Origin of the sequence: Chryseobacterium mulctrae, from assembly GCF_006175945.1 — a bacterium.
GTDB lineage: Bacteria > Bacteroidota > Bacteroidia > Flavobacteriales > Weeksellaceae > Chryseobacterium > Chryseobacterium mulctrae.
In genome coordinates this window covers 57,672-115,342 of sequence record NZ_VAJL01000001.1, presented here as the reverse complement: position 1 = coordinate 115,342, position 57,671 = coordinate 57,672, and the positions used below count along the sequence as shown (strand labels likewise).

The following is a 57,671-nucleotide window of genomic DNA, read 5'->3' as shown; positions in this document are numbered from 1 at the left end:
AGAGCTGCAAATGGAGTTATTTCAATTACCACTAAAAAAGGAAAAAAAGGAAGTTTAAGAGTTAATTTCTCAGCAGATACTTTTATTACTGCGCGTCCAGATTTTGGTAAACTTAATCTTTTAAATGCTTCCGAAAAAGTAGATCTAGAATTAATGCTTGCCAATCGTACCGACTTAACATATCGTACTGATAAAGGGGAAGTGATGAGGATCTTAACTCAAAACGGACAGCTTGATGCGTATAGAAACGGAGGTTTAGGAGCTTTAAATATGTTGACACGTCAGCAAATCGATGGGTTAAGAAACAGCAATACAGACTGGGGGAAATTATTGTATCAAAATGCTATCAACAAACAGTATGGAGTAAGTATTTCCGGAGGTAGTGACCGTTCAGATTATTATTTCTCTTTAGGATATTATGATGAAGAAGGAACAACGATTGGAACTGGTTTCGAACGTTATAATTTGACGTTAAAAAACAATTATAAAATAAATGATAAACTTAATTTTGGAGTGTCAGTTTTTGGTACACAAAGTGAGAGAACATCATTTGTTACAGATGCAGATGCCTCTATCAGTCCGATCAACTATTCAAGAAATGCCAATCCATATTTGAGTCCTTACAATGCAGACGGAAGTTACAGATATGATAAGGATATCGATGGTTTTGAAGACAGATACATTCCTTTCAACTTTTTAGAAGAAAGAGAAAATACAAGTTATACGTTGAAAAATCAATCATTAAAAGCGATTTTCGATTTAGATTATAAACTGGCAAAAGGTCTGAAAATAACTTCACAGTTAGGCCTTCAGTATGACGGTAATAAGACAGAGAAATTTGCAGCAGAAAATACCTATTTCACAAGAAAGATGAAAGAGGGAACACGTTATTACAAAGATGGCGCATACCGTTACTTTTTACCGGATGGTGGAGTAAAACAAAACTGGGATAATAGTTTCTTCCAATACAACTGGAAATTACAGGGAAGCTACAGCACAAAAATTAATTCGGTACACGAGATCGATTTGATGGTAGGAACTGAACTTCGTAAAACTGAAGATAACACTACAGTTACAAGAGCTTTCGGTTATGATTCTGTAACAAGAAGATCAACGGCTATTGTTTTTCCAAGTTCGAATTTTGCAGCTGAAAGAAAGTATGAAACTTACAGAGAAATGCCTCCGATTGAGAATGCGTATGCTTCAATGTTTGCAACGGCTTCTTATACTTATGATTAGAAATATACCTTCTTTGGAAGTGTGAGATATGACGGTACCAATTTATTCGGAGTAAATAAAAAGTACAAATATCTTCCAATATGGGCAGTTTCTGGATCTTGGTTGGTGTCGAAAGAGGATTTTATGAAGAATCTTTCTGCTATTTCTAACCTTAGATTAAGAGCTTCTTATGGTTTGCAGGGAAATATTGACCGCAACACGTCACCGTTCTTTATTGGTGAATACAGTGATTCGACTATTCTTCCGGGTGGAAAAGAAAATATTATTAACGTAATAAGTCCTCCAAACGATAAACTTCGTTGGGAAAAAACGACTAACGTGAATTTTGGTCTTGATTTAGGAGTTTTCAACAATCGTATCAACCTTACTGCTGATGTTTACAACAGAAAAGGAACAGATATGATCAGCATGAAAGAAACTCCATTGGAAACAGGTTTTGAATATACGATGATGAACTGGGGTAGTTTAACCAACAAGGGATTTGAATTGGCTGTTTCTACCAAAAACATCAACAAAGATAATTTCAAATGGTCAACTACGATCAACTTTGCACACAACAAGAGTAATGTAATTAGCGAGCAACCTCGTGACAATGCATTGCTTCCGTCAAGAGAAGGTCTTCCGGTAAACGCTGTTTTTGCATTGAAAACTGCAGGAATGGACGAGAACGGAAACCCAATGTTTTGGAAAGGAAATGAAAAAGTGAAAATTGAAGATTTCTTCGCATTATATGATGTGTATGCAGATTTCCTTCCTGGTCAATTGGTAGATTCTAAACTTTCAAATGCAGAACTGAGAAGCCTTTTCACTTATGTTGGTGACAGAGATCCGAAGTTTACAGGAGGTATTATCAACACCTTTAAGATCAGTAATTTCGATTTTACCGTTTCTGCTACTTTTAATATAAAACAAACGGTATTGCAAACACCTTCTTACCGTGGAATGGAGCTGGATAGAGGAAGAAATTATACCAAAGATATTTACAACGCAGGTGGTTCACTTCCGGGAATTACAAGTCCGGATATGGAAACAAATCCTGGTTGGATGGGTAATAAATGGCTTTCTGATAACCGTTCTAATGCTTACAGTCTTCTTGATATTTGGGCAAAAGAAATCAGTTATTTAAGAATCAGCAGTATTCGTTTAGGATATACTTTGCCTAAAGAATTTACAAGTCCGATGGGAATCAGTGCCTTGAGACTAAGTGTAGAAGGTCGTAACTTATTTGTTTTCAGTAATGGATATAAAGGGTATTTCGATCCTGAAACGTATGGTAATATTTATGCACAGCCTATCACAAAATCGGTTACAGTAGGATTTAATGTTTCTTTTTAAAATTTAAAAAACATGAGAAAATTTACAACATTCATTGCGGTTGCAGCATTAAGTTTTTCCAGTATAGGATGCGATCGTTTTCTAGATATACAGCCGGAAGGGAAGATCATCCCTGTTACTGTTGAAGATTACCGTAAAGTATTGACTTCTGCGTATTCAAAATACCCTATTCATAAATCTTTAGTCTCGCTTCGTACAGATGAGCTTAATGTAGATGAAAATACAAGTGACTTCATCGCTTACCGTGAAATCGCGATGTGGAAAGATAGCAACAACGACCAATCAACGATTGAGTTTCCTTGGGTAAGTTTTTATTCGGTGATTTTTTATCTGAATCAGATCATCAACGAAGGAAGCAAAACAATGACAGATTCTTCTGAAAAACAGCAGATTTTGGCAGAAGCTTATGCGCTTCGTGCATATGTTTATTTTGATATGGTTAATTTATACGGTAAACCGTACAATGCAGCTACAGCATCTCAGGATAGAGGAGTTCCTATTAATTTGGAAATCGATCTTGAGCAAGTTTTGAAGCCTTCAAGTGTACAGGAAGTTTATGATCAGGTTCATGCAGATATCAAAAAAGCAGAACAGATGATGATCGAGCAGAAGCAGACTTCACCGATTAACTATAGATTTTCTAAAGTTTCGTTATTGGCTTTTCAGGCAAAAACAGCTCTTTATCAAGGAGATTGGAACAAAGCGTTAGATTATGCAAATCAGGCAATGGCAATTAAAGGAGATTTAAGTAATTTAAATACTTCTAGTCAGGCTCCTAATCATTTTACGTCGGTAGAATCTATCATGGCTTTAGATAATGCTTTCAACAGCGCAGTACAGAATATATCGTATGCTTCTGCAGATCTACTTGCAAAATACAATACAGCCACCGACAAAAGATTTGGAATTTATTTCCAAAAAAATGGCAGCAAATATAAGATCATCAAAGGCGGAAGTTCAGATTTCAGAGTTTCTTTCAGAACTGCAGAATTATACTTTATAAAATCTGAAGCTTTGGTAAAGTTAAACAGATTGGATGAAGCTAAAGAAGCGTTGCTTAAAGTTTTAAAAAACAGATACACTCCAGCCGGATTTACATCTATTCAAACTGAGGTAAATGCAATGAATGCTACAGAATTCATGAGTTTTATGATGGATGAAAGATTCAGAGAATTTGCTTTGGAAGGACAACGTTGGTTTGATTTAAGAAGATTAAATCAGAAAAAAATCATTCATAACGTCAACGGACAGGAATATATTCTTCAGCAAAATGATGTAAGATACACGATAGAGTTCCCGAAAAGTGCTAAGAAGAACAATCCAAACTTATAAAAATTTAACATTCATATTAACAACCCCGAAACCGCTTGAACTTGATTGTTTTAGCGGTTTTTTTGTATTTTTGCAATGTTATGAAGATTGCAATCATAGAAGATGAGTTATTGGCGGTTAATTATCTGAAAGATCTTTTAGATAAACAAAGCATCGTTCCTGTTACAGAGACGGTGATTCTTCGTTCAAAAAAGCAGGCTATTGATTTTTTCAAAAATGATTCTGCAGATCTTATCTTTATGGATATTCACCTTGGTGATGGCATGAGTCTCGAAATTTTCGAACAGGTAGAGCTTTTCACACCGATTATTTTCATTACCGCTTTTGATGAATATGCGATGCGTGTTTTCAAACATTTTACTATTGATTATCTTTTGAAACCTTTTGAAGAAGAAGATCTGCATAAAGCATTACAAAAATTTATTTCTATAAAAGGTAACTTCGATCCTGAACCTGTACTGAAGTCTATTTCTTCTTTATATAAAGCTAATGATTCCGAAAAGATGAAGCACTTCATCGTAACAGACGGTAATAAAATAAGATCGGTAGATGAAAAAGGTACAGCTTATTTTTTTGCATCCGGAAAATATCTTTTCTTAACAACCACAGATAACAGAACTTATATTTATGATGATACCATTAAAGATATCATCCAAAAATTAACTCCGCCACTTTTTTTTAAAATCAACCGCAAGTTTATCATCAATAAAGAGGCAATTGTAGAAATCATAAAACACTCTAGCCAAAAAATTGAATTGAAACTTTCTCCCGCACCGGAAATTAATTCAGATGTATTTGTCAGCAAAAGACAGATTACCGATTTTTTGCATTGGATGTCAAATTAATCTTAAAATAGGTGTTTTTTTACGACAACAGTATTTTAAATCACAATCTGATTTAAAGTTTTACAATATTAATTATATCTACTGTTTTATCCGTAATTTTTTGACTTTATCTGGATTAAAAATTGATGGTCTTAAATTATAATAATTGTTCTAAATTTTTGGTTAAAAAAGCTATCTTTTTAATTTCTTTTTAAAATAAATAAGCGTTTTAAGTTTGCTGACTGCCAGTCGTTTATAAATTAAATCACAAATTATACCTCCTAAATTTTATTTTTTGGTACAGTAATTGAATGTAAGATGACACAGCTGAGAAACCCGCACTGGTAAGTGCTTTGGGAAAATGGATAGGTCTTTAAAGGATGAATTAATCCTACACTTATCTTACTTTTTTTAAAAAAATAAATTAAAATTTTTATATGAAATCAAAATTAGCAATTTTATCGCTTGCGATAGCGTTACCTGCTACCGCGTTTGCACAAGATTCAATTCAAGTAATGAAGAATGGAGAATATCCGAATACATTTTCGTCGGGATCTGCCAATGTACAGCCTTTTACACAGTCTGCAAAAAGATTTAATGATTGGTCAGTATCATTTGGTGGTGGTGTACCGCTATTGCAGTCTGCAGATCTTACCTCTATTAAAAACGGAGGCGGAAAAACTCAAATTGGTTATTCGGCTTATTTCAGTGTTGATAAAGCGATAACCCATGCTTTTGGTCTTAAATTACAGTACGATCGTGGCGAAACAAGACAGGGATGGTTTAATACCAAAGATGCTGCACCCGCAAATGCTGCTGCCAATATGCAGGTCGGAGCAAGAACTCAATATGATGCAATCTCTATTTTAGGAGACATCAACTTCTCAAATCTGATGAGACGTGTAGATAACAAATCTCCTTACAGATGGGCACTTCATGGTTATGCTGGTGTTGGTACATTAGCTTATAGAGCTTACCAAAAAGACGAGTTTGGTCAAAGACTGATGACAGAAGTAAAACCGTTTAAATTAAACTCTTTCTTCGGGCAGGCAGGTGCAGGTTTAAAATATAAATTATCAAACAGAGTAGATCTAGAAGGAAGATTGATGTATGTAGTGACTACCGACGATGAATTTGACGGAGGAGGAGCACAGTATAGCGATATTAACAAAATCTCAGATCAGACTTCAGATAATTTCTTTAATGCAACTTTAGGTTTAACGGTTAATTTAGGAAAACACGAATCTCACCTAATGTGGCATGACCCAATGCAGGAAATTTACTACAGAACCGAAGTTTTAGAATCAAAAGTAAATCATATTGAGGTTTGTAAAGCTGGTGATGCAGATAATGACGGAGTTTGTGATGATTGGGACAGACAGCTTGATACTCCTGCAGGAGCAAGAGTTGACGGATCTGGTGTAGCTCTGGATGTTGACCTAGACGGAGTTATTGATCTATATGATAAATGTGTAACAGTTCCAGGACCTGCGGAAAACAATGGTTGCCCTGTGGAAAATCAAAATACAGGAACGGTATCTGAAGCAGAAACAAAATTAGACGGAATTGAGTTTGAATTAAACTCTGATAAAATTTTATCAAATAATACTCCGATTTTGAATAATGCAGTAAGTTATATCAATTCTTCAAACGGATCTTACACTGTTGTTGGTGCTACAGATGCAAGAGGAACTGAAGCATACAATCAGAAACTATCTGAAAAAAGAGCAAATAATGTAAAGCAGTATTTGATTAAAAACGGAGTAGAATCAAACAAACTTGATGCACAAGGAAATGGAAAAACAGATTTGAAATATCCTGAGTGTGACCCAGCTTCAAAATGTCCTGAATGGAAAAACAAAGCAAATAGAAGAGTGTATTTTAAAGCAAAATAAAAATAATAACATCTTTTACGACAGACTGTCATACAATGGCAGTCTTTTTTTTTGGAAATAATTAAAAGCATTTTAAATTTCAAAAAAATATTTGATCAACAACTCAATTTTAGTTATAATTTTGAAGTTTAAAATTTCCACGATTGAATACTATTTTAATTATCGACGATGAAGCCAAAATAAGATCGCTTCTGTCACGCATCATCAGTCTTGAAGGGTTTGAAGTTTTCGAAGCCAGTAATCTGAAAAGTGGTTTAAAAAAACTCGAAACTTTAGAAATTGATATTGTGATTTGCGATGTTAAACTTCCCGATGGAAATGGAGTAGAATTTTCCCGAACAGTTAAAGAGAAGTTTGCTACCGTTGAAATTATTCTTTTAACAGCATTTGGAAACATTCCCGATGGTGTTCTTGCTATCAAAAATGGCGCTTTCGATTATATTACAAAAGGCGACGACAATACCCGCATTCTTCCTTTGGTTTATAAAGCTGCAGAAAAAGTAGCGCTTAACAAAAGAGTTTTACAGCTTGAGAAACAATTAGATACCAAACAATCTTTCGATAGTATTATTGGTAAATCAGATTCGTTTTCTGCTGCAATTTCTTCTGCTCAGAAAGTTGCGGTGACAGATGCTACCGTTCTTTTGACAGGGGAAACAGGTACAGGAAAAGAGGTTTTTGCTCAGGCAATTCATCACGCCAGTAAAAGAAATAAGAAAAATTTTATTGCGATCAACTGTTCTGCTTTTGGAAAAGATTTATTGGAAAACGAATTGTTTGGTCACAAAGCAGGCGCTTTTACGGGTGCTCTTAAAGACAGTAAAGGTATTTTTGAGGAAGCCAATCAGGGAACTGTTTTTCTGGATGAAATAGGTGAAATGCCATTAGATTTGCAGGCAAAGTTATTGCGTGTTTTAGAATCCGGAGAGTTTCTGAAAGTAGGAGACAGTAAACCTACGAAAACCGATGTAAGAATTATTGCAGCCACCAACAGAGATCTGGAAGCTGAAATCGAAAAAGGAAGTTTCCGTGAAGATTTATATTACAGAATCAATATTTTTCAAATAAAACTACCTTCATTGCGGGAAAGAATTGCTGATATTGAATTATTGGTTAAATTTTTCCTGAAAAGTTTTTCACTTAAAACAGGAAAAAATATTAGTTCGGTATCATCGGACTATTTAAAAGCATTAAAAAACCATCCTTGGAAAGGTAATATTCGTGAGCTTCGAAACGTTATTGAACGAAGCGTTATTCTTACAGATTCTCCTGAGATAGGAATAGAGAGTCTTCCAATAGATATTTCAGTATACGGCAGTGATAAAGATTCTCCACAGACCAAAATAATGTCTGCGTTTTCTATGGCAAGTGCCGAAAAAATGCAGATACAGAAAGTCCTCAATCATACCAAAGGTAATAAAACCGAAGCAGCACGATTACTGGAAATCGGTATTGCAACTTTGTACAGAAAAGTAGAAGAGTACAAAATTTCGTAAAAAATATTTCCATTCTGATAACGACCCTATCATTTTGATAGGGTTTTTTGTGTTTTCGAAATTATTGACTCTGTCTTAATTTGTTGTTGTTCAGTATATTGTGTTTTTATTTCGTTCAAAGGAATAAATCTTGGCATAAGTATTCAAAACAATCTAAAAATGAATCATACAGATGCCGTAAGAGAAATCATAAAATTGATTCCTGAATCTCAGGAAGAGTTTAAAGATTCTTACAAAACAAAAACGCCGTTTATGGTAATCAGTGTTTTCACCAAACAAATCAAAAAACTGATAAAAGATCATGATCAGAAAATTCTGATGAAATCGATCACCAAGATGAATCTGCTTTACAGCAAAGGAGATCAGGCATTAAAAAACGCTATCGAAAACATTTTTGTTTACTCTTTAGACAATCTTACGTTTTGCTGCGAACCATCATACAAAGACTTGATTTTCGCAAAAATGTCACCGACTCTGCAAAACAACTATCTACGTCAGGTTTATAAATCAGGAATTTAAAAAACAATAAAAATCACACACTATGAAATCAAAAATCAGAAAAATCGGTGACTGGAAACTTTTAAAGTCTACTCGTGAAAAACATAATCTTGAGATTATTACCATCAATATTGCTGTAATCCTTGGAGTTTTTGTAGCCGCTGCGATTTTACAGGTAAACTAAAATAAATAAAAAAATGACAACAATTATTCTATTAATTACGGCAAGTGTGTTGTTCGTTTTGTTTTACCGTCTCGTAGAATATTTCGACAAAATTTAAAATGTTGAATAAAATAAACAGATTTACCGCTGTAGAATATCTGAAAGTATTTTTTCCAGCGGTTCGAAGAGAGATTGTAAAGCTTTCTGAGCAAAACAATTTTCCAGGAGTAGTGCAGGTTACAGTAGATGATATTAAAGTTCTTACAGAAAAATCAAACGTACAGAAGATTAATATTTCAATCAAAAGAATGTACTGGATTTATAAAAATGGGAATTCCTACATCAGATACATTATAGAAAATCTTTTTGTACGCTCATTCGGAAATCTGAGAAAAAATCTGAAACCTCAACAATGGAAATTTCTCTATCAGGAAATTCCAAAAGATTTTAGAACCGTGTACAGCGAACAAACAAAAAAAGATCAAAATTTAAAATTTTAAAAAATGACCATTCTATTTCTTATTTCAATAGCCATATTCATTTATATCTGCTATGTGCTTGTAAAACCAGAAAAATTTTAAAAATAATTTAATAAGCAAATGAACCGCAAGATCATGCATCAAATAAAAGAGTGGGGAATCCTGATTTTTTGGATTAGTTTCGTTATTGCTTTTTTGTATTTGGTGATTTCCGTAAAAGAATTTGCATTAATTCATTAAACAAACTATGAACACTGAAATCTTAGGCGTTGTAGCGATGTTTTTAATAACATTACTATTGGCGATACCTTTTGGAAAGTATATTTCAAAAGTCTACACAGGAGAAAAAACCTTTCTTGATCCTGTTTTCAAACCCGTAGAAAGGTTTTTCTACAAAATATCAGGAATTAATCCTGATCATGAAATGAATTGGAAGCAACATTTAGTAGCACTCTTAACCATCAATTTCTTATGGTTTTTTATGAGCATGCTGATTTTAATGAATATGAGCTGGCTTCCGCTCAATCCAGACGCAAATCCTGATATGTCGCCGGATTTAGCCTTCAATACAACAATCTCTTTCTTGGTCAACTGTAATTTGCAGCATTATTCTGGAGAAACCGGAATGAGTTATCTGGGGCAAATATGGCTGATGTTTCTTCAATTTGTTTCCGCAGCAACAGGAATGGCGGCCTCAATAGTTATTTTTAAAGCTTTCAGAGAAAGATCCACTACAAAGCTTGGAAATTTTTACGATTATTTACTTAGATCTACGACCAGAATTTTACTACCTCTTTCATTTTTAATGGGGGCAGTAATGGTATTTCAGGGAATGCCGATGACCTTTAGCGGAAAAGATAAAATGATCACGCTAGAAGGTAAAAATGTAGAGGTTTCTACAGGACCGGTTGCAGCATTTGTTCCTATAAAACACGTCGGAACCAATGGTGGAGGTTTTTTTGGAGCTAACGGAGCACATCCTTTAGAAAATCCCACTTACTTTACCAATATGGTTGAGATGTTTGCCCAATTTATCATTCCGATGGCGATGGTTTTTGCATTTGGACATTTTATCCGCAGAAAAAAATTCGGATACATGATCTTTGGAGTCATGACGGTTGGTTTTCTTTTGTTGGCTGTACCAACGGTTATTATGGAAATGAATGGTAATCCTGCGATCAGTCAGATGGGGATTGATCAGTCATTAGGCGCAATGGAAGGTAAAGAAATTCGTTTCGGATCGGCTGCTTCAGGTTTTTGGAGTATTGTAACTACGGTTATTTCTACCGGATCTATCAATTCAATGCATGACAGTGCGATGCCACTGTCAGGAATGACTCAAATGCTTGCAATGATGGTGAATGCTTTCTATGGCGGCGACGGAGCAGGTATTCTGAATATCTTCATCTACATTATTCTTGCAGTTTTCATCAGCGGATTGATGGTAGGTCGTACTCCGGAATTTATGGGTAAAAAAATTGAAGCCCGTGAAATGAAAATTGCGATGATTGTAGCGTTATTTCATCCGTTTCTTATTCTCGTAGGAACTGCAATAGCTGCTTATTTTCCGGAAGTCGGAACTTCTACACTCAATAATCCAGGATTTCATGGTTTTAGTGAAGTATTGTATGAATATACATCTTCTGCTGCCAACAACGGGAGTGGTTTTGAAGGTTTAGGCGATAATAACCCTTTTTGGAATATTTCTACAGGAATTGTCTTGCTGTTGGGTCGTTTCTTACCAATTATCGGACCTGTAGCAATTGCAGGATTATTAGCTCAGAAAAAATATATTCCAGAAGGTGAAGGAACTTTAAAAACAGATACTTCAACATTTGGACTCATGACTTTTGCTGTGATTGCTATTATTGCAGCACTCGCTTTCTTCCCTGCATTGGCTTTAGGACCGATTGCAGAATATTTTTCGACGAAATAAAATTTAAAATAACAGAAATTAAAATGACTCAAAATAAATCTTTGTTTCAAAAAGAATTGGTTCAGGAAGCACTGAAACAGTCTTTTGTGAAGCTGAATCCTAAACCGATGTTTAAAAACCCTGTCATGTTTCTTGTATGGCTAGGTACATTGGTGATGTTTTTCGTAAGTATCTGGACTTTGACAGGAGAAAAATCTCAGGGAAGTTTTGCATACAATTTTACGGTTTTCATCATTCTTTTATTGACCGTTCTGTTTGGAAACTTTGCTGAAGCAATTGCCGAAGCGAGAGGAAAAGCCCAAGCAGACAGTCTTCGTAAAACCAGAGAAGAAACCCCTGCAAAACTGCAGAATGGGCAAACCATTTCTTCATCTAAATTACAGAAAGGAGATGTTTTTGTTTGTGAAGCCGGAGATATTATCCCTTCAGACGGAGAAATCATTGAAGGTCTTGCTACAATAGATGAAAGTGCAATTACTGGAGAATCTGCTCCTGTAATTCGTGAAGCGGGTGGTGATAAAAGTTCTGTAACTGGAGGTACAAAAGTTTTGTCCGACAAAATTGTTGTACAGGTAACTACACAGCCGGGAGAAAGCTTTTTAGATAAAATGATTGCTTTGGTAGAAGGTGCTTCCAGACAAAAAACTCCAAACGAAATTGCATTGACCATTCTACTGGCAGGTTTTACATTGGTGTTTATCATTGTTTGCGTAACGTTAAAACCGTTCGCCGATTATTCTAATGTAACAATTACAATTGCATCATTTATTTCTCTTTTTGTATGTCTGATTCCAACAACTATTGGCGGATTATTGTCTGCGATCGGAATTGCCGGAATGGACAGAGCTTTGAGAGCAAACGTGATTACAAAAAGTGGTAGAGCAGTAGAAACAGCAGGAGATATTGACGTTTTACTTTTAGATAAAACCGGTACAATTACCATAGGAAACCGTAAAGCAACAAGTTTTTATCCGGCTCATCAGGTTGATGAAAAGCAATTGATAAAAGCAGCTGTTTTGAGTTCAATGGCAGATGAAACTCCTGAAGGAAAATCGATTATTGAATTGGCAGGAATTAATCCTTTAAGCTATGAAATAAACAACCCTCAATTTATCAAATTTACTGCAGAAACCAGAAGCTCAGGAATTGATTTTGATGAAACCCGCATTAGAAAAGGAGCAACAGATGCTATCAGAAAAATATCTGAAGCAGCTGGAAACACTTTCCCACAAGAAATAGATTTAAAGGTTAAAGAAATTTCTCAAAATGGTGGAACGCCATTGGTGGTTTCAGAAAATGAAAAAGTTTTGGGAGTTATTGAACTTCAGGATATTATCAAACCCGGAATCAGCGAACGTTTTGACCGTCTAAGAAAAATGGGTATTAAAACCGTAATGGTTACTGGAGATAACCCGCTTACCGCAAAATTTATCGCAGAAAAAGCCGGAGTTGATGATTTTATCGCAGAAGCAAAACCTGAAGATAAGATGAATTACATCAAGAAAGAACAAACTGAAGGTCGTTTAGTTGCGATGATGGGAGACGGTACCAATGATGCTCCCGCTTTAGCTCAGGCAGATGTGGGTGTTGCAATGAACAGTGGAACTCAGGCTGCAAAAGAAGCCGGAAATATGGTTGATTTGGATAACGATCCTACAAAATTAATTGAAGTTGTAGAAATTGGTAAACAATTGCTGATGACGAGAGGAACATTAACGACATTCAGTATTGCCAATGACGTTGCCAAATATTTTGCGATTATTCCTGCATTATTTATTACCGCAATTCCTACATTACAAGGTTTAAATATTATGAATCTTCACAGCCCGGAAAGTGCAATTTTATCTGCGGTAATCTTCAATGCGATCATCATTCCGATATTGATCCCATTGGCTCTGAAAGGGGTTGCTTATAAGCCAATCGGTGCATCGGCTTTGTTAAGACGTAATCTATTCATCTTCGGATTGGGTGGTGTGGTAATTCCATTTATCGGTATTAAAATTATAGACCTCGTCGTTTCCTTATTTTTCTAAATATCTAACTGGCTTGGCAAGGAGAAGCTTTATCATACTTTTCGTCCTTTTAACGACCTCATTTCTTCTTGCCATTTGCCTTTCAATAAATTATTATAAAATGAAAACACATATTTTACCAGCAATAAAACTGACTGCTTTGTGCATCATCCTTCTTGCAATTATTTATCCGGTTTCTATTTGGGCAATTGCTCAGCTTTCACCTAATCGTGGAAAAGGAGATTTGATTACTCATAATAACAAAACCTATTATGCGAATATCGCACAGTCTTTTACCAGCGACAAATATTTTTGGTCAAGACCTTCTTCGGTAGATTACAATGCTGCAGGTTCTGGAGGAAGCAACAAAGGTCCATCAAATGAAGAGTATTTAAAACAAGTTCAGGCTCGTATCGATACCTTTATGATGAAAAACCCCGGAATTGCAAAGTCAGAAATCCCTGCAGATCTGGTGACCGCAAGTGGAAGTGGACTTGACCCAAATATCTCGGTACAAGCTGCAAAAATTCAGGCAAAAAGAATTGCTAAAAGCAGAAATCTGTATGAAAGAGAAATCAATAATCTCATCGCTGAACATACAGAAAAACCATTGATTGGACTATTTGGTCCTGAAAAAATCAATGTTCTTGAATTGAATATCGCATTAGACCAATTAAGCGGAAAATAAGTTTTAAAAATCAATATTTCTCATCTTAAATTTCATTTTTACATTTTGTCCGATAAAAATTAAATACAATTAGCAGGTCGTTCCGCTGAAGCTTTAGTTCTATAAACTACTATTTGCTATTAACAATTCGCTCCTAATAGAGCTGTATTTAATCCCATCGGGATTTACTGTTAACAGATAAATGAATTTCCTTCCACCAAAAAAGCTCCGGAGGAGCGAACTGTTAGTTTATCTATGAACATATTATTGGTCGATTTATTTATGTTTTTCATCGGACAACAATGATTTTCTAAATGAAATTCTCCCACACTTTTTAATTTAAAATAAATGAAAAAAATACTTTTTGTTTTGTTAGCAGTATGCGGAATTACGGCATCTGCACAAAACGATTCAATCAATAAACCACTTACAATAGGCGGATACGCTGAAGTTTATTACACAGCAGATTTTAATAATCCTAAAAACAATAACCGACCAGGATTTGTATACAGCCACAATCGAAATAACGAAGTGAACGTGAATTTAGCCTATATAAAAACTGCTTACAACACCGAAAATGTACGAGCTAATCTGGCTCTCGCTGTGGGAACTTACATGAATGCAAATTATGCAGCCGAACAAGGCGTGATGAAAAATGTTTATGAAGCTAATGCGGGTTTAAAGATCTCCAAAAAACATAATCTATGGATCGATGCCGGAATTTTCCCATCGCATTTAGGTTTTGAAAGTGCGGTAGGAAAAGATAACTGGACACTTACCCGAAGTCTTTTTGCTGACAATTCTCCTTATTTCGAAACGGGTGCAAAAATTTCTTATACTTCTGAAAGTGGGAAATGGTTTGTTAGTGGTTTGTTACTCAACGGTTGGCAAAGAATTCAGAGAGTTGACGGAAATTCTACTCCTGCATTCGGTCATCAGTTGGTATTTAAACCAAACGAAAAATTGACCATTAACAGCAGTTCTTTCATAGGAAATGATAAACCCGATAGTATTCGCCAAATGCGATATTTCCACAATCTGTATGCGGTATATCAAATCAATAAAAAATTGGGTATTACTGCAGGTTTTGACATCGGAGCCGAACAAAAAGCAAAAGGAAGCGACCAGTATACTATTTGGTACACGCCAGTTTTAATTGCAAAATACAATGCTATAGATAAATTGAGTTTTACAGCAAGAGGAGAATATTATCAGGATGAAAAAGGAGTAATCATTTCTACAGGTACAGAAAATGGTTTCAAAACTTTCGGATATTCTTTCAATGCAGACTATCAGATTTTTCCAAATCTTGTCTGGCGAACAGAAATAAGAAATTTAAACAGTAAAGATGCTATCTTTATGAAAAGAACAGATGAGTTTAATAAAAACAGTTTGACGGCAACTACAGCTTTGGCAATTTCATTTTAAATGAAAAAAAATGAATGAATCACGAAAATCAGCGGAAGAGTTTCTGCAGTTAATTAACAGTTCAAAACGGGGTAAACTGAAAATTTACATCGGGATGAGTGCAGGTGTAGGAAAAACCTACAGAATGCTGCAGGAAGCTCATGTGCTTCTTCAAAACGGGATTGATGTAAAAATTGGCTATGTAGAAACGCACAATCGTAAAGAAACTCACGATTTGTTGGAAGGTCTTCCGATCATTCCCAGAAGAAAGTTATTTTACAAAGGAAAAGAGCTCGATGAGCTCGATGTTCCGGCGATTATCGTATTGCGTCCTGAGATTGTTATTATTGACGAATTGGCTCATACCAATATTGAAGGAAGCAAAAACAAAAAAAGATGGCAGGATGTTTTTGAGATTTTAGACGCAGGAATTAACGTTATCAGCGCTGTAAACATCCAACATTTAGAAAGTCTAAACGATGAGGTGAAAACGGTGACGGGAATTGAAGTTACCGAAAGAATTCCTGATACCGTTTTGGCTTCTGCCGATGAGGTTGTAAACATCGATCTTACAGCCGATGAATTGATTACCAGATTAAAAGAAGGGAAAATTTACGATAAAAGTAAAATTTCTTCAGCATTAGATAATTTTTTTAAAAATGAAAATATTCTTCAGCTTCGTGAGTTGGCGTTGAAGGAAGTTGCATCGCAGGTAACCAGAAAAGTAGAGACCGAAGTTATAACCGGAAAAACTTTAAGGAAAGAAAAATTCCTTGCATGTATCAGTTCAAACGAAACAACGGCTAAAAATGTGATCAGAAAAACGGCGAGACTGGCAAGTTATTACAACAGTCAGTGGTTTTTACTATATGTGCAAGTTCCTCGTGAATCGGCTGATAGAATTGCACTTAACAAGCAAAGACATTTGATCAATAATTTTAAACTGGCTACCGAATTAGGCGCAGAAATCATAAAGATTCAAAGTAAAAATATTGCAATGACGATTATGGAGCAGTGCGAAGAACGTAAAATTACAACCGTATGTATCGGCAAACCACATCTGGATATCTGGAGAATTATTTTGGCTACAGATACTTTTAATTCCTTACTCAAAAGACTTTCAAAACAGAACGTAGATTTAGTAATTTTGTCGTAATGAAAATAAAAACAAAGCTTAATGCAGGCGTTGGTCTCCTGTTTTTTATGATAATTGTACTTTCCACTTTGGGTGGATGGTTTATTTATCAGCTTAAAAAAGACACGCAGAATATTCTTACTGACAATTACAATACATTGCAGTATTCACGAAATATGCTGTTGTCGCTTGAAGAAATTGGTAAAGAACCTTTTGCAATAGCAGAATTTCAGAAAAATCTTGATCTTCAGCGTCAGAATATTACAGAAGCTGGAGAAAAAGAAGCTACGAAAAATATACTCGCTCATTTTTCAGATTTAAAAAATGATAAAGAAAATTTAAGTTTGCATTCAGCCATTCGAAAAGATATTGCAGAATTGATGCAGCTGAATATGAATGCCATCCAAATTAAAAGCGGAATTGCCAATACAACCGCACAAAATGCAATTGCCGTTATTTCTATTGCAGGAACTTTATGTTTTTTGATTGCATTTATTTTGATGGTGAATCTTCCTGCCAATATTTCAAATCCGATCCGTGAATTGACTTCGAGTATTCATCAGATCGCCAATCAGAATTACAGAGAGCGGGTACAGTTTGAAAGCAACAGCGAATTTGGTGAACTGGCGAGATCTTTTAATACAATGGCTGAAAAACTTCAGGAATATTCTGAAAGTAGAATTGATAAAATTTTAAAAGGTAAAAAACGCATCGAGACTTTGATTGACAATATGCACGATGCTGTAATAGGAATTGATGAAAACAGAAAAGTTCTTTTTGTAAATGATGAAGCCTTAAAAATTTCTGGTCTTAAAAAAGAAAACTTTGTGGGTAGGCTGATTCAGGATGTTGCTGTGAGTAATGATTTGGTGCGTGATCTTATTAACGAAATCATCAATCCGGATGCAGAGAAAAATCCTGCAGAATTATTGAAAATTTTTGTGGAAGGAAAAGAAAATTATTTCGAAAAAGAAATCTTAGATATCAATGTGATCCCTACCGGTGAAAATGACAGCCGTTTTATTGGTCAGGTTATTATGCTTAGAAATATTACACCATTTAAAGAGCTTGATCTTGCTAAAACCCGTTTTATAGGAACCGTTTCTCATGAATTTAAAACTCCTATTTCTTCAATACAAATGGGATTACAATTATTGGAAAATGAAAAAATTGGAAGCCTTAATGAAGAACAGCAAAAATTAATTAAAGGGATTGATGAAGATACATTGCGATTGCTGAAAATTACAGGCGAACTATTAAATGTAGCTCAATTGGAAACCGGCGTAAGTCAATTGAATATTCGTCCGTTTAAGATTAATGAAATGCTTGAAGAGGTTATTAAAACCAATAGATCTGCAGCAGATAAAAGACAAATTTCTATGATTACTGATATAGATTCAGACCTAGATATCATCAATGCTGATCAGGAAAAGACTTTATGGGTTCTCAATAATATTGTTTCTAATGCAATCCGCTATTCTTACGAACAGTCAACCGTCACTATAAAAGTTGAGAAGATTTATTCTGATCATGTGAAATTTTCTGTTGAAGATCAAGGTTTAGGGATTGATGAGCAATATCTGAAACATATTTTCACAAGATATTTTCGGGTTCCCGGAACAAAAGCGGAAGGAACAGGTTTAGGACTCAGCATCAGTAAAGAATTTATTGAAGCACAACGTGGAAGCATTGCTGTAGAAAGCGAAGTAGGAAAGGGGAGTGTATTCAGTTTTATTTTAAAAAATTAATGTGAAAATAATAAAACTGTGTTTTTAACTGAAAGGAAATGCAATGTGATCTAAATAAAAAAGTAGCTGGAAAAATATTTTCAGCTACTTTTTATCTTTTTGTTTTACTCTTAATTGAGTGGCTTTCGTCCTGATATAACATTAATTAATACAACAACAATTGCAATAACTAAAAGAATGTGAATTAAACTTCCGGTATCCATTCCTGGAATTACGCCCAGCATTCCTAAAAGCCAGACTGCGATGCAGATTACTGCAATAAGCCATAATATACTTCTCATAATAATAAATTTTTGGTTGGTTATTTACTTATATGCATTTTCTGTGCCTTAAATGGTTTTAAATATTGTCTTATAAAAATAATTTTTACTTTTTTGATTGATTTACAATGGTTTAATTTCTGTAATGTGGTATTTTTTTTATTTTTAATTAAGCATAAAAAAAGATCCCGTTAAGGATCTTTTATAGTGAACGATTAATCGTTTATTGCTTTAGAGTTGAGATTGGTATCTGCAAGTTTCGAAAGCAGATCATTACAGTTTTTTTCTTCATCTAAGGTAGAAAGCAACTGTTTAAGACAATCTTTTTCTTTAAGGATTTTTGCGTATGCTGCCAAAGTTCCATACGTCGCAATTTCGTAATGCTCAACTTTTTGCGAAGCTGCGATAATTCCTACATCACGTACTGCGCCTGGTTTTGTTTCTTCCATAATGCTTTTACCTTCGTCTAAAAGTCCTTGCATTGCATCGCATTTTTTTGCCTGTGGTTTTTTCTTTAATGCTTTAAAACATGCTTCAAGTCTTTTTACCTGTTCTTTGGTTTCTTCCAAATGGTCGCCGATGGCTTTTTTAAGTTTTGGATCGGTTGCATTTTTCTGCATTTTGGGTAACGCTTTTGTAAGCGCTTTTTCTGCCCAGTAAATATCCTTTAAAGCATCTTCAAATAAATCACTCAGATTTTTTGCAGCATCTTTTTTTGCAGGAGTTTTAGCGGTAGATTTTACAGGGGTTTTTGCCGTTTTTTTAGCTGAATCTTTTTTAGTAGACACACTTTTAGTTTTCATAAAAAATTTTGTTAGGTGGTTTAGCTTTTAAAATTACAATTTTCAGACCATCGAAGGTAAAATCCTTACAATGTGGTATGTATTGTAAAATAAGGGTTTAAATAAAATATTATTCTTCTTCTTTCTTAAAACTAATGACTTCAAAAGCATCATCAGAAGAATATTTTTTACAGCTATTATCATCAAATTTTTCAGGATTTTTCAGGAAATCATCGATGAATTTTTTGCTTTCATCGGTATTCGCTGGTGAAATCACAAGATGATATTGTTTTAGTACCGATTCGTCGGCATTTTTCAGAGATTCTTTTTTATGCAATAAAGCTTCTTTATGGTTCATAAATTTATATTTTTAGAATTGTTATTGATTTTTACATTCTTAATCAAAAGATTTTTAACAATAAACATGCCCACAAATTTTCCTTTTTCCGTATTTGAATCATTTTCAGATTTTTGTATACAAAAATTGCCTACGTAATGCAGGCAATTCAAAATCATAGTAATATAATTGATTGTGGTGTGCATTGCATATATCAATTCGTATGCCATGCATAATTCGTGTGGTACCTAAACTTTAATTAAGATTAAATATGATCATATTATTGTTAATCATAATTCAATATGATTTATTCGAATTGATTTTCAGGACTTCTGAAATTCTGTAAAGTAGGTAAAGCTTTTAAAGCAATTTTCGTCGGTTTTTTCTTTTTGGTTTTTTCTGAACCGAGTAATTGGCTGACTTCAGTTTTTTCTCCTTTTATGAGATCAAATTTTGTTTCAGTCGTGGTATCTTTACCATCCCAAACGATTTTTTTTATTTGGATTAATTCAAACTTTCCGTTCTGATAAAGGAATGTATAATATTCTTTTACATCTTTTATTTCACAATAAAGAATAAGATTTCCGTTTTCAATAAGTATGCTTGGAACCTGATCACCGCCATATTTTCCATTAGGATATTGAGGATTGAAAACGTCTTTAGAAGAAAATTCTAATCTAAGCTTTCGGTTGGGTTGCAATAAAAAAATCTGTAGCTTTAAGGGTTGTTGTGCATTAACGGTATCCATGGTTAAAATGACCTTATCCTGCAATCCGTCTCTATTCAGGTCTCCCATTACTTCTCTTACACGCACGGTGAAATGTTCAGTATTACTCTGTTGTTGCGAATAAATATTTACAGAAATCAGAACTAAAAATATCAGCAATGTGTTTTTCATGGTTTAAATAAAAGTTTTTTCGAATAAAATATTTTGATATTTCTATTTATGATTCATTAGATATAAAATTCTAAATAAAAAATAATCAAGATTTTGAAGGACAAGATAAACAAAATCATGATAATAATCGAATATATTACTAAGATAAATTACTTAGTTTTCTTGGCATCATTGTTGCGAATGGGAAGGAAATATTTAATATCCATAAAATATATGTAATCCCTACTTTTTGTATGGTTACATAAATTTTATCTGATAAATCATTAAACAAATTTGTGATTTTCAAAATATTTTTAAAGAAATTTTCGAATTAATTACTGATAATACAGATTATGATAAAAATGGTTTACAAATAACTGTTTATCGAATTATTGTCAGTATTTTTGAGTCAGAAAAAAATTAACAAACAATTGATTTTACCCTAGATATGATCTTAATCGTTGATGACAATCAAAACAATCTTTTTTCATTAAAAAAATTATTAGAATCTAAAGATTTTCAGGTAGATACCGCAGATTCCGGGCCGGAAGCATTAGGAAAAGCATTGAAAAATGATTACGCTTTAATTATTTTGGATGTACAAATGCCGGAAATGGACGGGTTTGAGGTTGCCGAAACACTTGCAGGATACAGCGGAACCAAAGATATTCCTATTATTTTTTTATCGGCTGTCAATACAGAGAAAAGATTTATTACAAAAGGCTATGCTTCGGGAGGAAAAGATTATGTTACCAAACCTGTAGATCCTGAAATTTTATTGTTGAAAGTGAAAACCTTTTACAATTTTCAGGAACAGAATATTGCAATGCGAAAAACTCAGCAAAGTCTCGAGCTTGAAGTAAAAGGCAGACGCGAATCGCAGGTGACGATGAAATCGCAAATCGACCATTTTCACTTGATGCTGGAGTCTTTACCGCAAATTGCATTCACTCTAAATGAAGAAGGTGTGGTAGATTTTGCCAACGGAAAATGGTACGAATATTCTCATTCTTACACCACTTTTCCCGAAACTCACCCCGATGATTTCAGTATTACAGAAGAATTTTCCCGATGCAAAAAGAAAGGAAAAGCACTTGAATTAGAAATCAGAGTTAAAAATATAAAATCCGGAGACTTTAGATATCATCTGCTTCGTGTCACTCCGGTGGAAGAAGAAAATGTCATCAAAAAATGGGTAGGAACATTTACCGATATTGATGATCAGAAAAAAGTAGAGAAAGAGAAGGATGAATTCCTGAGTATCGCAAGTCACGAACTAAAAACTCCTTTAACAAGTATTAAAGCATACGTTCAGCTTTTAGACCGAAAATTAAAACTCGGCAAAGAAAGCGCAGAATCAGGATTCTTAGTTAAAGTTCAGGATCAGATTGACAAGCTTAATACGTTAATTTCGGACTTATTAGATGTTTCTAAAATCGAAAACGGGAAGCTCAAAATTAATAAAAAACCTACCAATCTTGATCAGTTAATACAAAATGCAATCGAAACCATTCTTCAGACCCACGATGAGAAAAAGGTGAAAATTGATCGTCACGGTTACATTCCAGATATTCTTATTCCTTTGGATGCCATTCGTATTGAGCAGGTTTTGATTAATTTTTTAACCAATGCCATCAAATATTCTCCAGAAAATCATCAGGTAATTGTTACCACATTTGTAGATGAAGAAGAACAGGAAGTAAAGGTGAGTGTTACCGATTTTGGAATTGGTATTCCGGATTTCAAGCAGGAAGCAGTGTTTCATAAGTTTTACCGTGTAGAAGAATCTTCGCTTCAGTTTCAGGGAATGGGAATTGGACTTTATATCTGTTCTGAAATTATTAAGCAACATCACGGAAATATTGGAGTTTCGAGTATTATAGACGAGGGTTCTACCTTTTATTTCACATTACCTTTAAATTAATTTTATGCCGAAAAAAATATTAAGAAATCTGCAGTTCGGTGTCGGTTTTTCATTGTTGATACTGATTGCAAGCTCAATTGCTTCATATCTGAGTATTCAGAATCAGATGAATCATCGTGAAAGTGTAGGAAAAAGCAGACGTGCAGCAACTGCCGTAAAAGATGTTTTGGTAGCGCTTTTAGATGCGGAAACCGGAAGTCGCGGTTATCAGCTTACCGGAAGAGAAAGTTTTCTGGAACCTTACAATCGTAGTTTAAATGAATATTCAAAAGCGATTGAGCTTGCAAAAAATATGGATGTTGCAGATCCAAAGCAGCAAAAACGTTTAGATCTTTTAGAACAGAATGTTGAAAAAAGCATCAATAATCTGAAGTTTTATGTTGAGAACAGACGCAAAGGTATTGTGATGACTCAAGATCAGATCTTAGAGAGCAAGATTTACATGGATAAGTGCCGTGAAGTGGTCAATGATTTTGTAAAATATGAAGAATCTCAGCTTGAAATAAAAAACAAAGACCTCAACCGTTCCTCGAATACAACGGTTTTATTTATCATATTTTCAGCACTTTCTGCAATTGTAGTAACCGTATTTTTCTATCTGAAATTAAGATCGGATCTTGTACGCAGAGAAAAACTTGAAAAAGATTTAAGAGATAAAGATGCACAAATATCGAGACGTGTAACGGCTATTCAGCAGATTGCAAACCGAGTAGCGAATGGTGATTACAGTCAAAAAGCGGTAGATAATTCTCAAGACGATTTGGGAGATTTGGTAGGTTCTCTTAATCACATGACAGAATCTTTAAAATTATCTTTTGAAACCATTAATAAAAGTGATTGGCGACAAAAAGGGTTGGCTTTATTAAACGAATCTTTAGTAGGAAACCAATCGGTAAAAGAAATATCAGAAAATTCTCTGTATCAAATCATCGATTACGGAAAATGCATTAATGGATCTTTATACGTATTTGATGAAGGAATTTTAAGGCTCAATTCAGCTTTTGGTTTAGAAAGCAATATGAAAAAAAGTTTTGAGCCAGGAGAAGGCATGATTGGTCAAACCTTCGTCAATGAAAGATATACAGTTTATAACGATCTTAAAGAAGAAGATTTTATAGTAAGCTTTTCAAGCAGCAAGCTGAAAACAAATGGATTGTTATTAATTCCTGTACTTTTCGATGGCCACAGTATTGGTGTGTTAGAATTAGCTTCACTGACTAATTTTGATGAAGACAAAATCGATTTTTTTGTAGAATGCACAAGAAACATCGGAATTGCGCTTAATGCTGCAAAAGGACGCGAAAAAGAGCAGCAGTTATTAGAAGAAACTCAGGCTCAGTCTGAGGAGTTACAAGTACAACATTCTGAATTGGAAAACCTTAATACAGAATTGGAAGCTCAAACTCAAAAATTACAGGCTTCGGAGGAAGAACTGAGAGTACAGCAGGAAGAACTGATGCAGGCAAATGCTGAACTGGAAGAACGTTCAAGATTGCTGGAAGATAAAAATCATCTGATTGCTGAACGAAATAATGAAATTCAGAAAAAGGTTGAAGAACTGGCGTTAAGCACCAAATACAAGTCTGAATTTTTAGCAAATATGTCTCATGAATTGCGTACTCCTTTGAACTCTATTCTTCTTCTTTCCCGATTAATGGCAGAAAATCCTGAAGAAAATCTCAATGAAGATCAGATAGAATCTGCAAAAGTAATTCAAAGTTCCGGAAGCAGTTTGTTGACATTGATTGACGAAATTTTAGATTTAGCTAAAATAGAATCCGGGAAAATGACTTTAGAATATCATGATGTTGAAATTTCTGAAGTTGTAAAAGATTTGAAAAGTCTCTTTAATCCAGTATTTTTAGATAAAAAACTTCAATTTAATATCAATATCGATAAAGAAGTTGAAAACGTTATCGAAACAGACCGTTTACGTGTAGATCAGGTTTTACGAAATCTTCTTTCCAATTCATTGAAATTTACAAAACATGGAAGTATTGATTTAAACATTAAAAAAGATCCTAAAAATAAAGATTTCATCATTTTCTCTGTGAAAGATACAGGAATCGGAATTCCGGAAGACAAGCAGAGAATTATCTTTGAAGCTTTCCAGCAAGCAGATGGTTCTACCCGAAGAAAGTTTGGTGGAACCGGTTTAGGATTGTCGATAAGCCGTGAAATTGCAAGATTATTGGGTGGAGAATTAAGCTTAACCAGTAAGGTAAATGAAGGAAGCGAGTTTAGTTTTAATATCCCAATTAAACCTGTTACAGAAATCGTAACTCACGAAACCGATCAGCAATTGGTAGATATTATTCGTGAAGATGTAGAAGTAATTCAGAATATTCTGGATGATGGTGAAACGGAATATTATGAAAAAATTGTTCTTGAGATTCCTGAAAGCGTTGATGACGACAGAGATAAGATCATAGAAGGAGATAAAGTAATTTTAATTATTGAAGACGATACCAATTTTGCAAAAGCATTATTGAAATACGCAAGAACCCAGGATTACAAAGGAATCGTCGTGGTAAGAGGTGATCATGCTTTAGCTGCTGCACAACAATATCATCCACAAGCGATTTTATTGGATGTACAGCTTCCTGTAAAAGACGGCTGGAAAGTGATGGATGAACTAAAATCTAATCCTGAAACCAAACATATTCCGGTGCACATGATGTCTGTACTTCATGTGAAAAAAGAAAGTCTGATGAAAGGCGCTATTGATTTCATTAATAAACCAATGGCTTTAGATCAGATGGCAGATGTTTTCAAAAAAATTGAAGAAGCGATTAGAAAATCGCCTCAGAAAGTGCTGATTGTAGAAGAAAATGCAAAACACGCGAGTGCTTTATCTTATTTCTTAAGCAACTTTAATATCTCTTTATCTATTGAGAACAACGTTGAAGATGTCGTGAAAGCATTAACTTCAAACCAAACTGATTGTGTGATCTTAGACATCGGTGATTCCCGTGGAAATGAATATCAGGTAATCGAGTCCATCAAAAGTTATGAAGGCCTCGAAAATCTGCCGATTATTATTTTTACGGAAAGAAACTTATCTCAGTCTGAAGAGCTTAAAATTAAGCAGTATGCAGATTCCATCGTAGTGAAAACGGCACATTCTTATCAAAGAATTTTAGATGAAGTCGGCTTATTTTTACATTTAGTTGAAGAAAAAAATAATTCTTTAGAAAATGTAAGAACAAAAACTTTAGGTTCATTAACGGAAGTTTTGAGTGGTAAAAAGATTCTGATTACAGATGATGATGCCCGAAATATTTTCTCTTTAACCAAATCGTTAGAAAAATATAAAGTAGAAGCGATTGTTGCAATGGACGGAAAGCACGCCTTGGAACAGATCAAGCAAAATCCTGATATCGACGTAATTTTAATGGATATGATGATGCCTGAAATGGATGGCTATGAAACCATTCAGGAAATCAGAAAAATGCCGAAATTTGCAAAACTTCCTATTATTGCCATTACAGCAAAAGCAATGATTGGAGACCGCCAGAAATGCATTGATGCAGGAGCTTCAGACTATATTTCAAAACCTGTAGATATTGATCAGCTATTGTCTTTGCTTAGAGTTTGGTTGTATGAAATTTAAACAGATAAAATTCTGATGAATAAGAAAATCTTAATAGTGGATGATGATCCGCGAAATATATTTGCCCTAAAACTGACTTTAAAAGCGAGAGGATATCAGATTGAGAGTTCTACAATGGCCTTGGAAGCTATTGATATGCTTAAAAAAGATCAGGATATTTCTGTTGTTTTGATGGATATGATGATGCCCGAAATGGATGGTTACGAAGCGATAAAAATCATCCGAAATACACCGGGAATCAGCCAGATTCCTGTTATTGCGGTTACGGCGCAGGCAATGCCCGAAGATCGTCAGAAATGTCTGGATGCAGGAGCGCAGGATTATGTTTCAAAACCGATCAATGTTGATATATTGTTAACGGCTGTCGAAAAACTTTCTTAAAAATGCTCGAACAAAGTATCATAAAAGATGAAGAAGTAGAATTTCTTATTAAAGATGTCTACGAACTGTACGGATATGATTTTTCCGGGTACAGCAGAGCTTCTTTTAAGCGGAGGGTCAACCGTATTTGCTTGATAGAAAGATTCACAAGCTTTGCAGAATTGCGTTATACCCTCATCAATGAGCCGGAATATTTGAAACGTTTTGTAGAAGAAGTAACAGTAAATGTTACAGAAATGTTCCGTGATCCTCATTTTTTTAAAGGGTTAAGGAAAAAAATTTTACCGCAGTTGGGAACTTATCCTTTGATCCGAATTTGGGTTGCAGGTTGTTCTACAGGCGAAGAAGCATATTCTATGGCAATTTTGTTGAAAGAAGCCAATCTCTATCATAAATCTTTAATCTACGGAACAGATCTGAATCCTTCGGTTTTAGAAACAGCAAGAGCGGGAGTTTTTCCTTTGCAACAAATGAAACTATATTCTGAAAATTATATGCTTTCTGGCGGAAAAAAAGATTTTTCAGATTATTATACTGCGAATTATGATAGTGTAAAATTTGATAAAAGCCTTCAAGAGAAGCTTATTTTATCGACTCACAATCTGGTTTCAGATAGTTCGTTTAACAGCTTTCAGTTGATTATCTGCAGAAACGTTCTTATTTATTTTGATCGTGGTTTGCAGGAAAGGGTTTTCAGACTTTTTGATAACAGCTTAGAAAATTTAGGCTTTTTGGCTTTAGGAGCAAAAGAGACGATTAGATTTTCTAAATTAGACAAAAATTTCCACCAGATTGACGATCAGAGAATCTGGAAAAAAATAGATCATCACTAATATTTTTAATATGCAAACTGAAGGCAAAAATACAGAATTGGTTTTGATCGGTGGATCTGCAGGAAGTCTGCAGGTTATTTTGGAAATGATTAAAAACATCAATGAGAAATTAAATTTCCCCATTATATTGGTCTTGCACAGAAAGGCACAATCAACCAATATTTTGCAGACCTTACTTCAACAATTCATTTCAACAGAAGTGGTGGAGATCGATGATAAAACGGATATTAAAAAAAATAAAATTTATATTGTTCCGGCAGATTATCATCTTTTATTTGAAAATAAAAAAACGATGTCTCTGGACAGTTCTGAGAAGATGAATTATTCGAGACCGTCAATTGATGTCACTTTTAAATCTGCCGCAGAAGTTTACGGAAAAACTTTGGTCGGGATTTTGCTTTCAGGAGCCAATGCAGACGGAGTAGAAGGTTTGTCTTATATTAAAAAAAATAACGGCAAAGTCTGGATTCAGAATCCGGAAACAGCCGAAGTAAATTATATGCCGAAGCACGCTGTAGAAGAAGTGAAATACGATCTGCTCATCACACCAGATAATCTGGCAGATTATATCAATGATTTATAAAAAAAAATAAACTAATTAAAGCTAAATAAAGAATATGAGTAAGAAGAAAATTTTGATTTTTGATGATGATAAAACCATTCTGGAAGTGATTACGATCATTTTTGAAGAAAACGGTTATCAGGTCGAAATTTCAGAAACATCTCATGATATTATCGAAAAGGTTTCAAGTTTTAAACCCGATGTAATTCTCATGGATAACTGGATTCCCAGAATTGGTGGAGTAGAGGCAACAAAGCTTTTAAAGAGTCATGAAGAATTTAAATCGATTCCGGTAATTTATGTAACGGCAAATAATGATATTGTGGCTTTGGCGAAAGAAGCTCAGGCAGATGATTACGTTGCAAAACCTTTTAATCTTGAAGATTTGGAAGATAAAGTTTCAATGTTTTTACAGGAAAAAGCTTAGAATAATTTCTCAAAAAATACAAATCCCCTTCATTTACTGAAAGGGATTTTCTTTTTATACTACATTTCTCATTTGATTCTGATCTGAATTTGGCAACTTTCGGGGTTGCTCTTCATTATTGATATCACTGATTAAAGCGGATAAAAACTCTTTAATTTCAGGTTGTGATAAAATCTTATCCGAAAAAGTGGGAGCTATAATTGTTTTCTTTGAAACGAGATTTTCTGTAAAGGTAAATTCATCTTTCAAATCAATGTGGCTGCCAAACTGCTGTTGTATGTTTAAAGCTAAATAGTATTCTATTGTATCTTTATTTTGCTCTGTAATTTCCATCTTTTAGGTGCTTTACTATTAAGTACAATAATTTCTATGCCATACAGAGTTTTTATAAATAATTAACAGTTTTTATTTCAAATCAATCTGTTATCTATTTACAAATCTACTTTACTTCAGTACGTGAAACACCTATGTCTACTGCTAAAATTGTCTGTTTATTAAAAAAGATCTGCAAATAATTTTAATATAAAAAACGGACAGTGAATTGCTCACCATCCGTTCCCAATGATAAAATAAACTACTTCTTATTTTCCACCACTGCTGTTTTTCTCAACATCGGTTTTGGTATTTTCTTTTACTTTCTGGTTTCCGAATCGCTTTACAATAGAAAACGAAGCTCCGTACCAGTCTGATCTTGTTGAATTTCTCTGGCTTCCGGTCGGACTAAATGTAGTAGAATCAAACATTGGTCTTGCAAAAATATTCATCAACTGTAAGCTGAATTCCAACTGAGTTTTCGGGAAAATCTTCGTTGCTGAAATATTATGAAAGACATTGGTCTTGTTGGCAATAGAGTTACCGTTGTTTTGATTAGAAATTTCTACCCAAGCGCTTAAATTGATGTTTTTATTAAAAAGATTAGTGTAGGTTAAATTAGTAGAACCTGCCCAATAACTTATGTAATTAGTTTCCAGTTTTAGTTCATTTCTTGTATTAAAATCACTGTTATCAATATAATTCCATCCGAAACTCATATTTACATTCAGTTTGTTTTTAAGAAGAGACTGATTGGTATTGGCGTACAGATAGTATTTGTGAACTTTGCCAACAAAATTGGCTTCCTGTTGAATAATTTTCTTGCCTTCGGGTATATAAGTTGTCCAGTAATCCTGATCTGTGAAAGTATATCTTGCAGAAAGAAAATATTTCTTTAAGAATCCGAATTTCATATAGAGTCTGTCACTTGGGTTGGGATTTAGATCCATATTTCCGCGAGAATAAAATCCATCATTGGTAGGCTGCATAAAAGGGTTGAATTCCGCATACCAAGGTCGCCAAATATTTTTATTATATGTTAAGCTTAAATCATATTTGTCTGAAAAAGAATATTTAACTAAAATATTAGGTAAAAATTTGCCATAAGAGTCGTTTCTTGATGTTCCCGCTATATCCTGACGAAATTTGTAATCGATGTATTCATAGCGTAAACCAATTCTTGTTTCTAATTTTTTGAAGAAAGTTTTAGAATAATTAGCGTAAACTGAACTGATATTATCTTCATAATGGAAAATATCTCCTGTACTTAAACCTGTCAATTGAGTTCCGTAAAGCTGATTGGGTATTACATTATTATTAAAATCAATTTTACCACCGACCTCAAAATTACCTCCGGATTTTCCTAAAGGTTGAGTATAATCAACTTTAATGTAATAATTTCTGTTTTCAACATCAGAAAGTACACCTACTTCCTGAATTTCTGTTTTATTTGAAAATACTTTATTTTGGATAAAATAACTGTCATCAGATTCTCCGGCGTAGTTTGTTCCCAAATTAACATCTAGAATTCTGTTTTTCTCTTTATCATAATATTTATAAAAAACATTAGTCCCAAAATTAGAGTTAATCGTTGATGAGCTCTGATTTTGATCATAAGAATAATTTAATAGATTATTCTCAGAGCGTGATCCATTTACTTCTGATGTATTGCTTCTTTTACCTCGGTAAGCTTCAAGAATTACTCCCACTGTATTTTTATCATTCAACTCATATTCTGAAGTTGAAGAAATAGAAGGGTTCTTCCAATTATAGATATTCTTTGTAGATCCTTCTGTCACTACATTATTCTTATAAACTGTATTCAGAAATGAATTTCTTTGTATCCACATATTATCACTGTAGCTTCCTACAAGTGTCTGGGTGAAGTTTTTCTTATGATAATTAAGGTTAAGGTTGGTGTACTGAGAATTTTGAGTATTTTGTCTGTTATTAAATGTTACACTTCCTTTCATTCCCTCATCATCACGTTTCTTCAGAACAATATTGATTACAGATCCTGTTGCCTCATATCTTGAAGACGGGCTTGTAATAACCTCAATTTTCATCAGATTATCTGCAGGCATAGTTTGCAGGTATTCTTTTAATTCTTTTCCGGTAAAAACAGATTTTCTGTCGTTGATATAAACGGTAACAGATTCTCCTTCGGCTTTTAAAGCATCATTGCTGTCAACGCTCAATAAAGGTGTCATTCTAAGAACATCCCAAGTGGTGTTCCCTGCAAGAATAGAACTATTTGCTACATTAAAAACAGTACGGTCAACCTTAGATTCTACCGTTGGTTTTCTTGCAACAAAAGTGACTTCTTCTATTTCTTTTACTTTTGATTCTATGGTGTCTTTTTCAGTTTGAGAAAAAGCTAGAGTTCCTATTAATAAAGCAACTGGTGCTAATATCTTTTTCATTAAAGGTTATATATTTAATTATAAGACACCGATAGGGGAATATTCGTTACATTTAAAATGTGTTAATTTATGTTAATGACAAATATTTGTTTTAAACTGTCTAAAAATCAGGGTAATAAAAAAGCTATTTTGAATGACCAAAATAGCTTTTCATATAAAATTTAATGTTTTTACTACAATTGATTTTAAAATAAATCTGATTTTATTGAATCACGATACTTTTTTTCCTCACGGTATGTGCTGAAAAATATCCTAAAGCACCATTGCTGATGTTACTCGGTGGGTTACTTGGTGTAACGCCGCCACCTGCGCCGCCTCCGGAAAGTTGAAGTAATGCCGAGTAAAATGTGTACACATTATTGTCGATACACTGCATTTCTACATGAATGGTATCACCTACAACCACTTTTACATCATCAGGATCTTCACCATCATCGTTTGGAAGGAGTAAGGGTCTCTGATTAGGCATTCCGTTGTTTACATTATCAGAAAACTCCGAAAAATATTGCTTAGGCATATTATTTACGGTATAGCTGAACAAATAACGGTTACCTAAAGCGACAGGATCAGTAAATACCGGTAAAATCGTATAACTGGTTTCTCCACCCACAGTAAAAGAATCCTGTTCTAAATCATCAAAAGAAACAGCTTCGGGCATTGTGCTTGTTGAAGTGTATTCTTTTCCTTCAGCCTGAATTTTCAAAGTATAGGTTCTGCCAGATTGTCCTACAAAAGAGGATGTTCTGTATCTTCCGTTTCCTACATATAATAAAGTTTCGGTTTGTCCTGTATTATCACTTAAAACAACTTGTGCATTTTCTATTGCCGGATATTGATTGGCTTGAGTAAAAGCAACCGATTTTGTAATTTTTACGTAATACAGACCAGTCTGATCGGTTACATTTCCTTCAATAACAATACTTCCGCTTTGGTCTTCCAAATCGAGATCAATTTCTTTTTCACAAGAGGTTACCAAAAAGAGAGATAATATGATTAAAAATATATTTTTCATAAATTAAATAGAAGTTAGAAATTAGATCTTAGAGATTAGTTGAACACTAAAATTTTAAATCTAAAATATATTATTAAATTACTATAAATTAAAATTTGAAATTATAAGTAATGTTCGGAACCCAACGGAACAATGAAGTCTGCATCGCTCTTGTTGTTCCCGGATTATTCGGATTGTCTTCAAAAGTAATGGTGTAAGCGTTTTGTCTTCCATAGACATTATAAATTCCAAAAGACCAAGAACCTTTAAAACGTTTGTTGGATTCTGGTTCATACGTTGCACTCAAATCCATTCTGTGATAAGCGGGCATTCTGTCTGCATTTCTGCTGCTGTACTGGAAAACGGTTTGCCCGTTCAGTTCGTATTTTCCGGTTGGGAAAGTCACTGCATTTCCTGTGCTGTAAAGGAATAATCCTGAGAAAGACCATTTCGGGTTAAGCTGATACGTTGCTACAATAGAAAGATCATGTGTTTTGTCTTGTCTTGCATCATACCATTCGTTATCGTTGATTCCTTTGATTTTTCTTTCGGTTTTAGACAAAGTATAAGAAATCCATCCGGTCAGTTTTCCGCTTTTCTTTTTGGCGATTAATTCTAAACCGTAAGCTCTACCTTTTCCAAATAACAATTCACTTTCAACATCGGCTGCAGTATCGAATGAAATTTGCGCTCCGTTTTTATAATCAATTTGATTTTGCATTGATTTGTAATAAATCTCAGCATTCAATTCATAATTATTATTGTTGAAGTTTCGACTGTAACCTGCACTGATTTGGTCTGCGATTTCAGGTTTTACGGTATAGCTGCTTCCAATCCACTGATCGGTTGGGTTTCCGCTTCCGCTGTTGCTTAATAAGTGTAAATTTTGAGTATTTCTGGAATACCCTCCTTTAATACTGCTTACTTCATTAATTCTGTAATTAGCTGTAATTCTAGGCTCAATATTTACATACGTTTTCCCGAATTTTCCTTTTTCTAAATATTCAGAATCTGTTAATACTCCATTTTCATAAGTGTTAAAAGTATCACCTCCTAAAACAGAGAACATTGCCAATCTTGCTCCGTAATTAATAGTTAGTTTTTCTGTTGCCTTAAAATCATCATTAATATAAACTGCATTTTCCCAAGAATATCTCGGATTTCTCGGAAAACTGCTTACACTCGTTCCCGAAGCGCTACTTGGTGTAATCGTATGATAAATAGATTGTAAACCAAATTTAACAGAATGCTTATTTCCTGCAAACCAAGAGAAATCCTGCTTTAAATTCCAGTCTTCAATCTCAGAATCCAATCCGAAAGTATTGTTGTTGCTGCTTAAGCTTACATTATAATTGTAGTTGCTGTAAATAAATGAAGTATTGGAAAATAATTTACTGTTGATAATACTGTTCCAGCGTAGAGTGGCTGTTGTATTTCCCCAATCTGTAGAAAAAGTATCGCCCAAACCTAAAACATCTCTTCCAAAATATCCCGATAAATATAAACGGTTATTATCATTAATTTGATAATTGGCTTTTAAATTTAAATCATAAAAATACAATTTACTGTCTTTAAAATCGTCTGTTGCTTTCAGAAAAACATCCGCATACGTTCGTCTTCCCGAAACAATGAATGAAGATTTTTCCTTTTGAATTGGTCCTTCTACACTCAAACGGCTGCTTATTAAACCAATTCCTCCGTTGACGTTGTAATCTTTGTTGTTTCCATCTTTCATTTTTACATCCAAAACAGAAGAAAGTCTACCTCCATATTGAGCCGGACTGTTTCCTTTAATAATGCTCACATCTTTCAATGCATCGCTATTAAATGTACTGAAAAACCCAAGCAAATGCGAAGCGTTATAAACTGCTGCTTCATCCAATAAAATCAAATTTTGATCTGTCGCGCCACCTCTCACAGAGAATCCGCTGCTTCCTTCACCGCTACTCTTAATTCCTGGCAAAAGCTGAATGGTTTTCATCACATCTTTTTCACCAAACAAAACTGGAAGTTTATCGATTTGTTTAATGCTTAAAGTTTCAGTTCCCATTTGTGCGGATGAAAGATTTTTATCTTTTTTAACACTAGAAATAATAACCTCGTCAATTTTAGCGGTTCTTTCTTCACCTTCCTGATCAAGTTGAAGGTTTTGCTTCATATTGTCTTCAACATTAATAATTTGCTGAAAATCTTTAAATCCAGGATTGGAAACCACTAAAGTATAAGAACCTTTAGGAAGCGAAAGTGAGTAAAACCCGTATTCGTTGGCTGCGACTGAAATAGTAGGATCTTCGGCAACTTTTACGACAACTCCGAGGAGCAATTCGCCATTCTTTTTATCTTTTACTGTTCCGCTTACCGAGTACTTTTGCTGGGCAAAAACGACCGAACTAAAGCAGACCGCAGCAATTGTAGTTGCAGTTTTTAATGATAAACCTGTTTAAACTTTTATTTTTCTGAGAAACAAAATAGAGAAAGCGAGATAATGTAGATTTGTCCAAGTAATATTCAAAGTCTCAAATCTTACTAATAAAGCTTTGAAGCTATCAAGCCATGCATTTGCTTTTTCTATTTTGAATCTTCTTTTATACAACTCATTATCAAAATATTTTTCATTCTTTGTATCCCTGTTACGAGGATTCCCTTTGATATTTCCAATAATTTCTTTTTTATACAGCATATCTCTAAGTTTTTTACTGTCAAAACCAGAGTCGGCATTAAGAAATAATCCCTTACACTCTATATCAGCAGCATCCAGAAGACCGAAAATCTCTTCCAAAGTATCTTCAATATTATAAAGATCATGATGTTCACCGCTTATTGGCTTTCCCATTGAAAGCATTTGTCCCTGATTATCACAGAGAAAAATACAATTACTGGTCTTAGATGATTTTCTTCCCTGATAACCTACCGATTCTCCTCCTGTTTTACTTCGGGTATGGCTTCCATCCAATTGGACACTGGAAAGATCTAATTTCCTTTTATTATTTTGAAGAAGAGAAATCCAAATTCTTTTGAAAGAGCCGTCCTTACACCATTTATTGAAATAATAATAGACTAATTGCCAGCTTATTGTTTCTTTTGAAAAATATTCTTTGAGGCTTAATTCCCGCCATTGGCAGCCTGTTTTCAATCGTTTTATAATGAGTTTAAAGATTTTTCCTAAATCAAATCTCGTGGAAAACCCTCGTTTGCCTTTGCTTAAATGAGGTAAAATCCATTTTTCCAGTTTATCTTTGCTTATGAGTTCCAGATTTTAGTTCTTTTTTTTGCAACTCTAAATTGCTAATTTTCTGGAAACTCTTTTTCTAAAAAGTTTAAACAGGTTTGATGTTTTCTGTATCAATTTTTTTTAGTTTATTTTTTAAATAGGATATAAGTTTAAAGTTTCTCATCATTAAAAAATCAAGTGTTTAAAATTTAAACACTTGTTATTTACTCATCGATTTGAGAAATATAAGCTTACATTTGCCTAAACAACGGGGTTACGATTGTTTTATTGTCTGGCTAATATTAAAAATTCCTTAAGTTCCCATTTCGATATCATCCCAATCAGAATCTTTGTTGATGAGCCATTCCAAAGCTTTTCTTCTTTCGTAGACTATACCTTCGTTAATTTTAGCTTCAACTCCTTTAATTCTCTCATCAACACAATACCAATGAAAACGGTAATATAAATCAAGCATATTGTAAACTTCATCATCAGTTCTCAGTTCTTTTAACTGGCTGATTTTTTCATTACTTTCATTTTCTTCAAGATTGGGTAGAAATGTTGCCATATTTTCACCACACCACTCGGTTTCATCAAGATTTGGAACTGTTTTCGTTGCCCACATTAACGCCCAAAGTCCTTCAAGATACCAGCGTAGAGAATTGATTTCGTAATCACTTAATTCATCATTATCTTTAAGCAGAATTTCGTTTTCCCAATTAGAAAGATGTGAAGTCAGATCATGCTTTTCAATCCATTTTCTGATGAAAGTTATGGGTGCTTCAAACGAAATATTGATCAAAGCATTCATTACCGACATCCTACCTTTTATTTCGTCTAAACTTCTCATATCAGGATCTTCCAAAACCGGAAGCCACGAATTAAATCTGTAATTTTTATCGGCTATGATTTGATTATTAAATTCTCTTACTTTAATCTTTTGTTCTTCAGTCATTATCTAGAATTTGATAGTTGAAATTATTTAAAGATAATAAAATCTCTAAAATTAGATTTTGATTATTTTTTTAAATTTAATTCCATTTGAATATTGCAGCGTTTGTAAGGCGTTTGATGAACTACAATTTTTTCAAAACCCATTTTATGGTATAAATTAATAGCAGGTTTCAGAATGGTATTGCTTTCTAAATATATTTTTGATGCTCCCAATTGTTTCGCAGAATCTATAATTGCCTGTCCTAAAAGCCAACCTAGGTTTTTACTCTGAGCTTTTGGTGAAACAGCCATTTTTGCCATTTCAAAATCATAATTTTGGTCATTCATTTTTATTAAAGCGCAAACTCCTAAAGGTTCGTCCTTATAAAGAGCGACAAATATTTTTCCGCCTTTATCCAGAATATATTCTTTGGGATTTTCTAATGCTTTATAATCGGCTTCTTCCATTTCAAAAAAGGTAGAAATCCATTCTTCGTTCAAAGCTTTGAAAGCTGATTGATATTTGGGTTCGTATTCTACAATTTTAACATCTTTACTTTCACGCAGTTTTTTTTGATCTTTTACTCTTTTCAATAAAGATTTTTGTTCCAGTAAAAACTCCCATTCTGCCAATGCTTCCCAAAGATTGTTAGTCGCTTCGCTGATGATTTCGTCAATCGCCACATCAATATCGGTGCATTGTTCTTCAATCATTTTTTTAGCTAAAGAAATTCCTTCGGTTGTAAGACCAACAACGTTTCTCCGTTTATCATTGGAGTTAAGTTTGTCATTTACCAAACCTGCTTTGGTCATTTCTTTGATAATTTTCGTAACAGAAGGTTGCGAATGTCCGATTTCTTTAGCGATTTCGGTAATGGTTATTTCTTCTGTTTCAGAGAGAACAAAGAAAACGGGGAACCATTTTGGAGAAAAACCTTCAATATTATACAGCTCATAAATCTGAGCTGCATCTTCAGTAACTTTACTTGTCAACAATCTTAATCTGCTTCCTAAAGCCATTTTTCCTGTACGGTTGAATATTTCCATAATTAATTACATAACTGATTATGTAAAATTATATAAATGATTTTAAATGGCAAAATTTATGTTTCATTATAAAATAAATATTCCTGAGTAGATAGTAAACTTAAGAGCATGAAATGTTGTTTTAAAGTTTGAATTTCTTAACTTTATCAAATGAAAGAGAAGATTATCAGAGTAATTTCAGAATTTAATAGTGAACTGAAGCTTCAGGGATTTAAGGCATTTCAAATTGAAAGTGATAGCAATGACACACGTACCTACAGCCGAAAAGAGTTCTATAAAATATGTCTTACCACCGGAAAAAGTAAGATTCATTATTCTGATAAAACCTTTGAGCAGGAAGGTACAATTCTATTTTTTGGTAATCCGCATATCCCTTATTCTTGGGAAACTATTTCTACAACATATGTGGGATATACAATTCTTTTCTCTGCTGAATTTTTTAAGAATTCAGAGCGTTCGGAAAGCTTACAGCAGTCTTCTTTTTTTAAAATTGGCGGAACCCCGGTTTTAAAAATTACATCTGAGCAAAGAGATTTTCTCAATACTATTTTTCAGAAAATGATTACCGAACAAGAAAGTGATTATGTGTATAAAGATGAATTAATTAGAAATTACATCAGTCTTATTATTCATGAATCTCTCAAGATGGAACCCTCTGAAAATTACGAACAAAATAAAAATGCGTCTTCAAGATTATCTTCAGTTTTTCTGGAGTTACTAGAAAGACAATTTCCAATTGAAACAACAGCAAATCCTCTTCAGCTAAAAACAGCGCAACACTATGCTCAGCATTTGAATGTACATGTAAATTATCTAAATCGTGCTGTAAAAGAGATAACCGGAAAATCAACAACAAATCATATTACTGAGCGCATCATCACAGAAGCCAAAGCACTTTTGCAACACACAGATTGGAGTGTTTCAGAAATTGCCTATGCTCTCGGATTTGAATATCCAACTTACTTCAACAACTTTTTTAAAAAACAAACAGGAACTAATCCCAAGTCTTTTCGATTAACTGAGGTTTGAAATTCTTATTTTTTGGTTTGATAATCTTTAACGGCTTATTTCTAAGCCTTAATACCTTTGTATTCTATTATCAAAACAATTTAAGATGCCTAATTCACAAAATGCTTCCACATCCATTCTGCCTCAACTAGATATTTTTGAAAGATTATTGAGGGGAGAAACAATCTTACCCAACGATCCGGAAATGCCCCGATTGAGGGATGAATCTTTTGCAGTCAAAAAAATACTCATAAAAATGAATAATTCATCAGATTCTGATGAGATTACAAAATTGTTGAGTGAAATTTTAAATCAGGAAGTTCAAAATGTCGCAGTATTTACGCCACTTTATATCAATTACGGCAAGAATATCAATATTGGTGAAAATGTATTCATCAATTTCGACTGTACTTTTCTTGCATTAGGCGAAATAACGATTGAAGATAATGTATTGATAGGTCCGAAAGTGAGTCTTATCACTGAGAATCATCCATTAGATCCGAAATTAAGAAACGGACTAATTGGCAAACTTATTCATATTAAAAAAAATGCGTGGATAGGTGCAAATGCTACTATTTTACCAGGAGTTACAATTGGTGAGAATGCTGTAATTGCGGCCGGAGCTGTGGTTTCCAAAGATGTTCCGGATGATGTGGTTGTAGGCGGAATTCCAGCAAAAATAATCAAAAAAAATGAGAATGAAATTATTTAAATTTAACAATAAAATACTATTGCTATCTGCATCCATAGTGATAATAATAGCTTCGTGTAATAACAAAAATCAAGAAAAAATGAATCAAGAAAATACCGCAGCACTCTTTCCGAAAGGCGACCAATTACCCAAAGAATGGTTTACCGGAAATGCATTTTTATCACCTTTGGTAAGTAAAGATAAAAATAATGAATTTTCTGCAGGCGCAGTAACGTTTGAAATTAGAGCAAGAACCAATTGGCATACGCATCCGAAAGGTCAGGTTTTGATTGTAACGGAAGGTTCCGGCTTTTATCAGGAAAAAGGGAAACAGCCACAAATCATCAAAAAAGGGGACGTTATAAATATTCCTGAAAATGTTGAGCATTGGCACGGTGCATCTGCTAAGACGGCAATGACGCATATTGCTATCACCAACTTTAAAGAAGATGTACAGGTAAAGTGGTTAAAACCTGTGACAGATGAAGAATTTAATGAAGCTAATCATGAAAAATAAAATGAAGAAACTCACCTTAATTTTTGCGACAATAATATTGTTTTTAAGCCAATTTTCGGCTCAAACCAAACAAAAGTCATTAGATAAAAGCTCAAAGAAAATGAATACAACAGAACATTATACTTTCAAGCTCAGTAATAAAGTAACCAGAACCTCAGTAACTTTCAAAAACCGATACGGAATTACATTGAGCGGAGATCTATATCTTCCAAAAAATGTGGGAAATGAAAAATTAGCGGCATTGGCAATCAGTGGTCCATTTGGTGCGGTAAAAGAGCAATCATCAGGTTTGTACGCCAACGAAATGGCCGAAAGAGGTTTTGCAGTCATCGCTTTTGACCCATCTTATACAGGAGAAAGTAGTGGTGAGCCAAGAAATTTAGCATCACCTGAAATCAATACAGAAGATTTTAGTGCAGCGGTTGACTTTCTGGGTCTTCAAAAGAATGTAGACAGAAATAGGGTAGGAATTATCGGTATTTGTGGTTTTGGTGGTTTTGCACTTAATGCAATAGCAGCAGATAAACGAGTGAAAGCTGTTGCTACAACAAGTTTGTATGATATGACACGTGTAATGTCGAAAGGCTATAATGATTCTGTAACGCCAAAACAGCGTAATCAGACTTTGGAAGATTTGAACCAACAACGATGGAAAGATGCTGAAAACGGAAAACCAGCCAAAGGTACAAGAAATTTACCCGAAACTTTGAAAGGTGACGAGCCGCAATTTGTAAAAGAATATTTTGATTATTACAGAACACCTCGTGGTTTTCATGCCAATTCGCTTAATTCTAATGGATCGTGGTTGATTACCAATCCGCTGTCGTTTATGAATATGCCGATATTAATGTATGTGAAAGAAATTTCGCCAAGACCTATGCTTTTGATTGCGGGTGAAAGTGCCCATTCAAGGTATTTCAGTGAAGATATTTATAAATCTGCAGCTGAGCCGAAAGAGCTAATGATTATTCCTAATGCGGTACATGTTGACTTGTATGATAAAGTAGAGGTTATTCCTTTTGATAAACTGGAAAGTTTCTTTAAAACAAATCTGAAATAATCATTTTTTAGAAAATATTTAAAAAGGTTTATTTGTAAATTAATGTGCAAATAAACCTTTTTTATTTAAAGTCTGTGATAACTTTCCAAAGTTATCACAAGTTTTTAATTATAATCTGTTTGAAGTTTCATTCACATTATTTTCTTTATAACTCGATTTTTCAAGCCTGCCAAAATTATATTTTACAGCAACCGAAACTGTAGGTGTATTTCCATAGAAATTTCCTGTAGAACTAATTTTATCATACGTCATACTTTGAATATAATTCATCTGCTTAAAAAGATCATTATATCTAAATGTAAAATCAAAATCAGACAGAGACTTGGTAATCCCGAAATTAACAACACAAACGGCATTGTTATCATATAAACCTTCTGTACGTTTGGTGATGTAATATCCATCCATCAACAACGAAAAGTTTTTAGCGATTTTCAACGTATTATTGGTATAAATATAAAGATATGGAGTCGATCTTTTAACGAAGGCTAAACTGTCTTCTGTCTTACCATAATTGACAGACATACTGTTCTGTGAAGACCAAATTTTCCATTCAAAAGGAACGTCTACACCGAGACTTGCGCCCATTTCTTTTTCAAAATTGATCAGTGTAAATTTTGAAATATTTTTTGCATCGTCATAAACCAAAGTATAGCCCATCGGATTTTTACTGGTGTAAACTGATGCATTAAGCGACCATTTTTTTAAACTCGTAGTAAAAGAAAGGGTATTGGTATAAGTCGGTATTAAATTCGAATTTCCTTCATATTCTATGTACGGACTTCCGTATAATCCTCCTGAAGAGAGATTGCCGTAGCCAGGTCTTGAAATTGTTTTTCTGAAGTTTAAAGTATAAACATAATCTTTATTTTGTTGAAAAGAAATTTCTGCATTCGGAAACCAGTCTACAGCATTTCGGGAAAGAGTAGTGTCTTTCAAAATATTATCAAAACCTTTGGCAGAAGTGGTTTCCATACGAATTCCTGCCTTAAAATTCCATTTGTTTTTTTCAGCATTTACATTGACGTATGATCCTGTATTGCTTTCTTTAAAGAGGTAATTAAAAAATTCTGGAGCTTTTATGGAAGCATAATTAGTAACATTATCAGTAGTAGTTTCTGCTTTTGTAAAGCTTGTCCCCAATTCTAATTTATAATTTTCATTAAGTTTTTTTTCAAAATCAATTCTTCCGGAATAAACATCACCGGAATATCGTTGCTTTCTAAATTGATTGAATTCATACCCCAAATCATCAATATTATTAAAAAACTCATAATCTACATTACGGCTTTCTCTGGTGTACTGAAATCCTGTAAAAATATTGGCGTCCCAATCTGCCAATTTCTTATTATAATTAAAAACCGAGTTAATCGATGCTCGTTTGTTATCCTGATGATTTAAGGTCAGTATATTTGAAGAAACTCCATTTTCAGAGTATTTTGTATTAGTATTGTTATCACCTTTATCCGGGCGGAAATTACTGTTGAAAGACAAAGTTAGATAATCTCCGTCATTATTTAATTCCTGATACAAACTAGCACCAAAAATAGTTTGCGGACGATTGGTAATAGAAACGATGGTATAATCTGATGAAATGTTTTTGCTTGGAACAGTATAGTTGTAACCGTTACTTTCCCAATGTTGAACAGCATTGAATGCAGCATTGATTTTCCATTCTGTTTTATTTTTTTTCTGCTGAAAATTTGCATTAAAATAATTGCTGAATCTTTTTTGAAAGGTTGCCGTTTCAGATAATGAGAGTTTAGAGCCGTCTCTTTTGCTCTTTTTTAAATTGATTTTAATCACTGCTTTACCTTCAGATTCATACTTTACAGACGGGTTTCTGATAATTTCAACAGATTTTATATCTTCCACGGAAATTCCGGACAAAGTAGAAAAATCTACCCGCTGATTGTCAACATACAACAAAGGACTTCCTTTACCGATAACAGAAACACCTTCGCCATTGGCATCGAGTGTTACAAATGGTAATTTAGTTAATAATTCTGAAGAAGTAGCCACTTTATTTAAAGGCGAATCTGTAATATCTAATGTGATATTTCCGTTTTCTACACTGAATTTTTTCTTCTCACGAGTGATGGTTATCGCTTCAATATCTTTTATTTTCGGCTGATAAATAATAGTGAAATTTTCATCGCGACTCAGTAAGAACGGTTTTTCTTTTTGTTCCGTTTCGCCGGAAGAGATTTGCAGATAATAGGTGTTTGATTTCAAATCATTAAACTCAAACTTCGATTCTTTTGTTATGGCCGTTTTAATGAGTTGATTTTCATTATCATATAAATAGATCTCAATTGGTGTATTCAAATTAGTGTTATTACTATTTGAGACAGTTCCGTTAATATTAAATTTTTGCTGCGCAGAAAAAAATAAAAAATTGAAAATGAATAATAAGAAGGTTTGGTATTTAGTCATTCGAGTGTGGGTTATATTCTTATTAACAATCATAATGATTAAAGTATTACATCAGTAAATATAAATGACGAATATTTTTAGAAATATAAAACGTTTTACATACTAGAAAAGGTTTTCAATGGCTCGATTTTAGATAATAATCAAATATTAGTGCAAAATTCGCACGTATAATCACAAAATAATTCAGCCATGCAAAGGTTTAAAAATATAATTTTGAAAATTCTGAAATGGATAGGAATTTCCATTGCTTCCATTCTTTTTTTGATGTTCATCATTCCGATTTTATTCCCGGGAAAAGTTTCTGAGCAGGTAAAATTGTTTGCCAATAAGCATCTTGCGGGAGAGCTTGATTACAAAAAAACGCATCTTACTTTTTTCAGGCATTTTCCTTCATTGACGGTTTCTGTTGATGATTTTTTATTGAAAGGTTCAAAGCCTTTTCAGAATGATACTTTACTTGCTGCAAAAGAAGTGGCAGTCGGCATCAATCTTAAAAATTTAATTTTTGATGGAGAAGTGAAAATTGATGAAATCTATGCTACAGATGCTTATGCGAATGTTTTCGTTAACACAAAAGGTGAAGCAAACTATAATGTATATGTTTCAAAACCTTCAGAAAAACCAAAAGATACAACAAGTACTGGAGCTTCAATAAAGCTTGATTTAATTAAACTAAGAAACTGGAATGTCAAATATAACGATCATGCTGCAAGAGTTTTGGTTGATGCAAAAGGACTGAATTACACCGGAAAAGGAGGGTTAAGTGAAGATATTTTTGATCTTGAAACCGATTTGGATATTGATAAGTTAGATTTCAGTTTAAACAGAATTTATTACGCCAAACAAAAAACTTTACATGCAGATTTAATTACCAGAATCAATACCAATGCGTTGACTTTTGTGTTGAGAAAAAACGAGTTGAGAATTAATGATCTTCCATTAAAATTTACAGGTTTTGTAAGTATTCTAAAGGATGGTTACAATCTCGACATCAATGCGGCATCTGAGAAAACTACGATTCGTGATATGATTTCTGTACTTCCGCCACAATATTTAGATTGGGCAAAAGACACCAAAATTGAAGGAAAAAGCGATTTGTTTTTCAGTCTGAAAGGCAGATTCAGTGAGCCACAAAATCAAAAACCAAGATTAAAAGCACGATTAATGCTAAAAGATGGTTTTGTTTCCAATGGAAAAGCGCCTGTTCCGATGAACAATTTTAATATGGATCTTAATGTAGATTTACCCGATTTAGATACAGAAAAATTAGGACTTGACCTGAAAAATCTAAGTTTCGATCTAGGTCCGAATAATAATTTTAAAGCGGTTGTAAAAACAAAAGGCTTAGACGAAATGCAGATTAATGCAGATGTAAAAGGCGCCGTTAATTTACAGACTTTGACTCAGGCTTTAGGTTTAAAAGATATCGATGCGAGAGGTTTGATGGATACGAATATTAAAGCAAATGGAATTTTTAGTTTAGATAAAAAATTATTCCCGAAAACCAACGGTTATCTCAATCTTAAAAATGGTTGGCTGAAAACAAAATATTATCCAAATCCGATTCAGAATATCAATATTGTTGCAAATATTATCAATACCGACGGAACTTTTAAAAGTTTAGGCGTAAAATTAGACCCATTTAAATTTGATTTTGAAGGAAATCCTGTATTCGTAAATGCCGATCTGCAGAATTTTGAAGATGTTCTCTATAAAGTTCGTGCAAAAGGAACTTTGAATGTAGGGAGAATTTATAAAGTTTTTGCCAAAAAAGGGTTAGATGTAAGCGGATTAATTATGGCAGATTTGTCTCTGAACGGACGACAGAGTTATGCAACAACCGGTCAATACAGCAGATTAGACAATCGCGGAAATTTAATTTTAAAAAATATAAAAACCACGACAGAATATCTTCCGAAATCATTTTACATTAAAGAAGGAAACTTCGAGTTTGAGAATGAAAAAATGTGGTTCAGGAAATTTTTCGCCAATTATGGAAAATCTGATTTTGCTTTAAATGGTTATCTTTTAAACACAATCAATTATTTTATTGAAAGAAAAGGCACTCTTCACGGAAAGTTTAAATTAAAATCGCGGTACATTCTCATTGATGAATTTATGGCTTTGAAAGACGGTGATAATTCAAAAAAATCAATTGAAGTTGATTATGCAAAAGTTGAAAACCCAAAGAGCAGCGGCGTTGTGATTATTCCAAAAAACCTGGATGTTTCGTTGGAAGCAGATGTTAAAAATGTTGAGTTTAAAGGATTAAATCTTAATAATCTTTTCGGCTTGGCTTCGGTCAATAAAGGCGAAGTTTTTCTTAAAAATACTTCATTTGACGTTGTGGGAAGCAGAATGAAAATTGATGCGCGTTATCAGGATGAATCTCCATTGACGGCGAATTATGATATCGCTTTGAATGTTTTGGATTTTGATGTTCAACGAGCGTATAATGAAATTGATATGGTTCGTGAAATGGCAACCGCAGCTAAAAATGTAAAGGGAATTGTTTCTTTAGATTACAAATTAAAAGGAGATTTTGATAAAAATATGACCCCGATTTATCCGTCTTTAGAAGGTGGAGGAGTGGTGAATCTTCGTGACGTAGAAGTGAAAAATCTTAAAATGCTTTCTGCAGTTGGTGATAATATTGGAGCAAAAGCTTTCAATAACCCCGATATGAAAGGAGTGAATATTGAAACGTACATCAAAAATAATCTGATTCACGTTGATAAATTTACTTTTAAAGTTTCGATTTTAAGACCCACAATCAGCGGAACAACAAGTTTCAACGGCTTGCTTGATTTGAGAGTTCGCGTCGGAATTCTTCCGGGAGGATTGATTGGTTTCCCGATTGTTGTTACCGGAACTCACGAAAAACCTCAGGTAAAAATATTCAGTAAAAAAGGGCAGGGAATTGTTGACGCTTTGTATAATGAAAAATCAAATAAAGTAATTCGTGAAGAAAGACGTGCCGAGAAAAAAACAAAAAGGCAACAACGAAAAGAAAAAGAAGCTCAGGAGCAGAAGGCTAAAAATGCTGAAAAACAAGTAAGCAAAGATTTAAAGGAAAAATAACAATAATCGATTATTTCAACAAAAAGAGGAATTTCTAAAATAAGAATTCCTCTTTTTATATTTTTTTGGTGGTTTTTTTAATGTCATTCCGACGAAGGAGGAATCTCTTTATTCGTAAGATTCTTCATTTCACTTCGCTGCATTCAGAATGACAGTTGCGTAGTCAATCAGTCGTCAATTCCTTTTCCGTCGAGAATATTTTGATAATATTTTTCAATTCGTGTTTCGCGCGTTTTTGATTGTTTCGCCTGATTAAAATAGAATAAATATCCTTTTTGCCTTCCCGGACTTAAAGCATAAAATGATTCATTTAAAGTTTTATCTTCATCCAAAGCTCTTTGGAATTCTTCAGGAACGGGATATTCAGAGGCTTTTTTCAATTCTACTTTTTGCCCGGATTGTTCTATTTTTACAGCTTCCTGAATGTATTTTTTGATGATTGCTCGCTGTTTTTCTACTTCCTCAATATTTTTGAATCTGATCTGTCTTGCCGACTGTACATTTTCAGTCTGTTGAATTAAAATATTTTGAGGATCTTTCATCAATACACCTTTATGAAAAAGCAGTGCAAAATATTCTTTAAAACCATGAATGAGCACCACGTTTTTTCCGTCTAATGTGTAGCAAGGATGCATCCATTTATAATCTTCTTCCAGAGAATCAATCTCAGAAATGATTTCCCGCAACAAATAAAATTCTTCTTTCCATTTTTTTTCTTTCTCGAAAGATTGTTCAGCTTGTAGATTCATTTTAAATGTTTTTAGAAATTATTTTTCTGTCTGAAGGTCTGAAATACCACGATAAAATCGTTACAATCAATAAGATCAAAGCAGGAACTGCTTCTGTAAAAGATTGTCCTACTGCAAAATGAGAGATTGCTGCACCCGACATTGCAAAGAAAAACCCTGCATAAGCCCATTCTTTCAGCAAAGGAAATTTAGGAATGAGAATTGCGATTTCTCCCAAAATTTTCCAGACTCCCAAGATTGATAATACATATAAAGGATAATGTAATTTGGTGATGATTTCGTTGTAACCGCCTATCTGAAGCGTTTGTTGTATTCCTCCTGCCAACATTCCGATGGAAAGAAAAATTGTGACAATCCAATAAATGATTTTGTTTCTTTTTTCCATTTCACGTTATTTTAATTGGTGAAAATATTTTGAAGTTTGTCGTGCGCCATGCTCAAACCTTTTGCGAAAGACATTTTTAAAAGTTGATTTCTGTATTCTACCGATTTGAATATCTGCTGAATTGTCAGTTTGCTTTTTTCATTTCCAATTTCTTCGAAAGTGAGAAACTCTAACTGTACCGGAAAAGGACTGTTTTCCATTTCGAAAGTTCGGGTGATTTTTTCGTTCGGAATAAATTCCAGAATGACTCCGTTTGCCGAAAAGACAACTTGTCCGTCATGAGAAGTTTCAAATCTCCAGCTTCCATGTTTATGATTTTCAAGCTTTATTACTTTTGTATTCATCCATTGTTCTACAATTTCGGCATCTTCATACGCTTTAAAAAGTAATTCCAAAGGCAGGTCAAATTCTCTTGTAATGAAAAGCTCCTGCGTGTTTTCTTCTGCTTTAATTTTTGTTTTAAGTTCCATATTAATCTTTGTTTTTGTGGTTTTTCATAATAGATTCTAATGTATTGAAACGATCGTCCCACATTTTTCGGAAAGGTTCGATAAAGTCGGCTATTTCTTTCATTTTCTGTGGATTTAGATGGTAAATTATTTCTCTTCCGTTTTGTTCGGAAGTTAAGAGCTCGCATTCTGTTAAGATCTGAATATGCTTTGAAACGGTTGGTCTTGCGGTATCAAAATTTGAAGCAATTGCTCCGGCTGTCATCGATTGTGCTGCAACCAACGCCAAAATTGATCTTCTTGTAGGATCGGCAATGGCCTGAAAAACATCTCGTCTTAAATTCATTATGAAGTTATTTGACTACAAATTTAAATGTAGTCAAATAACTACGCAAGTTTTTTCTGATAAATTTTAAAATTAATTTTCTTTTCTAATATTATAAAGCTTTAAAAACTAAATATTTGAAGCTATAATGGACAATAGAGTATATGTGAATTTTAATAAAAGAAACTAAGGCAGTTGCTACATTAATGACATTCAAAAACTTAGCATTCATAACTTTATTTTAACGTTTGTTTAACTTCTTAAACCGTTTATTTTAGCGGGAATATATCAGGAATAGCCGTACATTTATCATCTATAAATTTAAATGAAAGATGGGGCTATTTGATATGTTTACAGCGGAGATTGCAATTGATCTAGGAACGGCTAATACCCTAATTATATACAATAATAAAATTGTCATTGACCAACCTTCTATAGTTGCCATTGACCGTTTGACAGGAAAAGCAATTGCTGTAGGACAGGAAGCAAAATTAATGCAAGGCAAAACGCATGAAGATATTAAAGTAATCAGACCGCTGAAAGACGGGGTTATCGCCGATTTTCATGCTTCTGAACATATGATTAAAGAATTTGTAAAAAAAATTCCGGAAATCAAGGGTAAATTCATACAACCCGCACTCAGAATCGTAATCTGTATTCCTTCAGGAATTACTGAGGTTGAAAAAAGAGCGGTTAGAGATTCTGCGCAAAAAGTAAATGCCAAAGAAGTTATCATGATCTACGAACCAATGGCTGCAGCTATTGGAGCAGGTATTGATGTTGAAAGTCCGGAAGGAAATATGATTGTTGACATCGGTGGCGGAACTACAGAAATTGCTGTAATTGCACTGGGCGGAATCGTCTGCGACAGATCACTGAAATTAGCAGGTGACGTTTTCACGAATGATATTGCTTACTTTATCAGATCACAGCATAATTTGGATATTGGTGAAAGAACGGCTGAAAAAATAAAGATTGAAATTGGTTCTGCTTTGGAAGAATTAGAATTTCCTTTAGATGAAATTTCGGTACAGGGTAAAGATCTTTTAACCGGAAAGCCAAAAGAAATTATGGTGAATTATAAGGAGATTTTTAAAGCTCTGGATAAATCGATCATGAGAATAGAAGATGCTATTTTGGAAACACTTTCTATCACACCACCAGAATTGGCAACCGATATTTATAAAACAGGGATTTTCCTTGCAGGAGGCGGTGCTTTGCTTAACGGATTAGCAGACAGAATTCACAGAAAAACCGGATTGCCTATTTTTGTAGCTGAAGATCCTCTACGAGCTGTAGTTCGCGGGACTGGTATTGCACTTAAAAATATTGACCGATTCAGATTTCTTATGAAATAAAAAGGAGTGAGAAAAATTAAGAAAATAAAAGAATCTGCACAAAATAAAAAAGCTATAATAATCGAATTACAGCTTTTAATGATTTTTTAGTATTATAATCTTGATATGGTGATCAATATATACAAATTACAGTAAATATTCAACTATGCAGATAATTCCATCTCCAAATTTAATACCTTATATTAAACATTACCTTTTCTTGGATTTGATGGATTTTCATAATGGCCTTTTTCGGACATTCGCTGATGGTAATACCGGTATCGTATTCTGCTTGGGTAAAGGTGCTTTATATAAAGATGGAGTCAAGCTTCCAAAAGTATTTTGTTATGGGCAAATTACAGACTACAGAGTATTGGAAACAACAGGCACACTAAGATTGATCATTGCTGTCTTCAGACCTTTCGGAATGAGCAGCATATTGCACACGCCCGCCGGAGAATTAAAAAATAAAATAATTGATTTGGAATCCGTTATAGATAATAGTGTTAGTATTATATATGAGGCTCTTTATGAAACGGCATTAAATCTGGAAATAGCAAAAAACCTAAATGATTATTTCAGCATATTATTGCAAAAAAGAGAAGTGCATATGTTTTCTATGATAGCCGCTGCAACAAATTGGATAGCAGAGCGTAATGGATTGTTTAAAGCTGAAGAACTCATTCATTTCACAGGTTACAGTCAGCGTACTATTGAAAGGGCTTTTCATAATCTGGTGGGACTTGCACCTAAAAAATTAGGAGGTATCATAAGGCTTCATCATTTTCTGGGAGAAGTCCGTGGGACAGGAAATAAGTGTAATTTTACACCAAAAGTTTTTGATTCTGGTTACTTTGATCAGGCACATATGATACGAGAATTTCGAAAGATAACGGGTCTTACACCAACAACTTACCATGTAAAGTCTAAGCGTCTTGCTGTAAATGTTATTGTATTACCTGACGAAAATATACAATTATAGATTATTTTAACTCCATAGATTTGTCAAAAAAAATAATGGAAGATTTAATAATCGCAACGGCACAGTTTGAAAATAGAAGTGCCGATAAAAAATATAATCTATCACAAATCGCAAATTTATCAGATAGAGCAGCTTCGCAAGGTGCAAAAGTCATCGTTTTTCATGAATGTTCAGTTACGGGCTACACTTTTGCAAGAAATTTAGACAGGCAGGCCTTGCTAGAAATAGCAGAATATCTTCCTGAGAGCTCAAGCATCAAAGTACTTACTGAAATTGCCGCTAAAAATCAAATTGCAGTGTGTGCAGGTTTATTCGAAAAAGATGAGAACGATAATATTTTCAAAGCATACGTGTGTGTTAACGAAACCGGCATTGTGGCTAAATACAGAAAGCTTCATCCGTTCATCAATCCGCACCTGAGTCCAGGTAACAGCTACTGTGTATTTAATCTTTATGGCTGGAATTTTGGGATCCTTATTTGCTATGACAATAACATCATTGAAAATGTAAGAGCTACCAAACTTTTGGGAGCTGATGTATTATTGATGCCACATGTAACGATGTGTACACCCTCACCACGACCAGGCGCAGGTTTTGTAGATAGTAATCTTTGGTATAATAGAGAAAAAGAAAGTAATCAGTTACGTAAAGAATTTAATGGTCCTAAAGGGAGAGAATGGTTAATGAAGTGGTTGCCGGCGCGAGCATTTGACAATGCGATGTATTGTGTGTTTTCAAACCCAATCGGAATGGATGATGACCAATTGAAAAATGGCTGTTCTATGATCGTAGATCCTTTTGGAAATATAACTGCAGAATGCACCATTTTAGGTTCTGACATCGCAATTGCTACTATAACAGCTGATTCACTTCAGACTGCCGGTGGAAACCGATATATAAAAGCTAGAAGACCTGAATTATATAAAAATATTATTGGGGCAGAACATGCCTCAGAACAGAAAGTTGCATGGCTTAATATTGAACAGGAATAAAGGATATAATCTAATCAAATGCACGATGATTCAATGAATAGTTCTGGTATAAAATATGATAATAATATAGTGAGGATTTAGTTTAGATCTCAACTCATCTTACTTGATGGATATAACAATTAAATGTGACTTAAAAACTTGTTTATTCAGGTGTAATGATTACCAAAAATTAGACTATTTATGAAAAATAAAATTTACCTGCTATTAACAGTATTCATTCTTTCATCGTGCCATTCTCAAGATAATAAAACTGTTGATCTAGCAAAAATATCAAGTGACTTTGATGTCTCGAAATTTTATGGGAACAAGATTAAAAAGACCAATGAGATCATTTCGAAAGACCCTAAAAGTATGAGTAAGAAAGAAGCCTTGAATCTTTTAAATAATGCTTTTTTTGTGAAAGATACTTTAGGGTATTATAAAACAGACGGGAGATTTCCTACAGATCTTTCTTTAGAACCTACAAATGACTGGATGGTAAGAAATAAAAAACCAACCGAAATATTTGGTTATGGCTATAAAACGGTAGCATATGACCCGCAAAAGGATACGATTGCGATTTTAAATACAGTCGCATTTCCCAAAATGGATATGGTTGAAGATCATAAAGGCAACTTAATGTATCTTGAGGTGGGCAAGACTTCAAAAAACGCAACCGACTATAATAAAATCAAAGAATACATTAGTAAAAATTGTAAAAAAGTTATTGTAGATGACAGTGATCCAAATGCCTCTTATTGGGAAGGTGAACATTTGTACTATTATCTTTTTAAGGAAGATAATAGAGTAGAGGATACCTCTTATGATTCACAGGGCAATAAAAAATCTAACTCTGTAAACGTAACAGAAATTAAATTATCAATGTTTGAAAAGTCTTACATTAGAAAGATGGAAGAACTGAAGATTTATTCAGTGGGGAATAAATTTTGGAAAAAAAACCTGTGATGAAATTAATATTGTATTATAAATAAAATAAGACGAATTGAGATTGTAAAATAAATAGACCTGTTAATACTTTTTGATGTAGATTTAAAGAAAATTAATCAATCACAAAATGAAAACAATCAAATACATTAGTTTTATATTATTTCCTTTTTTAGTTGTTTCTCAAAATGTAGCAGACAAATATGTTATTGATGAAGATGGAATTGCGGGTGAAAAGCTTGATCCGAGCAAAACCTATGATCAAAATGTCAATTCAAATAATATTATCTATACTTCAAGGAAAAAATTCATGTTTTCTTATTACTATCAAAACGCTAAAGGGGAGAGATTCTTAATAAAAAAAGGAAAAGATATACTACAACCGGAAGGCTATACCGTTGCTGACTGGGAATTTGTTGATAGTCATACCCAAGATAAAGAAACTGTTCATACAATTAGTTTACAAGTCAATTTAGGTAATCCGTTTACTGACATTCCGGATTATAATCAGACCTCAATCAGTTATGAATATTTGATGAAAAGTGGGGAGATTTTCAATATGGAAACTACCGGTGCAATTGAAAATAAAATGAATGTGTGGATTCACCCACCGAGAAGTAGCTTTTTCCAAGTATTAGAGCTCAATCCTTTTCCCTATATAAAAGAACCTTATAAGATAGGGACCAAATGGAGTTGGAAATTGCAAATTGGAGATCACTGGTCAGATAAAAGATGGCTGGAGTGGAAAGGTGTAATTGAAAATCTTTACACTTATGAGATCGTGGATAAAAAAATGATTACAACTCGATTCGGAAATTTAGAATGTTTTGTAATAAACGCTAAAGCAAACAGCAGAATAGGTGAAACAACATTACGTTCATACTTTAACCCTCTTTTTGGTTTTATAAAATTGGAGTATCAAAATATCGATGGAAGTACAATGGTATTTGAACTAGAAAAGATAGAATGATGAAAATTATAACCGGAAAGTAAAAAAGTCACTTGCAAAATTTAAGAAATGCAATATGATAGTTTTTATGCGATTATAAATTTTTATTAACCACATCTATCAAGTGATCAATATCAAAAGGTTTTTCTATGTAGTCATCGGCATTACAGTTTTTAGCCTTTTTAGGTAAATCAAAAGATGTTGAAGTTAAGATGGCTGATAAATCTTCAGTTTCAGGCTCAGATTTTAATTCTGCAATAACCTCAGATCCACTTTTCTTTCCTTTGATATGATCATCCACGATAAGAACATCTGGATCAATTTCTTCAATTTGGTCTATAGGCTCTGTTATAAATGATGGAACAACATCGAATCCTTCGTCTGTTAGCACTTCATCCATTATGTTAAGGATTTCTTCATTATCCTGGATAAGCACAATTTTTTTATCCATTACCTGTTAATTTTAAGGCACAAATGTACAAATAAAATAAAATTAAGTAAACAAAATTTCAACATTTTAGAATTATTATGAGAATTTTAAAGTTAGAATTTTTTAATTCGAGTTATTTTGATATAGGCTTGAAGACCTTTTTTATAATTGAATACTCTATCTCAAAAGTCATATGAATGGATTAGTGATAAGTGTACTCAGTTCCGAAAAGTTAGCTGATTGCAACAGATTTCAATACTTCTTGTGATTTATCTAATGAAATAATTTAAAATACAATATACTTTCCTTGATTATTTTATCTGAGTGAAAAAAAATAAGATGAAGCTAAAATTAAAACTGAGCTAAAGCAATTAAGATTATTTTTCACTAATCCCATCTAATTAATCTTTTTTTGAAGAAATTCTTTTCTTGTACCCTCATATAGTTTAGGATTATATGAAGGCATAAATATTCTTATTAAGTGTTGTAAATCAATTATTTGTATTTTAAAAGAGTGTGGTTATTTACAAATTTTTACGTCAATATTTATAAATAGTTCCTACAGTTTATTGTGAACAGTACTTTATGATTCTATATTTGTCACACATTAAATAAGACACCAAATCATAAAGTATAAAAATTTTCATCATTCAGTTTTCATGTAGAATATCAGGGTTCGGTAATCTAGGAAAAAGAACCCTGTTCTCTACAATTATTGATGAACATATATATAGACACCAAAATTTCACATTATATTATCTGAAAACCGAGTTTCATAGTAGACTCGGTTTTTTATATGGTTATGTATGCATTTCAGAGAAGTTTATTTTCTCTACTTCTGGTGTTTTTGATCGATATTGTTACCTGCAAATGCGTCTAAATTTAAGTATTAAAATAAAGATTTTCAATGAAAACAAGTGAGGAATAGATATTTCTCGTTAAATATTTATCAATTAGAATAAAGATCAGTGATTAGTATTTTCTTTTCCAAAAGGAAGAAACATCAATTCCGGAGATTTTTTAAGACTCGTTTATCTTCTGCCTCCGGAAAAAAACTTGACGTGTTGTCAAACAAAAGCGAAGGTATGTCGAAAAATTACATGGAAAGATATTAATTGCGATTATTGTGAGGTATATGATTGTTCTACTGTAGATCTGAAAAATAAAATTGACTTACCATCAATCGGATTTACATTACCCAATATTATTACCCAATATTTGAATTCAAGAGATATTTTTACAAATGGAAGAGCAGCCGGTTCTGATAAAAATTGAATAGAAAAAGACGTTCCTAAAACTCTTTCTATTTAGGATAGACATTACACACTCTCTTGACATGAATACCGATTTTCATTATAATAATTAAAAAAAATAGAATTAGAAAATGAAAATCATAAAATTTCATTACGTATAACAATTTTCTTAATCTACAAAGTCTAATGTTTATTAAAAACTAGTAATCATCCCGTCACCTATTATTCCCGAATTATCTGAAATTACAAAATCCATTCCTGTATATAATTTTCCCAAGAATAAATCCGCGTTAATCAATGTAACATCAACCTTTTCAGAATCGCCCGGAAAAATGAGTTCTGTGTGAGTAAATTCCTGAACTCCTATATATGCTACTAATTCAAAAGGAAACTTGAAAGAGGCACGGAAACCCGATGAGACAGGAGTAACCAATCCTCCTTTTTCTGTTGTATAATAATTAATTAATGCGGTAAAATGTACAATCTTTTTCATAATAATTTAGATCAGACAAAAGTAGAAAAAACGATTGAGAACAGCTTTAAGCAGAAACTTAGAACTTTAATAGTAATGAATAATTTACATATTTAATAGAAAATATATTGCTATTGTCTCAACACTAGACTGAAAGTAGTTTTTCTACTCCTGAAGAAACATCATCCATATCAAAAGGTTTTGCGATGAACATATCTGCACCGGCACTGTTTGCTATTTCCTTACCATCAACGCTTGCAGATAGAATAATAACAGGCAGGTCTTTTAACTCATCAGTTGTTCTTATCGTTCTAAGCAATTGATCACCTGAAAGAACCGGCATCCAAAGATCCATGAGTAAAATATCAGGGTTAATATTGCTTATTTGTTTAATAAGATTGGTACTGTTGTTTTCTAAAAAAAAGTATGGCCGTCAATCTCAAGCATCATTTGAAGAACCTCAAGGATGCTGTCATCATCATCACAGATCATTATTTTTTTACCTTGCATTTCTATTCTTTTTTCTTCTTAATAATTGGTAACGTAAAGTTAAAAGTTGATCCTGTACCAATTTCACTTTCAACCCAAAGTGTCCCATTGTGTTTAGCAATGATCTCACGACATATATAAAGACCTATTCCCATTCCGGGGAATTTTTTTTGAATATCTCTTGCCCTGAAAAATCTTTCAAATATTTTAGAATGATCCTGTTGACTGATTCCCATTCCATAATCTGTTACTGAAACTTTTACAAAATTTCCGACCCTGTTACAATAGATATCAATTTTATCGGAGCCGGGTGAATATTTGATGGCATTTGAAACCAAATTATTGATGACTTGGGAGATCTGCAGCTCGTCACCAAAAATGGTGGCCTTCGTATTGCTGCTGATATTTATCGTGTAGTCTGTTGCAAGAGAAAGATTCTCTACTGTATCATGGATAAGCGTATCAATCTGAAACGGTTCATTATGGATTTCTATATTCCCGGACTGTATTTTGGAAGTATCCAGCAGTTCAGAAATCAGGTTATTAAGTCTGTTAACATTAAGGGAGACTTTTTCCAGAGTTGTCAAGAATTTTTCAGAGGCTTCTTCCGGAGCCATTCGAGTAAGAATCTGTACAAATCCTTTAATTGTAGTTAAAGGTGTTTTTAATTCATGACTTGCAATGGAAAGAAAATCATCTTTTCTACGGTCAATTTCTTTTTTTTCTGTAATATCTTCAATAGCAATTAATATTCTGTCTTTATACTGCCCTTCAAACTCTATTCGGTAAGCGTTAACAAGCATAATTTTTCTTCCGATATATGGGAAATCATGTTCTACTTCAAAATCGATAACGGGATTATTGGTAGGAAGAATTTTCATTAACAGTTCTTTTAAAGCCTCAATATTCCATTGGTGATTTCCCAATTCAAACAATATTTTCCCTACAGTATCTTCTTGTGTTACTTTAAATGAATTCAGGAAGTGAGTATTGGCACTTAAAACCCGGTAATCGGCATCAAGAACTAAAAGAGATTCTCTCACGGTTTGAATAATACTCGAAAGAAATGCTTCATTATCGTGAAGTTCCTTGGTTCGTTCGAGGATCTTTTTCTCAGCCGATGCCTTCTCATCTCGTAATTCGTTTTCTGCTTTTTTCCGGTCACTGATATCATTTTGAACCCCAATGAAATGGGTAACATCTCCTTCATTATTTTTTACGGGCGATATGATAAGTTCATTCCAAAATAATTTACCGTCTTTCCTGTAGTTTCTGATTTCCAAATGACATTCTTTACCGTTCTTTACAGCGTCCTTTATTTGTTCTCTTTCAGGCTGTGTGCGATCTTTTGCCTGAAGAAAACGACAATTGTGTCCGATAATTTCGTTATGAGCATATCCTGTAATGTCCTCAAAAGCTTTATTACAATAGATAATAGGGTTGTCAGGCTGTTTGTTATCAGTAATTATTATTCCTGATTTTGCGGAGTTTAATGCCTGTAGATAAATATTATTATCGAGATTGTCATTGATAGAGTTTAGGTGGTCGTATATTGTTTCCAAATCTTCCTATTTTAATTAAATAATTGAAAAGCAGAACTGCATGTCTGATTTCATGTTATTTAAAGTTTATTCCAAACTTAACCAAAATTTAAGCCATATATAAAAACTAAAGGTAAAGAAATTCATCATTTTTCAAATTTATTAACTATTTATATTGTTCCTCAACCTCTATAAAGAATTATAATTTAATTAATAAAAACCTTAATTATAAATTATTCTGTTAGTGAATAGAACTTTTATGGTACGGTTTCAAGAAAATATAATAAATTTGCAATTAATACGTTATAGTAATATACAATCCGGTAATGTACCGGAAATTTCAACTTTCTTCTTATCTCAACACCAGATTTAGCATATCAGTTTGTTCGCTTTAAGTAGATCAAATATGATATCTATGTCACAAAAAATAAAATTCTCATCCGCTTCAGGTTCTCGTTTTTATGCAACAGTCAGGAGCAGGGTTGATGATTTTTTCAATCAACGTCAGGTAAGCCAACATGCAAA

Annotated in this window: 50 protein-coding genes and 2 pseudogenes (2 of these 52 cut by a window edge); 32 read left to right on the top strand and 20 right to left on the bottom strand. The window is 33.5% G+C overall.

Annotated elements, in window-relative coordinates; all coding sequences use genetic code 11:
• From FDY99_RS00500 to FDY99_RS00435, 15 genes and pseudogenes are all read left to right on the top strand, one after another.
• Window positions 1-2,574 (top strand): annotated as a pseudogene (locus FDY99_RS00500) (SusC/RagA family TonB-linked outer membrane protein); it begins 768 nt to the left of the window's first position.
• A gap of 12 nt (window positions 2,575-2,586) precedes the next feature.
• On the top strand, window positions 2,587-3,906 hold the full coding sequence (locus tag FDY99_RS00495; RefSeq protein WP_139418643.1) for a RagB/SusD family nutrient uptake outer membrane protein: 1,320 nt from the start codon (window positions 2,587-2,589) through the stop codon (window positions 3,904-3,906).
• A gap of 80 nt (window positions 3,907-3,986) precedes the next feature.
• The gene (locus FDY99_RS00490; protein ID WP_139418642.1) at window positions 3,987-4,751 is read left to right on the top strand and encodes a LytR/AlgR family response regulator transcription factor; all 765 of its coding nucleotides are present in this window, start codon (window positions 3,987-3,989) and stop codon (window positions 4,749-4,751) included.
• 416 nt (window positions 4,752-5,167) lie between these two features.
• On the top strand, window positions 5,168-6,625 hold the full coding sequence (locus FDY99_RS00485; RefSeq protein ID WP_139418641.1) for an OmpA family protein: 1,458 nt from the start codon (window positions 5,168-5,170) through the stop codon (window positions 6,623-6,625).
• 143 nt (window positions 6,626-6,768) lie between these two features.
• Window positions 6,769-8,121 (top strand): sigma-54-dependent transcriptional regulator, encoded by a 1,353-nt coding sequence (locus FDY99_RS00480; RefSeq protein ID WP_139418640.1) that lies wholly within the window; start codon window positions 6,769-6,771, stop codon window positions 8,119-8,121.
• 159 nt (window positions 8,122-8,280) lie between these two features.
• Window positions 8,281-8,640 carry a DUF7674 family protein gene (locus tag FDY99_RS00475; protein ID WP_139418639.1) on the top strand — a complete coding sequence of 120 codons (360 nt, stop codon included), beginning with the start codon at window positions 8,281-8,283 and terminating at the stop codon, window positions 8,638-8,640.
• 22 nt (window positions 8,641-8,662) lie between these two features.
• Window positions 8,663-8,803 carry a hypothetical protein gene (locus FDY99_RS23130; protein WP_167494288.1) on the top strand — a complete coding sequence of 47 codons (141 nt, stop codon included), beginning with the start codon at window positions 8,663-8,665 and terminating at the stop codon, window positions 8,801-8,803.
• Window positions 8,804-8,901: 98 nt separating this feature from the next.
• Entirely contained in the window at window positions 8,902-9,282 is a 381-nt protein-coding gene (locus FDY99_RS00470; RefSeq protein ID WP_139418638.1) for a DUF7674 family protein, read from the top strand.
• Between the two features lie 3 nt (window positions 9,283-9,285).
• The gene (locus tag FDY99_RS23660; protein ID WP_084550507.1) at window positions 9,286-9,363 is read left to right on the top strand and encodes a potassium-transporting ATPase subunit F; all 78 of its coding nucleotides are present in this window, start codon (window positions 9,286-9,288) and stop codon (window positions 9,361-9,363) included.
• 145 nt (window positions 9,364-9,508) lie between these two features.
• Window positions 9,509-11,197 carry a potassium-transporting ATPase subunit KdpA gene (gene kdpA / locus FDY99_RS00460; RefSeq protein WP_139418637.1) on the top strand — a complete coding sequence of 563 codons (1,689 nt, stop codon included), beginning with the start codon at window positions 9,509-9,511 and terminating at the stop codon, window positions 11,195-11,197.
• 23 nt (window positions 11,198-11,220) lie between these two features.
• On the top strand, window positions 11,221-13,230 hold the full coding sequence (gene kdpB / locus FDY99_RS00455; protein WP_139418636.1) for a potassium-transporting ATPase subunit KdpB: 2,010 nt from the start codon (window positions 11,221-11,223) through the stop codon (window positions 13,228-13,230).
• Window positions 13,231-13,330: 100 nt separating this feature from the next.
• Window positions 13,331-13,897, top strand: a complete 567-nt coding sequence (locus tag FDY99_RS00450; protein WP_139418635.1) for a K(+)-transporting ATPase subunit C — start codon at window positions 13,331-13,333, stop codon at window positions 13,895-13,897.
• A 327-nt stretch (window positions 13,898-14,224) separates the two neighbouring features.
• The gene (locus FDY99_RS00445; RefSeq protein ID WP_139418634.1) at window positions 14,225-15,304 is read left to right on the top strand and encodes a porin; all 1,080 of its coding nucleotides are present in this window, start codon (window positions 14,225-14,227) and stop codon (window positions 15,302-15,304) included.
• Between the two features lie 10 nt (window positions 15,305-15,314).
• Window positions 15,315-16,439, top strand: a complete 1,125-nt coding sequence (locus FDY99_RS00440; RefSeq protein WP_102979516.1) for a histidine kinase — start codon at window positions 15,315-15,317, stop codon at window positions 16,437-16,439.
• A complete protein-coding gene (locus tag FDY99_RS00435) occupies window positions 16,439-18,166 on the top strand; it encodes a sensor histidine kinase (protein WP_139418633.1) in 1,728 nt (575 codons plus the stop codon). The genes FDY99_RS00440 and FDY99_RS00435 overlap by 1 nt, the downstream gene beginning before the upstream one ends.
• A 110-nt stretch (window positions 18,167-18,276) precedes the next feature.
• Here FDY99_RS00435 and FDY99_RS00430 read toward each other — a convergent pair whose 3' ends face one another.
• The 4 genes from FDY99_RS00430 to FDY99_RS00415 form a co-directional block, all read right to left on the bottom strand.
• Window positions 18,277-18,447: a lmo0937 family membrane protein gene (locus FDY99_RS00430; protein WP_139418632.1), complete on the bottom strand. Its 171-nt coding sequence runs from the start codon at window positions 18,445-18,447 to the stop codon at window positions 18,277-18,279.
• Window positions 18,448-18,641: 194 nt separating this feature from the next.
• Window positions 18,642-19,229 carry a YciE/YciF ferroxidase family protein gene (locus FDY99_RS00425; RefSeq protein WP_139418631.1) on the bottom strand — a complete coding sequence of 196 codons (588 nt, stop codon included), beginning with the start codon at window positions 19,227-19,229 and terminating at the stop codon, window positions 18,642-18,644.
• A 109-nt stretch (window positions 19,230-19,338) separates the two neighbouring features.
• Window positions 19,339-19,566, bottom strand: coding sequence for a hypothetical protein (locus FDY99_RS00420; protein ID WP_102979513.1), 228 nt, complete (start codon window positions 19,564-19,566; stop codon window positions 19,339-19,341).
• A 286-nt stretch (window positions 19,567-19,852) separates the two neighbouring features.
• A complete protein-coding gene (locus tag FDY99_RS00415) occupies window positions 19,853-20,443 on the bottom strand; it encodes a hypothetical protein (RefSeq protein ID WP_139418630.1) in 591 nt (196 codons plus the stop codon).
• A gap of 427 nt (window positions 20,444-20,870) precedes the next feature.
• Between FDY99_RS00415 and FDY99_RS00410 the strand changes: the two genes are divergently transcribed.
• Genes FDY99_RS00410 through FDY99_RS00385 form a run of 6 tightly spaced genes read left to right on the top strand, consistent with a single transcriptional unit; the run spans window position 20,871 to window position 28,162 of the window.
• Window positions 20,871-22,346 (top strand): hybrid sensor histidine kinase/response regulator, encoded by a 1,476-nt coding sequence (locus tag FDY99_RS00410; protein WP_139418629.1) that lies wholly within the window; start codon window positions 20,871-20,873, stop codon window positions 22,344-22,346.
• Between the two features lie 4 nt (window positions 22,347-22,350).
• Window positions 22,351-25,959, top strand: coding sequence for a response regulator (locus tag FDY99_RS00405; RefSeq protein WP_139418628.1), 3,609 nt, complete (start codon window positions 22,351-22,353; stop codon window positions 25,957-25,959).
• Window positions 25,960-25,974: 15 nt separating this feature from the next.
• Window positions 25,975-26,340, top strand: coding sequence for a response regulator (locus tag FDY99_RS00400; RefSeq protein WP_185148712.1), 366 nt, complete (start codon window positions 25,975-25,977; stop codon window positions 26,338-26,340).
• Window positions 26,341-26,342: 2 nt separating this feature from the next.
• A complete protein-coding gene (locus FDY99_RS00395) occupies window positions 26,343-27,173 on the top strand; it encodes a CheR family methyltransferase (protein WP_139418626.1) in 831 nt (276 codons plus the stop codon).
• 10 nt (window positions 27,174-27,183) lie between these two features.
• Window positions 27,184-27,756 (top strand): chemotaxis protein CheB, encoded by a 573-nt coding sequence (locus FDY99_RS00390; RefSeq protein WP_139418625.1) that lies wholly within the window; start codon window positions 27,184-27,186, stop codon window positions 27,754-27,756.
• A gap of 34 nt (window positions 27,757-27,790) precedes the next feature.
• On the top strand, window positions 27,791-28,162 hold the full coding sequence (locus FDY99_RS00385; protein ID WP_139418624.1) for a response regulator: 372 nt from the start codon (window positions 27,791-27,793) through the stop codon (window positions 28,160-28,162).
• A gap of 54 nt (window positions 28,163-28,216) precedes the next feature.
• Here FDY99_RS00385 and FDY99_RS00380 read toward each other — a convergent pair whose 3' ends face one another.
• The 7 genes from FDY99_RS00380 to FDY99_RS00350 all read right to left on the bottom strand — a co-directional run bounded on the left by FDY99_RS00380 (window position 28,217) and on the right by FDY99_RS00350 (window position 37,079).
• Complete coding sequence (locus FDY99_RS00380; RefSeq protein WP_102979507.1) at window positions 28,217-28,495, bottom strand: hypothetical protein; 279 nt, start codon at window positions 28,493-28,495, stop codon at window positions 28,217-28,219.
• 248 nt (window positions 28,496-28,743) lie between these two features.
• Window positions 28,744-30,897: an outer membrane beta-barrel protein gene (locus tag FDY99_RS00375; RefSeq protein WP_139418623.1), complete on the bottom strand. Its 2,154-nt coding sequence runs from the start codon at window positions 30,895-30,897 to the stop codon at window positions 28,744-28,746.
• A gap of 202 nt (window positions 30,898-31,099) precedes the next feature.
• Window positions 31,100-31,909 carry a DUF4249 domain-containing protein gene (locus tag FDY99_RS00370; RefSeq protein WP_139418622.1) on the bottom strand — a complete coding sequence of 270 codons (810 nt, stop codon included), beginning with the start codon at window positions 31,907-31,909 and terminating at the stop codon, window positions 31,100-31,102.
• 88 nt (window positions 31,910-31,997) lie between these two features.
• A complete protein-coding gene (locus tag FDY99_RS00365; protein ID WP_139418621.1) occupies window positions 31,998-34,298 on the bottom strand; it encodes a TonB-dependent receptor in 2,301 nt (766 codons plus the stop codon).
• A gap of 30 nt (window positions 34,299-34,328) precedes the next feature.
• Window positions 34,329-35,105, bottom strand: coding sequence for a transposase (locus FDY99_RS00360; protein WP_228448908.1), 777 nt, complete (start codon window positions 35,103-35,105; stop codon window positions 34,329-34,331).
• 307 nt (window positions 35,106-35,412) lie between these two features.
• Window positions 35,413-36,054, bottom strand: a complete 642-nt coding sequence (locus FDY99_RS00355; RefSeq protein WP_116094999.1) for a DUF4272 domain-containing protein — start codon at window positions 36,052-36,054, stop codon at window positions 35,413-35,415.
• A gap of 62 nt (window positions 36,055-36,116) precedes the next feature.
• Window positions 36,117-37,079 carry a bifunctional helix-turn-helix transcriptional regulator/GNAT family N-acetyltransferase gene (locus tag FDY99_RS00350; protein WP_139418620.1) on the bottom strand — a complete coding sequence of 321 codons (963 nt, stop codon included), beginning with the start codon at window positions 37,077-37,079 and terminating at the stop codon, window positions 36,117-36,119.
• A gap of 150 nt (window positions 37,080-37,229) precedes the next feature.
• Here FDY99_RS00350 and FDY99_RS00345 point away from each other — a divergent pair, with 150 nt between their 5' ends.
• The 4 genes from FDY99_RS00345 (at window position 37,230) to FDY99_RS00330 (ending at window position 40,355) form a co-directional block, all read left to right on the top strand.
• Window positions 37,230-38,108, top strand: a complete 879-nt coding sequence (locus tag FDY99_RS00345; protein WP_139418619.1) for a helix-turn-helix domain-containing protein — start codon at window positions 37,230-37,232, stop codon at window positions 38,106-38,108.
• A gap of 85 nt (window positions 38,109-38,193) precedes the next feature.
• Window positions 38,194-38,799: a sugar O-acetyltransferase gene (locus tag FDY99_RS00340; protein ID WP_139418618.1), complete on the top strand. Its 606-nt coding sequence runs from the start codon at window positions 38,194-38,196 to the stop codon at window positions 38,797-38,799.
• Between the two features lie 79 nt (window positions 38,800-38,878).
• Entirely contained in the window at window positions 38,879-39,295 is a 417-nt protein-coding gene (locus tag FDY99_RS00335; protein WP_139418617.1) for a (R)-mandelonitrile lyase, read from the top strand.
• A 1-nt stretch (window position 39,296) separates the two neighbouring features.
• Window positions 39,297-40,355 (top strand): alpha/beta hydrolase, encoded by a 1,059-nt coding sequence (locus FDY99_RS00330; RefSeq protein WP_139418616.1) that lies wholly within the window; start codon window positions 39,297-39,299, stop codon window positions 40,353-40,355.
• A gap of 108 nt (window positions 40,356-40,463) precedes the next feature.
• Here FDY99_RS00330 and FDY99_RS00325 read toward each other — a convergent pair whose 3' ends face one another.
• Window positions 40,464-42,680, bottom strand: a complete 2,217-nt coding sequence (locus tag FDY99_RS00325; protein WP_162304122.1) for an outer membrane beta-barrel family protein — start codon at window positions 42,678-42,680, stop codon at window positions 40,464-40,466.
• 321 nt (window positions 42,681-43,001) lie between these two features.
• Here FDY99_RS00325 and FDY99_RS00320 point away from each other — a divergent pair, with 321 nt between their 5' ends.
• Window positions 43,002-45,869, top strand: a complete 2,868-nt coding sequence (locus FDY99_RS00320) for an AsmA-like C-terminal region-containing protein (RefSeq protein ID WP_228448710.1) — start codon at window positions 43,002-43,004, stop codon at window positions 45,867-45,869.
• A 167-nt stretch (window positions 45,870-46,036) separates the two neighbouring features.
• On the opposite strand, the gene FDY99_RS00315 is transcribed toward FDY99_RS00320, so the two are convergent.
• From FDY99_RS00315 to FDY99_RS00300, 4 genes are read right to left on the bottom strand one after another with little or no spacing between them, the layout of a single operon-like run.
• A complete protein-coding gene (locus tag FDY99_RS00315) occupies window positions 46,037-46,618 on the bottom strand; it encodes a YdeI/OmpD-associated family protein (RefSeq protein ID WP_139418613.1) in 582 nt (193 codons plus the stop codon).
• Window position 46,619: 1 nt separating this feature from the next.
• The gene (locus FDY99_RS00310; protein WP_139418612.1) at window positions 46,620-47,003 is read right to left on the bottom strand and encodes a DoxX family protein; all 384 of its coding nucleotides are present in this window, start codon (window positions 47,001-47,003) and stop codon (window positions 46,620-46,622) included.
• Between the two features lie 11 nt (window positions 47,004-47,014).
• Entirely contained in the window at window positions 47,015-47,473 is a 459-nt protein-coding gene (locus FDY99_RS00305) for an SRPBCC family protein (protein WP_139418611.1), read from the bottom strand.
• 1 nt (window position 47,474) lies between these two features.
• Window positions 47,475-47,798, bottom strand: coding sequence for an ArsR/SmtB family transcription factor (locus FDY99_RS00300; RefSeq protein WP_139418610.1), 324 nt, complete (start codon window positions 47,796-47,798; stop codon window positions 47,475-47,477).
• Window positions 47,799-48,109: 311 nt separating this feature from the next.
• Here FDY99_RS00300 and FDY99_RS00295 point away from each other — a divergent pair, with 311 nt between their 5' ends.
• The 5 genes from FDY99_RS00295 to FDY99_RS00275 all read left to right on the top strand — a co-directional run bounded on the left by FDY99_RS00295 (window position 48,110) and on the right by FDY99_RS00275 (window position 52,982).
• Entirely contained in the window at window positions 48,110-49,135 is a 1,026-nt protein-coding gene (locus FDY99_RS00295; protein ID WP_074228475.1) for a rod shape-determining protein, read from the top strand.
• 145 nt (window positions 49,136-49,280) lie between these two features.
• Entirely contained in the window at window positions 49,281-50,096 is an 816-nt protein-coding gene (locus FDY99_RS00290; RefSeq protein WP_139418609.1) for an AraC family transcriptional regulator, read from the top strand.
• 35 nt (window positions 50,097-50,131) lie between these two features.
• A complete protein-coding gene (locus FDY99_RS00285) occupies window positions 50,132-51,088 on the top strand; it encodes a nitrilase-related carbon-nitrogen hydrolase (protein ID WP_139418608.1) in 957 nt (318 codons plus the stop codon).
• A 180-nt stretch (window positions 51,089-51,268) separates the two neighbouring features.
• A complete protein-coding gene (locus tag FDY99_RS00280; RefSeq protein ID WP_139418607.1) occupies window positions 51,269-52,033 on the top strand; it encodes a hypothetical protein in 765 nt (254 codons plus the stop codon).
• A gap of 109 nt (window positions 52,034-52,142) precedes the next feature.
• A complete protein-coding gene (locus tag FDY99_RS00275) occupies window positions 52,143-52,982 on the top strand; it encodes a hypothetical protein (protein ID WP_139418606.1) in 840 nt (279 codons plus the stop codon).
• Between the two features lie 73 nt (window positions 52,983-53,055).
• On the opposite strand, the gene FDY99_RS00270 is transcribed toward FDY99_RS00275, so the two are convergent.
• The 4 genes and pseudogenes from FDY99_RS00270 to FDY99_RS00255 form a co-directional block, all read right to left on the bottom strand.
• On the bottom strand, window positions 53,056-53,412 hold the full coding sequence (locus FDY99_RS00270) for a response regulator (RefSeq protein ID WP_139418605.1): 357 nt from the start codon (window positions 53,410-53,412) through the stop codon (window positions 53,056-53,058).
• 1,425 nt (window positions 53,413-54,837) lie between these two features.
• On the bottom strand, window positions 54,838-55,137 hold the full coding sequence (locus tag FDY99_RS00265; RefSeq protein WP_139418604.1) for a hypothetical protein: 300 nt from the start codon (window positions 55,135-55,137) through the stop codon (window positions 54,838-54,840).
• A 124-nt stretch (window positions 55,138-55,261) separates the two neighbouring features.
• Window positions 55,262-55,513, bottom strand: a pseudogene (locus tag FDY99_RS00260) (response regulator); the annotation flags it as partial.
• Window positions 55,514-55,628: 115 nt separating this feature from the next.
• On the bottom strand, window positions 55,629-57,167 hold the full coding sequence (locus tag FDY99_RS00255) for a PAS domain-containing sensor histidine kinase (RefSeq protein WP_228448709.1): 1,539 nt from the start codon (window positions 57,165-57,167) through the stop codon (window positions 55,629-55,631).
• Between the two features lie 394 nt (window positions 57,168-57,561).
• Here FDY99_RS00255 and FDY99_RS00250 point away from each other — a divergent pair, with 394 nt between their 5' ends.
• On the top strand, window positions 57,562-57,671 hold the beginning of the coding sequence (locus FDY99_RS00250) for a fatty acid desaturase family protein (protein ID WP_139418602.1). The gene runs 979 nt beyond the window's last position; 110 of the gene's 1,089 nt are visible here — the first part of the coding sequence; the start codon lies at window positions 57,562-57,564; its stop codon lies off the right edge, out of view.

What these genes read in the sequence shown, in the direction of transcription:
- FDY99_RS00425 (WP_139418631.1), bottom strand. Translation starts at nt 19,229, where the DNA reads ATGAAAACTAAAAGTGTGTCTACTAAAAAAGATTCAGCTAAAAAAACG.
- FDY99_RS00305 (WP_139418611.1), bottom strand. Translation starts at nt 47,473, where the DNA reads ATGGAACTTAAAACAAAAATTAAAGCAGAAGAAAACACGCAGGAGCTT.
- FDY99_RS00290 (WP_139418609.1), top strand. Translation starts at nt 49,281, where the DNA reads ATGCAGATAATTCCATCTCCAAATTTAATACCTTATATTAAACATTAC.
- FDY99_RS00345 (WP_139418619.1), top strand. Translation starts at nt 37,230, where the DNA reads ATGAAAGAGAAGATTATCAGAGTAATTTCAGAATTTAATAGTGAACTG.
- FDY99_RS00275 (WP_139418606.1), top strand. Translation starts at nt 52,143, where the DNA reads ATGAAAACAATCAAATACATTAGTTTTATATTATTTCCTTTTTTAGTT.
- FDY99_RS00490 (WP_139418642.1), top strand. Translation starts at nt 3,987, where the DNA reads ATGAAGATTGCAATCATAGAAGATGAGTTATTGGCGGTTAATTATCTG.
- FDY99_RS00285 (WP_139418608.1), top strand. Translation starts at nt 50,132, where the DNA reads ATGGAAGATTTAATAATCGCAACGGCACAGTTTGAAAATAGAAGTGCC.
- FDY99_RS00420 (WP_102979513.1), bottom strand. Translation starts at nt 19,566, where the DNA reads ATGAACCATAAAGAAGCTTTATTGCATAAAAAAGAATCTCTGAAAAAT.
- FDY99_RS00495 (WP_139418643.1), top strand. Translation starts at nt 2,587, where the DNA reads ATGAGAAAATTTACAACATTCATTGCGGTTGCAGCATTAAGTTTTTCC.
- kdpB (WP_139418636.1), top strand. Translation starts at nt 11,221, where the DNA reads ATGACTCAAAATAAATCTTTGTTTCAAAAAGAATTGGTTCAGGAAGCA.
- FDY99_RS00440 (WP_102979516.1), top strand. Translation starts at nt 15,315, where the DNA reads ATGAATGAATCACGAAAATCAGCGGAAGAGTTTCTGCAGTTAATTAAC.
- FDY99_RS00395 (WP_139418626.1), top strand. Translation starts at nt 26,343, where the DNA reads ATGCTCGAACAAAGTATCATAAAAGATGAAGAAGTAGAATTTCTTATT.
- FDY99_RS00430 (WP_139418632.1), bottom strand. Translation starts at nt 18,447, where the DNA reads ATGAGAAGTATATTATGGCTTATTGCAGTAATCTGCATCGCAGTCTGG.
- FDY99_RS00410 (WP_139418629.1), top strand. Translation starts at nt 20,871, where the DNA reads ATGATCTTAATCGTTGATGACAATCAAAACAATCTTTTTTCATTAAAA.
- FDY99_RS00280 (WP_139418607.1), top strand. Translation starts at nt 51,269, where the DNA reads ATGAAAAATAAAATTTACCTGCTATTAACAGTATTCATTCTTTCATCG.
- FDY99_RS00445 (WP_139418634.1), top strand. Translation starts at nt 14,225, where the DNA reads ATGAAAAAAATACTTTTTGTTTTGTTAGCAGTATGCGGAATTACGGCA.
- FDY99_RS00375 (WP_139418623.1), bottom strand. Translation starts at nt 30,897, where the DNA reads ATGAAAAAGATATTAGCACCAGTTGCTTTATTAATAGGAACTCTAGCT.
- FDY99_RS00400 (WP_185148712.1), top strand. Translation starts at nt 25,975, where the DNA reads ATGAATAAGAAAATCTTAATAGTGGATGATGATCCGCGAAATATATTT.
- FDY99_RS00270 (WP_139418605.1), bottom strand. Translation starts at nt 53,412, where the DNA reads ATGGATAAAAAAATTGTGCTTATCCAGGATAATGAAGAAATCCTTAAC.
- FDY99_RS00330 (WP_139418616.1), top strand. Translation starts at nt 39,297, where the DNA reads ATGAAGAAACTCACCTTAATTTTTGCGACAATAATATTGTTTTTAAGC.
- FDY99_RS00390 (WP_139418625.1), top strand. Translation starts at nt 27,184, where the DNA reads ATGCAAACTGAAGGCAAAAATACAGAATTGGTTTTGATCGGTGGATCT.
- FDY99_RS00310 (WP_139418612.1), bottom strand. Translation starts at nt 47,003, where the DNA reads ATGGAAAAAAGAAACAAAATCATTTATTGGATTGTCACAATTTTTCTT.
- FDY99_RS00380 (WP_102979507.1), bottom strand. Translation starts at nt 28,495, where the DNA reads ATGGAAATTACAGAGCAAAATAAAGATACAATAGAATACTATTTAGCT.
- FDY99_RS00300 (WP_139418610.1), bottom strand. Translation starts at nt 47,798, where the DNA reads ATGAATTTAAGACGAGATGTTTTTCAGGCCATTGCCGATCCTACAAGA.
- FDY99_RS00475 (WP_139418639.1), top strand. Translation starts at nt 8,281, where the DNA reads ATGAATCATACAGATGCCGTAAGAGAAATCATAAAATTGATTCCTGAA.
- FDY99_RS23660 (WP_084550507.1), top strand. Translation starts at nt 9,286, where the DNA reads ATGACCATTCTATTTCTTATTTCAATAGCCATATTCATTTATATCTGC.
- FDY99_RS00485 (WP_139418641.1), top strand. Translation starts at nt 5,168, where the DNA reads ATGAAATCAAAATTAGCAATTTTATCGCTTGCGATAGCGTTACCTGCT.
- FDY99_RS00265 (WP_139418604.1), bottom strand. Translation starts at nt 55,137, where the DNA reads ATGAAAAAGATTGTACATTTTACCGCATTAATTAATTATTATACAACA.
- FDY99_RS00340 (WP_139418618.1), top strand. Translation starts at nt 38,194, where the DNA reads ATGCCTAATTCACAAAATGCTTCCACATCCATTCTGCCTCAACTAGAT.
- FDY99_RS00450 (WP_139418635.1), top strand. Translation starts at nt 13,331, where the DNA reads ATGAAAACACATATTTTACCAGCAATAAAACTGACTGCTTTGTGCATC.
- FDY99_RS23130 (WP_167494288.1), top strand. Translation starts at nt 8,663, where the DNA reads ATGAAATCAAAAATCAGAAAAATCGGTGACTGGAAACTTTTAAAGTCT.
- FDY99_RS00435 (WP_139418633.1), top strand. Translation starts at nt 16,439, where the DNA reads ATGAAAATAAAAACAAAGCTTAATGCAGGCGTTGGTCTCCTGTTTTTT.
- FDY99_RS00315 (WP_139418613.1), bottom strand. Translation starts at nt 46,618, where the DNA reads ATGAATCTACAAGCTGAACAATCTTTCGAGAAAGAAAAAAAATGGAAA.
- kdpA (WP_139418637.1), top strand. Translation starts at nt 9,509, where the DNA reads ATGAACACTGAAATCTTAGGCGTTGTAGCGATGTTTTTAATAACATTA.
- FDY99_RS00415 (WP_139418630.1), bottom strand. Translation starts at nt 20,443, where the DNA reads ATGAAAAACACATTGCTGATATTTTTAGTTCTGATTTCTGTAAATATT.
- FDY99_RS00405 (WP_139418628.1), top strand. Translation starts at nt 22,351, where the DNA reads ATGCCGAAAAAAATATTAAGAAATCTGCAGTTCGGTGTCGGTTTTTCA.
- FDY99_RS00470 (WP_139418638.1), top strand. Translation starts at nt 8,902, where the DNA reads ATGTTGAATAAAATAAACAGATTTACCGCTGTAGAATATCTGAAAGTA.
- FDY99_RS00385 (WP_139418624.1), top strand. Translation starts at nt 27,791, where the DNA reads ATGAGTAAGAAGAAAATTTTGATTTTTGATGATGATAAAACCATTCTG.
- FDY99_RS00295 (WP_074228475.1), top strand. Translation starts at nt 48,110, where the DNA reads ATGGGGCTATTTGATATGTTTACAGCGGAGATTGCAATTGATCTAGGA.
- FDY99_RS00335 (WP_139418617.1), top strand. Translation starts at nt 38,879, where the DNA reads ATGAATCAAGAAAATACCGCAGCACTCTTTCCGAAAGGCGACCAATTA.
- FDY99_RS00370 (WP_139418622.1), bottom strand. Translation starts at nt 31,909, where the DNA reads ATGAAAAATATATTTTTAATCATATTATCTCTCTTTTTGGTAACCTCT.
- FDY99_RS00355 (WP_116094999.1), bottom strand. Translation starts at nt 36,054, where the DNA reads ATGACTGAAGAACAAAAGATTAAAGTAAGAGAATTTAATAATCAAATC.
- FDY99_RS00350 (WP_139418620.1), bottom strand. Translation starts at nt 37,079, where the DNA reads ATGGAAATATTCAACCGTACAGGAAAAATGGCTTTAGGAAGCAGATTA.